Below are 57671 nucleotides of genomic sequence, written 5' to 3'. Positions count from 1 at the left end.
CGAGGGCGGTCGTCATCTCGCGGATGTACACGGTCGCCTGCTCGCTCGCGTGCATGACGCTGCTCACGCCGTCGCTGAGCTTGGGCAGCAGCTCGTCGAGGAGCCCCGTGGCCTGCGCCAGCTCCGAGCGGCGCTGCTTGTCGCGCAGCTCCGCCTGGGTGATCCGCTCCGCGATGCCGCTGAGCTCCGCGTAGAGGCGCGAGAGCTCGGACGGCGCGCCCGTCGGGACGCGCACCCGCTCGCCGGCGGTGGCGCGGAGCACGGCGTCCACGAGCGCGTCGACGTCGATGTCGGGGCCGCGCTGCGCGAGCTCGTTCACCTTGCGGGTGAGCGTCGAGCACTCCCGCTCGAGGGTGTCGCGCTCCTTCGCGAGCCCGTCGCGCTCCCGGCTCAGGGTGTCCCGCTCCCGCTCGACGGTGTCGCGCTCCTTCGCGATGCCGTCGCGCTCCCGGCTCAAGCCGTCGCGCTCCCTCGCGAGCTTGTCGCGCTCCTCGGCGAGCGCGTGGCGCTCCTCCGCGAGCTCGAGCTGGCGGCCGGCGATCTCGGCGATCTGCTCGTAGGTCTCGGCGACGTCGGCGGGGGCGCCCTCGGGGAGCTTGGGCCGCTTGCCTCGGGCGGCGCCGCGGAGCGCGTCGCGCAGGCCTCCCAGGGGGACGCCGCCCTTGGCCCCGAGGCTCGCGTACAGCACCGCCACCGCCGCGGAGAAGCCGAAGACCATGAACAGCTGGCCCGAGAACTCCGCCAGCCACTTCGACGCGAAACTCAGCCCGAAGCCGATGAGCGCCAGGATGGCGGCGATGGGGATGGAGAGCTGCTTGGAGTTCATTTCGTGCGTTCCAGCGCGGTCGAGCTGCGGCGCGCGCGTTGGCCGGCGCGCCGAGGGCGACCCCGAAGGACGACCGAGCGTAAGAGGCGAGTGCCCCCCGGTGCAAGGAGAGCGCGCGGCAGAGGCGCGGCAAGCGCCGGCAAGCTGCCGAGGGCAGGCGAGCCGTGAACCGAGATCTCCTGGGCAGAGGCGCAGGGGGCGGGCCCGCGCGGCTGGGGGAAACGCGATGAACTTGGACGATCTCGACCCGATGGCGTATGCACGGAGGTTGCGGCGGAGAAGGAGCCCGCCGCGGGGGCTCGGCGCCGGCGCCGATTCCTCTAGGTTCGACCGCACCGACCCTGAACACCGCCGCGGACCGCGGCGGCCGCCCGGCCGTACCGGCGGCCGCGCGGCCGGGCGGGCGTGGCCGTCCCGCCATGTCCCTCGCCGCTCGCCTCCTGCTCGCCTTCGGGCTCGTCGCGATCATCGCGACGGCGTTCGTCGGGCTGACCCTCCGCGAGGCGTCGCGCGAGATCATCGAGGGCGGCTTCGCCGAGCGGATCGACGCGGCGCATGCAGGCGTCCGACAGCAGCTCGCGTGGGAGGCCGACGCGCTGCGCGACCTCCTGCCGCCGCTCTGCCGGCACGACACGTTCGTTGACAAGGCCCACGTCGAGCTCGAGCGCGCCAAGGGCGACCCGGACGCGATGGACCCGGGGAGCCGCATCGCCCTCGGGCGGCTGGTCCCGAGCCAGGCCAAGGCGCTGCGCCTCGACGAGCTGTCGCTCGTGGCGGGCGACGGGAGCGTCCTGGGGGCCGAGGACGCCGCGCGCATCGGCGCGCGCGACAAGCGGCTCGCCGAGCTGATCCAGGCCCCCGGGGGCGCGCCGCGGCTCCGCCCGGCGAAGGCGGGCGCCGAGCCGTCGCTGGAGGTCCACTGCGCCCTGTCGCGCCACGGGGTGACCATCGGCCTCGTGGGGGCGCGGCGGATCGGCCCGGTCCTCGCGCGGATCGGCGAGGCGTACCATGTGCGCCTCACGGCGGCGCGGGAGGGGGAGCTCGCCCCTCGGAGCAGCGAGGCGGAGGTCGTGCGCGTCCTCCATTTCGCGGAGATCCCGGGCCTTGACGTTGTCGCGTCTGTTCCGCGCGATCCGCTGAGGCAGGCGCTCGCCCGCCTCGACCGTGCGATCGCGCTGACGGGCGCCACGGTGCTGGCGATCGCCGTCGCGATGGCCGTCGTGCTGGCGCGCAGCCTGTCGCGGCCGCTCGTGGCGCTGGCCCGCGAGACGCGCGAGGTGATGAGCGGCGCGCCGCGGCGTGTGGAGGGGCGTGGGGGGCGGGAGATCGCGGATCTCGCGGCGGCGTTCAACGCCACCATCGACGAGCTCGCGGCGATGCGAAAGCGCCTGGCCGCGACCGAGCGCATCGCCGCGCGGCGCGAGGTCGCGCGCCAGATCGCCCATGAGATCAAGAACCCGCTGGCGCCCATCCGTGCGGCGGTGGAGACGCTGCGCCGGCTCCGGCAGCGCGACGACCCGGCGTTCGACGACTACTTCGCGGAGGCGACGTCGACGGTCCTGAACGAGGTGCACCGCATCGCGAACATCGTGACCGAGTTCACCCAGTTCGCGCGCCTGCCGCCCCCGAACCTCACGCCCATCGATCTCGTCGCGGTCGCGCGCGGCGTGATCACGCTGCACGCCGCCCCGGCGTCGGGCGAGGCGACCTCTGGCGCGGGCTCGACCTCCGGCGCCGGCGCCACCTCCGGCGCGCCGTCGCCGCGCGTGGAGCTCGTGGCGGATCCGATCCCGGAGGTCTCGGCCGATCGCGATCAGCTGATCCAGGTGCTCACGAACCTGGTCCAGAACGGCCTGGACGCCGCGAGCGCCGTCCGGCGCGACCCCCGCGTCTCGGTGACGATCGGCCCGCTGCCGAACGACCGCGTGCGGATCGTGGTGCGCGACAACGGCCCAGGCGTGGCCGAGGAAATGGTGCCGCGCCTGTTCGAGCCCTACGCGACCAGCAAGGAGAAGGGGACGGGTCTAGGCCTGGCGATCGCGCAGCGGATCGTGTTCGAGCACGGCGGAGAGATCACCTACCGCAAGGCCAAGAAGGGTGGCGCTGTCTTCGAGATCTGGCTTCCCATTGCGGGCCCCCCTCTCCTGGAGAAGCCGCTGGGCGACACCACGGTACGCCCGCGCCCCCCCGACGCGCCGCGCTCGTGAGCCATCGCGCTCCCAGGTGAGCCCCATCCCAGGCTGTTCTCCCGCCTCTCGCGCCCCGTCGGCCGGGCGACGCCGACGGCCACCCGCACAGGAGACGGGCCCAGATCGGCGTTTTCGGCGCGGAAGCGTACTCCTGTACGCTGAGCACCGAAAACGCCGAGGTGGGCCCGGATCCGCCGCGGGTGGCCGTCTCTACTACTGGGGTTGGCCGTCGTTCTTGCAGGCCGAGCTGCAGCCGTCGCCGCTCGTGTTGTTCGCGTCGTCGCACTCCTCGTACAGGCTCTGCCGGACGCCGTCGCCGCAGTACGGCCCGTAGATGCACCCCGGCGCGCACTTGCCGTAGCCGCCGGTGTTGTTGCCGTCCCCGTCGTCGCACTGCTCGGGGCCGTTGACCACGCCGTCGCCGCAGCGCGGGCCGTACAGGCAGCTGGGGCCGCACTCGCCGTAGCCGCCGTCGTTCACGCCGTCGTCGCACTTCTCGCCGAGGTTGGCCTGCACCACCGAGTCGCCGCACTGGGCGCCGAGGCGGCAGTTCTCGCTGCAGCCGGTCGCCTCGTTCGGGGGATCGCACTGCTCACCCCAGTCCTCGTCGACGTTGCTGTCGCCGCACTTGGCCGCCGGCGTGCAATCGGGGAAGCAGCTGCCGTAGAAGCCGTCGTTCACGCCGTCGTCGCAGGTCTCAGCGCCGTTGACGGCCGCGTCGCCGCAGTACGGCCCGTACGCGCAGTGCTGCGTGCACCCGTTGTAAGCGCCGTTGTTGTCGGCCTCGCCGAGGTCGCAGTCCTCCTCGTCGGGCTGCACCACGCCGTCGCCGCAGCGCGGGCCGTAGAGGCACATCGGCGCGCACTCGCCGTAGCCGCCGTCGTTGACGCCGTCGTCGCACTCCTCGCCGTAGCTCGCCTGCACCACCGTGTCGCCGCAGAGCGCCCCGAGCTGGCAGCCCACGCAGTTCGGGTCGGCCGGGTCGTCGCACTCCTCACCCCACTCCTCGTCGACGTTGCTGTCGCCGCACCGCGGGGCGGGCGTGCAGTTCGGGTTGCACGTGCCGTAGAAGCCGTCGTTGCTGCCGTTGTCGCACTGCTCGGGGCCGTTCGTCACGCCGTCGCCGCAGTACGGCCCGATCTCGCACTCGCGCGTGCAGCCGCCGTAGCCGTTCGCCGTGTTGCCGGAGCCGAGGTCGCACGCCTCGTACGGCGCGTTGACCGCGCCGTCGCCGCACCGGGGCGGCGCCACGCACCCCGGCGCGCAGGCGTTCGAGGCGTTGGCGTACGCGTTGTTGTTGAGCCCGTTGTCGCAGGTCTCCGGGCCGTTCCTCTGGCCGTCGCCGCAGTACGGCCCGAGCTGGCAGTTGTTGCACTCGCCGTAGCCCGTCCCGTTCTCGGTGCCGTCGTCGCACTCCTCGCCCGGCGTCACGACAGGCGGGTCGACCCCGCACTGCGGCGTGCACACCGACGTGCCGGCGCTGAAGCCCGACAGCGTGAGCTGGTAGTTCGACCCGGTGACGTGGCGCTCGGCCTGGAACACCGCGATCTCGTAGACCTTGCCCGGCTCGAGGTTCAGGTCGACGTCGTAGGTGGCGCCGCGGTTCGTGCAACCGGCAGCGGCGGTGCAGGGGGTCACGCGGGCGTCGCCGTTGTCCAGGATGGTCACGCTCTCCTGGAGCTGCGCGTGGATGCCGCCGATGTCCGCGGTCAGCGTGTTCTTGATGAACACCCAGACGTCGTCGTCACCGAAGAAGGTGAGCACCGGATCGGCCGCCGCGCCGTTCGGCGTGAACTGGAACCAGTACCGGACCTCGCTCGTGAAGTAGAAGTTGTGCCCCTGGTCCTGCGCCTTCTCCAGGTTGGCGGAGACCAGGTTGTTGAGCACGGGATCGGTGCCCGGCGGGTCGCGGTCCACCGGCCAGAACGGGTTCCGCTGGTACACGTACCTGCCGGCCTGCGCGGTCAGCTCGATGCTGGTGACGAGCGTCCTGTTGTACGTCGGGTTGTCCCGGTACCACCACTGGAAGTTGTCCTGCCCCGTGGTCCAGCCGTTCGCATCGCTCGGCGTGACGAAGCCGGGGCCGAACCTGCTCACGGGCTTGCCATCGGCGTCGAGCGTCGACTGGACCACGTTGTCGATCTGATCGCCGCTGGGGTTGATCTCGAAATCGAAGTGCCCGACGAGGCTGTCCGTCAGGTTGTTGTCGCATGCGGTGTTGCTCACGGTGCGGTCGTACCCGCTCGGGCACCATCCGATGAAGTCGCGGATGACCATCGGCAGCCGCATCTCGGTGGGCGCCACGGTGCAGGCGTAGCCCGGCTCGATCGTGCACGTGGCGGAGCAGCCGTCGCCGCTCGCGGTGTTGCCGTCGTCGCACGCCTCGGTGGCGTCGCCGGGCAGGAGGATGCCGTCGCCGCACTTCGAGAGGCACGCGCCGCCGCTGCAGTTCGGCTCGCCCTTGCAGTCCGGCGTGCAGCCGTCGCGCCAGTTGCCGTTGCCGTCGTCGCAGGGCTCGGTGCCCTCGCGGACGCCGTTGCCGCAGACGGAGTAGCCCGTGCAGTCCTGGGGCACGCCGTTGGTGCACACCCGCCCGGGCTCGATGCGGCACGTGTCGTCGCAGCCGTCGCCCGAGACGAGATCGCCGTCGTCGCACTGCTCGGCGCCGCGCTTGCGCCCGTCGCCGCAGAGGGTCTTGCAGGGGAACCCGACGCGCGAGCAGTCCCAGCCCTCCTCGATCGTCCGGCAATCGGCGCTGCAGCCGTCGCCGCTCGCCGGGGGCTGCTTCCCGTCGTCGCACACCTCGGTGCCGCCGATCTTGCCGTCGCCGCACACGGGCGGCGGCGGCGGGGTGCAGCGCCCGCCCGCCGGCGGGCACGTCCAGCCGACCTCGATCTTGCACTGCGCCGTGCAGCCATCGCCGCCGACAGGGTTTTCCCCCCCGCCGTCGTCGCACTGCTCGCCGAGCTGCACAGCGCCGTCGCCGCAATAGGTCCTCACGGTGCAGGCCTGGCCGGGCCTGCAGACCCAGCCCTCCTCGAGCCGACAGTCCGCGGAGCAGCCGTCGCCGCTCGCCGGCGGGTCGTCGCCGTCGTCGCACTGCTCGTTGCCGCTCACGCGGCCGTCGCCGCACAGGTAGAGCGGGATGCACGGCTCGCCCGGCTCGAGGCACACGTACGCCGGGTCCTTCACCTGGCAGTCGGCGGAGCAGCCGTCGCCGTCCGCGGCGTTGCCGTCATCGCAGAGCTCGCCCGGCTGCACCTTGCCGTCGCCGCACTCGATCAGCCGCACGCAGGGCGATCCGGGGGTCGGGCAGTTGTAATAAGGCTCCTGCCGGCACAGGCTCGAGCAGCCGTCGCCGCTCGCGGTGTTGCCGTCGTCGCACCCCTCGCCTGTCTCCTTGGCGCCGTTGCCGCAGACCGGCAGCCGCGTACACGGCAGACCGGGCCGGCTGCACTGGAACCCCGCCTCGCGCTTGCAGTCCGCGCTGCAGCCGTCGCCGGACGCAGGCGGGTCGTCGCCGTCCTCGCACTCCTCCGAGCCGTTCACGCGGCCGTCGCCGCAGTCGTAGAGCAGGATGCACGGCTCGCCCGGCTTCGGGCACACGTACGAGGGGTCGACGTAGTAACAGTCGGCGCTGCAGCCGTCGCCATCGACGTTGTTGCCGTCGTCGCAGAACTCGCCGGGGTCGACGACACCGTCGCCGCACGCGATGGTCAGCTCGCAAGGCCGACCGGCCGTCGGACACTCCCAGTAAGGCTCGACCTGGCACTGCCCAGAACAGCCGTCGCCCGGCAGCGTATTGCCGTCGTCGCAGGCCTCGGACGCCTGGTTCAGCGCCGCGTCTCCGCAGGCGGGGTCGGGAGGCAGGAAGCACTCGGGGGGCGGATCGGCGACGTCGCACGGGTCCGGCTCGCCGCCGCCGTTGCCGCCAAGGCCGATGCCGCTGCCCACCGTGAACTCGGGCACACCGCCGGTTCCGCCGGCGCCGCCGACGCCAGGCGGACCGCCGCCGGAGTTCGCGCCGCTCCCGGAGCCGGTCGCATCGCTCGTGGTCGCGCCGCCCCCGCCGCAAGCGACCGTGATCTGAAGCAATCCCACCGCCAAAGCCAGATAAGAAGTCCTTAAACCCACGGCCACCTCGATAACGCACGTTGCGCTCTTCCCGAGCAAACGGCGCTAGACACACTTTATCGTAAAAGTGCACCCCGGCTCCAGGCGAAATTGGCGGCGCTGCTGTGCTCGGCGCGGGTCTTCATTCGCGCTTCATTCGCGCTTCATTCGCGCTTCGTTCGCGGTCATCGCCCAGTCGCCGCTGTGGTTCTGCGCCTTGGTTCTGCGCCCAGGCGTCCACCTCGGTCCTGCGCCTTGGTCTCGGCGCAATTTCGATAGTAATGTCTATTTCCACCGTGACTTAACTCGGCTTCTGCCGACGAGCTCGCAGCTTGATGTCGAATCGAACACGGCCGGAGTTCGCTCTTGACATCGCCGGGCGCGCTGCGGATCAGGGCGGCGGCGCAGGTTTACGCGGGCCAGCCGCCGCTCGGCCGCCTGCGACGGCCCACCTCGGGGCGGACGCGACTGGCCGTCTCAGGAAGGCAGCGGCTGCCCGTCGATCCGACCCGGCCTGCGCCGCGCGACCTCGAGCCCCGAGATGCAGACGGCCAGCCACACGGTGCCTGCGGCGAACCCCGCGAGCACGTCGCTCAGGTAGTGCACGCCGAGGTACATGCGGCTGAAGCCCATCGCCACCGTCCAGCCGAGCGCGAGCGCGACGAGCACGAGGCGAGCGCGCAGCGTCCGGAGGAGCAGGAGGCCCAGGTACGAGAGCATGCCAAAGGCGACGAACGTGCCCATCGAGTGCCCGCTCGGGAAGCTCCACCCCGCGGCCACCGCGAGCGGATCGGCGAACGTCGGCCGCGGCCGGGCGAACAGGGCCTTGAGCGCGGAGTTGAGGAGCCCGCCGCCGGCGAGGGCGAAGAGCCACCCGACCGCGAGGACGCGCCGGCCCCGCCTCAGCAGCGCCGCGGCCACGACGACCGCGAGCAGCGCGAGCGCCCAGAAGCTGCCGAGGAGGGTGAACGCGCGGAGCGCCTCCACCCCGGCGCGGCTCGACGACGCGTGGAGCGCGCGCGCGAGCGCGAGATCGACGTCCACGATCGGCTCGCCCTCGCGCACCCCCTCCGCGAGCGCGACGAACACGAGCGCGGCCATGCTGAGCACCAGCCCGAGGCCGAGGTGGATCACGAGGTACTCGGCCGCAGAGAGCTCGCGCAGCACCCTCGCGACCACGGGGAACCGGGCCGCGAGGCGCTGCGTGGCCGGGTGCGCGGCCGCCGCGGCGTAGGCCCGGACGGCCCACGCCCACAGCGCCCGCGCGTGGCGGTCGGAGAAGCGCGCGACGGCGACGAGCCCGAGGAGCACCCCCACCGTTCCGATCAAGAGCAGCGCGAGCAGCAGCAAGGGCCGCGCGCCGACCGCCGAGGCCAGCTGCTCGGCGGGGAGGTCCAGCGCTTCCATGCCGGAGCTCTATAGCGGGGCGCATCTTCGTGCGCCACGGGCTCATCCCCGTCGCTCGGCTCGGCGCGGCGTACGTTCGATCTCGCTCAGGGGACGAGCGGGACGACGGCTTCCGGCGTCGCGAGATCGCTGATGTTGGCGACCCGGATCTCGTCCTCGGAGACGGAGTAGACGTAATCCTCCATGAAGACGCTCCGCTTCACGAACGACGTCGCGTTGCTCCACCAGTTCCCGCAGCTCGGGCCGTTCCCGCCCGCGCTCGCGTCCGGCAGCGGGTGGGGCACGCCCCCGACGGACGTGAAGCCCGCGCCGGTATCCACCTTGTAGACGAGCAGCCCGCTGAACGTCATCGTGTCGCCGAAGTCGCCGCCGCTCCCGCCCTCGCAGATGACCATGGGGATCCCGAGCAGCCCCCGCTGGGTGAAGTAGTTGAACGCGAGGTGGTTGGTCGCGGCGTCGCTCGCGGAGCCGCGCGTCCCGATCACCTCCTTGTGCGTGAGCGTCGGCGCGTCGAGGTCCGTCACGTCGAAGATCTGGAGCAGGATCCCCTGGAACCACGCGAAGTCACCCTGGTCGTCGGCGTCGTAGCCGATGCTCATGACGTGCCCCTCGTCGATCATGTGCATGTAGGTCGAGAAGCCGGGGATCTTCAGCTCGCCGCGCACCCTCGGCGCCTCGGGATCCGAGAAGTCGATGGTGTAGAGCGGGTCGGTCTTCTTGAAGGTCACGACGAACCCGACGTCGCCGTAGAAGCGGGCGGATCGGATGTCCTCGCCGGGCGCGAGCTGGTCCACCATCCCCTTGACCACGAGCGCGCCGCCCTCCTGCTTCAGCGACGCGACGGTGTTGTGCGTGTCCGGGTCGGGCAGGTGCCCGGTGGTGGTCGCGATGCGGAGATACCCCTCGTGCTCGCTGAGGGCGAACTGGTTGAGCACGCGCCCCTTCACGACGCCGCTCCCCAGGTACGCGCTCGGCGCCGCGCGCTCGCTCAGCGCGAACTTGTGGACGGTCGTCGCGTCGGGCGTCGTCTCGCCGTCGTCGTAGAACCAGCCGTACGTCTCTCCATACTGGTGCCGGCTCGCCACGTAGAGCGAGTCCGCGGTCGCGTAGACGGCGCCGGGCCTGCCCACGATCGTCGTCTGGCCGAGCGCCTCGGTGCCGAGCTCGGTCGAGACGACCGAGAGGAAGCTCTGCCCGTCGCCCGTGTTCGACAGGTAGAAGTTCTCGCAGCTCGCGAACGGGGCGTGGCTGCTCGTCGAGGCCACGCCGTCCCGGTACAGCGTGTCCTCCACGGTGGGCAGCTGGATGTCGAGCGGGGCCGCGTCGATCACGGCGAGGTTCTTCTCCACGAGCTTGTCGTACGCGCTGTTCACGGCGGCCACCGTGGACGGGTTGACCCCCTGCTCGGACAGGGTGCAGACATCGATGCCCTCTGGCCAGGTAGAGAGTCCCTCCACCACCGGCTCGGGGGAGGCCACGACCGTGTGCACAGCGCTCCCGATGCGCCGGGCGTTGAGGAACGATCCGGAGAACTTCAGCGTCCGCACGACGGCCGGCGCCGTGAGATCGCTGATGTCGAGCTCGGTGACCAGGAGCGGCGTGCCGTCGCCCGTGAACTCGCAATCATATCCGTACGTGCACTCACCCCCGTAATAAGGGAGCTCGCCGTCAGGCGACGAGGACGGGGACAGCGACGAGTACACGAGGGCCCGCTTCTCGTGGACGAAGAGCTTCTTCGGATCCCCCTCGATCGCGACCGACGCGACGCGGTGCGTGTCGGCGGCGGGCCACGCGTCGAAGATCTGGAATTGCCCGTGGGCCAGGATGTAGACGTGCTCTCCGTCGTTCTTGATGAAGTCGGCCTCGTCGACGTCGGCTTCCTGCGTGTTGGTCGTCGAATACTCCGTGGCAGCCCCGTCGTCCCCTCCTGCCTCCTCGGCCGGCGGCGAGACGGGCCCTCCCGTGGAGGAGGAGGAGCCGGAGGAGGCGGATGCGACGACCCCGCCGTCCGCGCCGGACCAGTAGCACCCCTCCTCGAGCTGCTGCAGGGCGGACTTCCGCGCCACGTCGACCGACTTGATCATGTTCTGCTTCAGCCGTTCGCGGAGCAGCGCCTCGACATCGTCGCAGCTCGTCGCGGGCGTGAGGGCGCTCTGTGCCAGGCCCGTCTCCGCGGGCCCGCCCGATCCGCTTCCGCGCGAGCAGGCGGCGAAGCTGGCGCCGAGCGCAAGCAGAGAAACAAGCGTACAACCCCTGTAGAATGATCGCATGTGAGTCTCCGTGTCCGTCTGTCGTTCGGATCGATGGCCTCAGGAGAAGCACTCGACATGCCGTGACATTTCATAAGCAATTACGGGCAGATACGGCGGATACCACCTGGCACATGCCGGCACAAACTGCGCCTGACAGCGGATGGGGTCGGCGCGCAGGCGCCGGAGGGCCCAGGAGGAAGTAAGGAGGAAGAGGAGCGCCGCGGTGACACGGGAGCTCGGACGAGGCAGGGTGGGTCGAGGAGAGCACGAGGAGGGAGTGATGCAGGCGTGATGAAGAAGCTGGAGCTCGAGTCGTATGCTGCGCAGGCCGCCCGCTGGCCCTCGGCAGGACGCCACATCCTCGCGCAGTTCGACGCCGAGACCGTCGTGGTCTATCAGGCGTACCGTCCGTCGATCGCGCGCCACGCGGCCCTGCACCAGCGGCTCGGAGGGCCGGAGTTCAGCTTTGGCCGCATGAGCTGGATCAAGCCGAACTTCCTCTGGATGATGTTCCGCTCGGGCTGGGGCACGAAGCCCGACCAGGAGGCGGTGCTGGCCATCCGCATCCAGCGCGCGGGGTTCGACGCGATCCTGGCGGCCGCGGTGCCGTCGGGCTTCGTGCCCGAGCTCTACCCGAGCGAGGAGGCGTGGAAGAGCGATCTCCAGCGCTCGGACGTGCGGCTCCAGTGGGATCCGGACCACCATCCGTCGGGCGCGCCGGTCGAGCGGAGGGCGATCCAGCTCGGTCTGCGGGGCGCTACGCTGCGGCGGTTTGCCGAGGAGTGGACGGTCGGCGTGGAGGACATCTCGGCGCTCGTGGCGGAGCAGAGGGAGGTGCTGCGCGGCCGGGGTGCCGGGCAGATCGAGATCCCGCGCGAAGAGGTGTATTGGCCGACAGCGGCGGAGGCCGCGAGGCGGGTTGGGATAGAGCGCTGGGGCGCGTAGCGGGACGACGAGCCCTGGCCAGGGTAGCGGCGCTTCCCTACTGTCGGCGCCAATGGCTTCCAGCTCTCTCGGCTTCGCCGAGTCCCGCCAGCAGCGCATCGCCCACGTCCTGCTGTTCGTCACCCCGGCGCTGTTCACCGCCAACATGCTGCTGGCCCGCGCCACGGCCGATTTCATCCCGCCCGTGGCGCTGGCGGAGCTTCGATGGATGGGCGTCGCGCTGGTGCTGCTCCCCTTCTGTGGCCGTGAACTGTGGCGCAACCGCGCCGCGCTGCGGCGCGACTGGGCCCGATATGCCCTGCTCGGCCTGCTGGGCATGGGCATCTGCGGCGCCGGCGTCTATTACGGCGCCGCCACCACCACGGCCACCAATATCGGCCTGATTTACGCCGTCTCGCCGGTGATCATCATCCTGCTGTCACGGGCCATGTTCGGAGAGCGGCTCAGCCGGCGCCAGGGCCTGGGCGCCGCGCTGGCGCTGACCGGCGTGCTGGTCATCGTGCTGCGCGGCGACCCGGCGGCGCTGCTGGCGCTCCGCTTCAGCACCGGTGACCTGATGATCCTCGGCGCCGCGATCTCCTGGGCGCTTTACACGGTGCTGCTGAAGCGATGGCCCGATCCGCTGGGGGTCCGGGCGCGGCTCACCGCGATCGCGCTGGCCGGGGCGATCCTCCTTTTGCCGCCGCTCGGCTGGGAGCTGGCCAGCCGCGGCGCGCCGCATTTCGACCTGCGCACCATCGCCACCGTGGTGACCCTGGTCCTGGTGCCGGGCGTCGGCGCCTATGCCACGTACAGCTATATCACCGAGCATCTCGGCCCCAGCCGCACTGGCCTGCTGCTCTACCTGTCGCCGGTCTATACCGCCGTGCTGGCGTGGCTGCTCCTCGGCGAGGCGTTTGCCCCCTACCATTGGCTCGGCGCGGCGCTCGTCTTGCCGGGCCTCTTCTTCGCCACCCACAAGCCGAAGGCGACCTGAGTACCCCGCGCTTCGCGACCCGACCCCTGCCCGAGCGGCTGCGCCCGGCCGAGCTGCCGCCGCCCGGCGGGCCCGGGGGCCGCTCCCGCCGGCGCGCGCCGTGGCGCGCGCCCTGACGCGTCGCGCCCTCCATGATCTTGCCGCGCCCTCCATGATCTCGCGGATCTTGCGCGGCGCCCCCTCGTGCGCAGGTTCTCTCCCGGCGCCTGCGGGCTCCCGGTGCTGGGCTCGGCGCCTGCTTGACAGAATCCTCCAACAGCACCAGACAGATCCCTCCAGATGATGACGAAGACCACCCTGCCCGTCGTGCTCATGACAGCCCTCGCCGTCGCGACCGCCGGCTGCGATTCCAGCGGCAGCGGCGGGCGGTCCAGGGAGCGCTGGGCGACCACCGAGAACACCACCGTCGAGCTCGACTTCGACAAGGTCAACGAAGCCTTCAAGGCGGCCGAGGGGCCCGAGGACTTCGAGCGGCGCGTCAACGAGATTTACCAGGGGAGCGAGGTCATCAGCGTCGCCGTACAGGACCTGGACGCCAAGACGCAGGTCGTCACCGGGTTCTTCGACAAGAACAGCGACGGCGGCGTGCAGGACCCCGAGAAGGTGTTCTCGATCCGCCGTGACGTCTCGGGCGAAGGCGCCGCGCAGATCCAGACGTCCGGGTTCGGCCCCTACGGGTACTACCACTCGCCGGTGATGAGCCTGGCGTCGGGCATGCTCCTCGGCGCCATGGTGTCGTCGGCGCTGCGCCCGAATTACGTGCCTGTGTACACGCAGCCGTACACCACGCCGCCCGGCCGCGCGCCCGATCTGCGATCCCAGCGCGACGCGTACCGCGCCTCGAACCCGTCCAGCGTCGACAGCAGCAAGTCGTCGCAGACCGGGCGGCGCTACAACAACGCCGGCGGCAGCCGCTTCGGCAGCGGCAAGTCCGGCGCCGGCTCGCGCTTCGGCGTCCGCCGCAGCGAGCGAGGCCGCAGGCCCGAGCGCCTGGTCGCGTAGCGGCGCGCGCCGGCCGCCGCGATGCAGCCCCTGCGAAGCATCTCCGAGCTCCCGTTCCGCTGCCGTCCCGCGCTGGAGCTGCTGAACCTCGAACAGCACCGCGACGAGCCGGACGTGGAGTCCACGCAGTTCGGCTGGTGCCGGGTGGACGCGCTCTGGCTGGATGGCCGCGCGGGTCGAGGGCCGCTCCGGGTGACCGACGCGCTCGTCGTGGCGGTGCACGCCGCGGACGAGCCGGAGGTGCTGCCCGATGACGTGGAGCTCGAGTTCTTCGTCGAGGAGGTCGCCAAGGACTACTCGGTGACCGTGCTCCTGTCGGCGTTCCTCGAGCGCTGGCTGCCGGCCGCGCTCTCGGGCGAGCGCGCCATCGTGCTCGCCATGTGCAACCCCCACGCCGCGCGCATCCGGCGGCCGGAGGCGGCGGGGCGCACCCCCGTGTACTACGCCGACGGCGACGTCGACGCGTGGCTCGACACCGACGCAGACGGTCGCCGGCACATCCGCCTCGAGGCGGAGGCCTGGCGCACCGCGGAGTGAGGCGATGTTCGAAGGACGCAGACAGCAGCCGATCGTGTCGCGCGAGCAGAAGCTGGTCTATGCCGGCATCTACGTGCTGAAGAAGATGGACCTGAAGCCCGCCGACGGAGGCATGGAGATACCCCTCGTGCTGCCGTCCGAGCTGAGCCCGCTGGAGGACGTCCTGCAGGAGCTCGTGAACGCGGACCTCGTCGAGGTCAACCGCCGCAAGGCGCGGTTCGAGCTCACCAAGAAGGGGCTGGCTTACCTCGGCGAGATCATCGACGAGGCGGAGGCGCTGGTCGACGAGTTCGACGACGAGTCGCTCGAGGACGCGGTGGCCGAGCTCCGCGGGCGAAACGTGGACGTGCTGCGGGCCCGGTTCCTGTGGGGCTGGTACGACGGCGAGCTGGACGATCTGGTGCTCTTCCAGCAGCGCCGGGGCGCGACGCCGGTCGAGCAGTGGTGGGCAGACTACCTCATGAGCGACGCGTTCTACGAAGAGCTGCGTCGCGACTACGAGTGAGCGCGAGGGCGGCCGTCAGCGCGGGCGAGCGCGCTCCCCCGTCAGCCGCGTGAGGAGCCGCGCCAGCTCGGCGCGCTCGCCTGCCGAGATGCGCGCGAGCCTTCGCCCGAAGGCGTCGTCGAGGATCGCCCGCGCCGCCTCCATCGCCTTGCGCCCCGAGCGGGTGAGCGTCAGCCGAAAGCGCCGCAGATCGCCCGCCTCCGTCTCGCGCTGGACGAAGCCGGCCGCCTCCATCCGCTTCACCATGAAGGTGATCGAGGGCTTGGGCGTGATCAGCGCGCGCGCGAGCTCGGCAGGGTGAGGGTGGTCGTCGAGCTTGCCGAGGAGGAAGAACTCCTTCATCTCGAGCCCCAGCGCGCGCACCTCTGGCTCCACCTCGGCCATGACCGCCATGCTGAACTCGAAGTTCAGCGTCCAGAGCTCCCAGGGCGAAAGCTTGTCCATGTTCTCTCTGCTCGCGCTTGACGATGGATCGGTGCGGCCTTACTAGTTCAACATTGAACTGTTCGAAACGGAACAAGTTCCGGAGGTGATGCGATGCCGCTCGATCATTATGTCACGCTCGGTCGCTCAGGTCTGCGGGTGAGCCCCTTTTGCCTCGGCGCCATGACGTTCGGCGAGGACCTGGGCTGGGGGAGCAGCGTCAAGGACTCCGAAGCCATCCTCGACCGCTTCATCGAGCTCGGGGGGAACTTCATCGATACGGCGAACCTCTACACCAAAGGACACTCGGAGAAGATCATCGGGGACCACCTCGGCCACGACCGGCAGAAGCGCGACCGGCTGGTGATCGCCACGAAGTTCAGCGGAAACCTGTACGTCGGTGATCCCAACGGCGGCGGCTCGAACCGCAAATCGATCCTCGCCGCCTGCGAGCAGTCGCTCCGCCGGCTGCGCACCGATTACATCGATCTCTACTGGCTGCACAACTGGGACAAGTTCACGCCGATCGAGGAGACCATGGCGGCGCTCCACGATCTCGTCCAGTCGGGGAAGGTCCGTTATATCGGCGTGTCCGACACCCCTGCGTGGAAGGTGACGCAAGGGCAGCTGATCGCTCAGTTCCGCGGATGGGCGCCGTTCATCGGGCTGCAGATCGAGTATTCGCTCCTCGAGCGGACGGTCGAGGGGGAGCTGATCCCCATGGCCCAGGAGCTCGGGCTGGGGGTGACGCCGTGGTCGCCCCTGCGGAGCGGGATCCTGAGCGGCAAGTACACGCGGAGGAACGCCGCGACCGTCAAGCCGGAAGGGCGGCAGTGGGCGGCGGGCTACCTCGACGAGAGGAGCTACGCGGTGATCGATGAGCTCGAGCGGATCGCCAGGCAGCTCGAGACCACCGTCGCGCGCGTCGCCCTCAGCTGGGTGCAGGCGCGCCCGGCGGTGTCGTCCACGATCATCGGGGCGCGCACGCTGGCGCAGCTCGACGACAACGTGAGGGCGCTCGAGGTGAAGCTCACGCCGGAGCAGACGGCGGCGCTCGACGCGCTCACCGCTCCGAAGCTGAACTTCCCGGCCGAGTTCCTCGATCTGGCGCACATGATCCAGGCCGGGGGGACGACGATCAACGGTCAACCGTCGCAGCTCATCCCCTTCGGCGTCACGAAGAAGGGCGATCATTACTGACGAGTAACCTCGACCACGGCGCGATCCGCGCGACGCGAGCGCTCGGCAGGGGAGGCGCCGCCCGGGCGTTTTGATAGTCTCGCCCTCCTCTCGTGGACACGCCCGCCCGTCGCCCGCTCTTCCCTCACCTGCCCGCGCTCGACGGGCTGCGCGGGCTCGCCCTGCTCGGCGTCCTCTTCTTCCACGCGAACGGGATGCTGCGCGGCGGCTTCCTCGGCGTCGATCTCTTCTTCGTCCTCTCGGGCTACCTCATCACGTCGCTCCTCCTCGCGGAGCACGAGGCGCGCGGCGCGATCTCGCTCAAGGACTTCTGGATCCGCCGCGCGCGCCGGCTCCTCCCGGCGCTCCTCGCGCTCGTCCCGGTGGTCGTCCTCCACGGGCGCCTCTTCGGGCCGCCGAGCGCGCTCGCCGGCCTCCGCGCCGACGTGCTCGCGACGCTCGGCTACGTGGCGAACTGGCGCGCCATCTACGCGCACAAGAGCTACTGGGAGATCTTCACGTCGCGCTCGCCGCTCGAGCACACGTGGAGCCTGGCGATCGAGGAGCAGTTCTACGTCGTCTGGCCGCTCGTCATCGTCTTCGTGCTCTCGCGGTGGTCGCGCCGCGGCGTGCTCGTCCTCACGCTGGCGCTGGCCGCGCTCTCCGCGATCGCGATGCTCGCCCTCTTCGCGCCGGAGAGCACGACGCGCGTGTACATGGGCACGGACACGCGCGCCTCCGGCATCCTCCTCGGCGCCGCGCTCGCGACGGTGCTCACGCCGCGCGCCGAGCTCTCCGCGGGCGCGGTGCGCCTCCTCGACGTCGCCGGCGTCGTCTCGGCGATCGGCCTCGCGATCGCGTGGTCCGTGTTCGACGGCCAGTCGTGGCTGCTCTACCACGGCGGGTTCTGGCTCACGGAGCTCGGGGCCCTCGTCCTCATCGCGTGCGCCGTGCAGGGCTCGCGGAGCCTGGTCGCGCGCGCGCTCGCGTGGCGCCCGCTCGCGTGGGTCGGCACCATCAGCTACGGCGTCTACCTCTGGCACTGGCCGGTGCACGTGTTCGTGTCGAGCGATCGCCTGCACGGCCCCGCCCTCACCGCGCTCCGCTTCGCGGTAACCTTCGCGGTCGCGCTCGTCTCCTACCGCTTCCTCGAGAAGCCGATCCGCGAGCGCGGGCTGCCGAAGGGGCGCTCGTTCTGGGCGGTCCCGGCCGGCGTCACGCTCGGCCTGCTCATCGCCGTCCGCGCGACCCACGCGCAGGACGGCGAGGCGCCGAAGGGCTCCGCGATGATCGACGCGCTCGTCACCGCGGTCGTGAAGGACGACGTCACGTTCCGCGTCGTCGTCGTCGGCGACTCGACAGCGAACACGCTCGGCTGGGCGCTCCGCGGCCTGCAGGAGCGCGGGCTCGCGGTGGACCTCCACGGGCGGGACGGCTGCACCATCATGGCGGACCTCTGCGGCATGACCGAGTGGCCCGCGCTGCTCGCGCAGGGGAAGCCCGACGCCGCGGTCCTCTACCTCGGCGGCGCCTTCATGCACGGCATCACGGTGAACGACGAGTGGACGAAGGCGTGCAAGCCGGCGTGGCACGAGCGCTTCGAGACGAACCTCGTCACGAACCTCGACAAGCTCCGGAACCCGCACGGGCGCGTCTGGATGGCGACCGTCCCCTACGCGCTCGGCGACTGGGAGACGAAGGACGTCCGCGAGCAGGTGACGTGCATCAACCGCTCGATCCGGAAGGTCGTGGCGACGCTGCCCGACGTCGCGCTCCTCGACCTCCAGGAGAACATCTGCCCCGGGGGCGAGTGCCGGCGCATGTACGAGGACGGGGCGATCCGGCCCGACGGCGTGCATTTCACGATCGAGGGGGCGCGCGGCGTGGCGCAGTGGACGCTCGCGGAGCTCCGCGCGAAGCGCGCCGCGGCGGACCCCGGGCCACCCCGCTGAGCGGGCACGCCCCCTGGATGAGCCGCCGGGCGGCCTCGAGACGCGGAATCGCTGCTGCGGTGAAGCACTGCCCACATCGATCGGCACCGCTCCACGCGCTCTGCCCAGCTGGCCATGCGCTCGTTCGCCCGCCTGTTCCGCCGTGCGGCACCGAATTCTCGCACCACAGAGGCGAAGAAATCCGCTAGGCGTCAACGAGGAGGGCACGGACACTATGACGGATACGCCTACCTCGAACGGCTCGATGGCCGCGCGGGCAACGGGGCTGGAAGGCACGCTGGTCGAGCAGATATTTGATCTGGCGCCGACCATCCTCTGTGTCCTCGATCTCAGGGACAGGCGGATCGTCGCCCGCAATCGCGCCTTCGTCCGGGCGCTCGGGATCAGCGACCAGGAGACGCCGGAGCGCGCCTGGGAGACCCTCATCTCTCGCATCCACCCCGAGGACCTCGACGCGTCAGCGGGTCATGTGCGGCAGCTCACGGCTTCACTGGACGGCCAGCCCCTCGAACGCGCGCTGCGCGCGCGGTGCACCGGAGACGTCGAGCGCTCCTTTGCCCTGCGCTGTGTGGTCCTCAGGCGCGGAGACGACGGGGCGGCGCATCAGATCCTCGTCTCGGCCGAGGATGTCACCGAGAGAGCGCGCCGTGAGGTGGAGCTGCAGAAGAGCGAAGCCCTGTTCCACGCGTTCCTTGAGTACATGCCTGCCATGATGTTCGCCAAGGATTCGGACAGCAGGTATGTCGTGCTCAACGCTCAATTCGAACGGTTCATGGGCATGGAGCCGGGGAGCGGCGCTGGCATGCGCGACCACGACATGCTCCCGGACGACATCGTCGCTCAGGTGAAGGCCGCGGACGACGCGGTGAGGAACACCGGCGTCGCGACGATGTTCGAGGAGAGCGTCCCTCACCCTACGGAAGGCATAAGGCTGTTCCATTCCGTCAAGTTTCCCGTCCGGGGTCCTGGCCTCCCGGAGGGGACGGTCGGGGGCGCGGCCATCGATATCACGGCCATCAAGCGGGCGGAGGCCGAGCGCCAGGAGGCGCAGCTGGCGGTCATCGCGGCGCAACAGGCGATCATCCGGGAGCTCGCGACGCCGCTCTTGCCGATCGCCGACGGGGTGCTCGTCATGCCGCTCATCGGCACGCTCGATCCGGAGCGGGCGAGCCGGATCATCGAGACCTTGCTCTCCGGGGTCGGCGCGCACCAGGCGACCATCGCCATCATCGACATCACGGGGGTGAGATCGGTCGACGCCCAGGTGGCGGGGGTGCTCATGCAAGCCGCTCGCGCGGTGGGGCTGCTCGGGGCGAGGGTCGTGCTCACGGGCATTCAGCCAGCCATCGCGCGGATGCTCATCGACCTCGGCGTGGATTGGCAGGGCCTCGTGACAGAGGCCACGCTGCGCAGCGGCATCGATTACGCGCTGCGGACCAGGGAGCGCAGAGGGGGATCCATCCCCGGCTGAGCGGACGTGGAGGTGCCCGTGGGGCGGAGCATCAGCATCCCTCACGCTTGCTCGGGCACGCCCCCCGGGACGCGCGCGGGCAGCGGAAGCTCGACGCCCTCGGACAGGTTGCCCTTGCCAGGGACGTGGTTGATCTCGAGCCGGATGCCGTCCGGATCCTCGAACACGATCGAGTAGTAGCCTGCCGCCCACGCACCGTCCTGCGGCGCCTGCACGAGCTTGCCGCCGAGCGCGGCCAGCGTGCTCTCGAAGAACGCGTGGAATGCGTCGATATCCTCGCGGCTGCGGGCGCGGAAGCACAGGTGGTGCAGCCCGGGCTTGTACTGGTGAAAGCGGGCGCCGGCGTGCTCCGGGTTCACGGGGCGGATCAACAGGCCGGTCTTGCCGCCGATGTAATAGAGCGTGGGCCGTTCGTTCTCGCTGCCCGGATCGTCGTACTGGCACTGCATCTCGAAGTGCTCGCACAGCGCGCGGTAGAACGCGCGGCTGCGCGGGAAATCCGTGACCGACAGCTGGATGTGGGCGATTCCGGCGAGGTTCATGGCGATCACGGTAGCCCAGCTCCGACCGGTGGAGCGCGCTTCGTGACCGGCCCGCGATCGGTCATCTGGTCCAGATGGCCGCCAGATCGAGCTCCACCGCATCGAACGGCTCGGCCCTCACCTTGGCGTCCTCCTCGTAGGTCTCGAGAAGCACCCACCGTCCGCCCTCGAGCCGGTACACCTCGAGCGTACGCAGCAAGGGGCTGAGCAGCCACACGTGCCCGACACCTTCGCGCCGGTAAATCCGCATCTTCTTCCCCCGGTCGACGCGCTCTGTACGCGGCGAGATCACCTCGCACATCCAGTCCGGAGGGACGTCGTAGTGCGCCGGCGTGTCCTCGTCTCCGAGGGCGTCCGGCATGCGCTCCCGCTTCCACCCTGCGAGATCGGGCACCACCTTGTCAGGCCGCGGCCCAAGGTGGAGCTCCGGCTCATCCAGGAGCACCCAGCCGCCGGGCCCTCCATCGCCGAGGTCGAAGGCGCTGCCGAGCTTCATCGTCAGGCGCGACGCGCTGCGCGTGTGAGGGCGGCCGGGCCGCGGAAAGGTGAAGAGCTCCCCGTCGAGGATCTCTGCCACCTGCTCGGGCGGCACCGCCGCGAATGCTGCCTCGACCTCCGGTGCGTTGCGGGCAGGATCCAGGTGATGCGACAGCACGCCGGTGCTCATGGCCGACCCTACCACGAGAGCGCGGTTGCGGCCGGGGCGAGGGCCTGCTCCAGCGCCGCCCGAGGTCGGGCGCCTGGCTCACGATGCCGGAGCCCAGGGACGAGGATGCCGGCGCGCAGGCGGTCGCCGGAGGCGGGCCTGCGTCCACTCTACCGGCCCCGCGGCGTTCCGGCGCTTCGGGCACAGCGAAATCCTTATATGCACGCTTCGGCAACTTCGCAGCTGTTGCCCCTGCTCCCCGCGATCGCCCTTGTTCGTCTTATCCCCTCCGTGCGCCTGATCCAGCCGCGCAGCGCCGTCTCGGTCAGGTCGAGGTCCGTCGCCACCTGGCCGATGCTCTCCGGTCGCCCACCTTCGCCAGCCGTGACACCTCCGCCTTCGACTCGGGCGTGAACGCCCTCCTCCTTCACCGTCCCATTCCTGCTCCCTGGTGTCGTCCGGGGTGTCCGCGGAAGCGGGGAGGACCAATCCAGTTGCGGCGCCCCAGGTCGTGTGGCTAGAAGGCGGAGAACGATCCCCGGCGGAGAAGCAAGAACGAGATGCGAATTCCCAGCAGCCTGATGTCTCTGGCCGACGAAGGGTTCATCGAGGAGGTCGTGCGCCCGCTGATGAGCGGCAAGGAAGCGGAGGTCTTCCTGGTGCGCTCCGGCGGCGAGCTTCGGGTGGCCAAGGTCTACAAACAGGCGCAGGACCGGACCTTCAAGAACCGGGCGGAGTACACGGAGGGGCGCAAGGTGCGCAACAGCCGCGATCAGCGCGCGATCAACAAGCGCTCGCGCCATGGTCGTGCGCAGGACGAAGCCGCCTGGAGATCGACCGAGGTGGACATGATCTTCCGCCTGCACAGCGCGGGGGTGCGCGTCCCGATACCTCACCATTTCATCGACGGTGTGCTGATCATGGAGCTCATCGCCGACGCCGACGGCAGCCCGGCCCCGCGGCTCGCCGAGGTGAGACTGAACCCCGACGAGGCGGTGAGGGTCTTCGACCGATTGCTGGCAGAAGCGGTCCGGATGCTGAGCGCCGGGGTCGTGCACGGCGATCTGTCCGACTTCAACGTGCTGATGGGGGCGGACGGGCCGGTCGTCATCGATTTCCCGCAGGCAGTGGACGCTTCCAGCAATCAGAACGCGCGAAAGCTGCTGCTGCGCGACGTCGACAACCTCCAGCGCTTCCTCTCTCGGTTCGCTCCCAACCGGCAGCCCCGCCCTTACGCGCAGGAGATGTGGGAGCTCTACGCGTGCAGCCAGCTCACGCCCGAGACACGGCTGAGCGGCCGTTTCCAGGCGTCTTCGAGGCGGGTCGATACCGACTCGGTCCTGGAGCTCATCAGCGATGCCAACCACGACGAGCGCCGCCGCCGTGAGGCGCAGGGGCGGAGCATGCGGGGCGTATCGTCCCCGCCTCGCAAGGTCGAGGTGGTGATTCTACCGAGCAGCCCGCGAGACCGCGCACGCCGGAACGCTCAGGGAGCACCGGCGGGCGGCGCCGCGAACTCTCGCCCAGCACAGGCGGGCGGCGCGGCGAACTCTCGCCCAGCACAGGCGGGCGGCGCCGCGAACTCTCGCTCCGCACAGGCGGGCGGCGCGGCGAACTCTCGCCCAGCACAGGCGGGCGGCGCGGCGAACACCCGCCGGGCTTGAAGTCTCCGAGCCGCCGGGCTCAAATCACCTTGTCGTCCGAGCTCCCGGAGGGCGCGTCCGGCGTGGCGCCCGCGCTGCCGGCCGGCGCCTCCCCCGGCCGTGCCTTCTGCTCCACGAGAAAGAGGACCACATCCACCGCGCCCCCCACGGCGCGGTTGACGAGGCGGATCGCCCCGTGGACGCCGGACAGCGTCGTATCGTGGATGAGCCGGATCCCCCTCACGGGCGCCTTGATCGGGGGGATCTGCTCCAGCAGGTCGAAGGGCAGCTTCGCCGCGTCCTTCTGGATGCGCTCCACGCGCCGGGAGCCGTGGTCGACCGCGTCCTGCACGAGGTCCTTCAGGCCGCGCCACCGGTCCATCACACCGCCTCCTCGCACCACGCGCGGATCTGCGCGTAGACGTCCGGGTCGTGAGCCAGGCGCAGGTGCCCGAGCGACGGCATGATCCGCGCGTGCTCCTGAGGGAAGGGCGAGCACCGGTCCTCGGCGACCGCCCGCCCCGTGGCGCTCCGCAGCGAGACCATCGCGTCCCCGAACAGGAGGGAGAGCCTCGGGTCGGCCGTGAGCGCGCCGGCGATGAGATGATGGCGAATGTGGGGGAGCAGGGGCACGGGATGGCGGCGATTCTGGAGCAGGGCGTTCGCGCTGGCGCCCTCCCAGTCCTCGCGGCGTAGATTGGCATACGCCAGGTCTTTCATCCCGCCGCTGCGGAGGTTGACGATGTCGGCGATGAGCTTCGTGTACGGATTGTCGATGCTCGCGAGCGCCCACGTGACCACGTTGCCAAAGCGCTCCAGCGGGGCGCCGAGGTGCGGTGTTCCGAGATAGAAGGCCCGCTTGACGAGGGGCAGCCACCGTCGATCCTTGTCGCTCGCCGCGTGCGCGGCGCTGCGCGCGACGAGGCCGCCCATGCTGTGGCCGATGAGGGCCAGCTCCTCCACCGCAACAGGGTAGGCGCAGACGAGCTGTTCGAGGAGGACATCGAGGGCCTCGCCGTTCTCGGAGACACGAAGGCCGCTGTTGTACCGCACATGAAACGGCGTGTAGCCGAGGTCGCGCGCAAGCAGCGATCCGTAGGTCTCGCCGTCCGGCATCGTCCAGACCTCCTCGGTGCTCATCAGCCCGTGCACGAGCACGACGACGCGGGGCGTGGTCTGGGCAGAGACGGCCGCGGGAAATGCCCTGGCAACCGGCACGGGGTGCCCGTCGCGGACGAGCTGCATCGCGGTCGCGAGGCCGTTGCTGGTCCGCTTCAGGTAGTCGCCGAGGACGCCGTTGAGCACCCCGACGACCCGCTCCAGGTGGTTTCCCATGCGACGACCCGGCCGCATCCTGGCACGGATCGGCGCCGGGGGCGACGCCGGGCCCCGCAGCGCCGGACGGTGGCCCTCGGAGGACGACGCCCTGGGAATACCGAGCGCCCGAACCCCACCGACGGATCCGCTACGCGAACAGGCGGCGAGACGAGGCGGAGCCGCGTGGCGTCCAGGTCGCGAACCGTTCAAGATGCCGCGGAAGGTGCGACCGACGGAGCGCTGGTGCTGACCCCGCCCGCGGCGCGGCAGCGCACCACCGAGCCGTCGGGCGGACCGACCTCATTGACAGGTGTTCATCATGGGGATGTTCGACTGGTATACGCCGGTGCCGCAGCTCGCTTGCCCCAGGTGTGGGACCATGGTCGACGGCTGGCAGGGAAAGGACGGTCCCTGCGGCCTGTTCGAATGGGTGCAGGGGATGCCTTCACCGCCGCGGCAACACGTCGACGAGGAATGCGCCATACCGGCGTCTGACCGGGAGCGCTTCCGGCTGCCCGCGCACTTCGAGATCTATACCGAGTGTGAGCTCTGCCGCGCCTGGATGGAGGCCGAGGGCTCGTGTGAGGGCGACGTGTGGAGCCGCATCGAGCTCGTCGGAGCGACCCGACCGAGGTCGGGGTAGTGTCGGAAGAGTATCTCGCTGAGCTCAGGCGCGGTCTTCCCTGAAAAACCCGCGCAGGGATTGCGCGACGAGCTCGGGGCTCCCTCCCCGATCGGCGTTCCAGGGAGCCTCGTGACCGACGCCTTCAAGCTCTGTGCGCTGGCCCCTGGGGAGGATCGTCTCCAGCGCATCGAGGGCGTTCTTCAGGTACCTCGGGCTCTTCGTGCCTCCGAGCAGGAGGATCTCGGCTTCGACGGCCTTGAACGAGGTGATGCTTCCTCCCCTGTCGACGACCATCTTGAAATCGAAGCGCATCGCCGGGAGCAACTCGCGCACCGGCGCGTACCGCCCTGAGCCCCTCCTGTCGTCCAGGCGGAGAAATCCCCTCGTCGCCAGCGTGAGCAGCGGGCGCGGGACCACAGCGAGGAACCCCGGGGCGAGACGCACGATGTTGCTTACCGTGACGAGCGCCGAGGCCAGCTGCCCGCGGCGGATCTCGTCGTTGAAGCGAGCGATCTCATCGAGGGGCACTCCCTCGAGATAAAACGGGGGCTCGTAGACCGCCGCCTTGCGGATGGAAGGCAAGGCGCGGGCGGCCTCGAGCGTGATGATCGCTCCCGAGCTGAGCCCGAACACGAGCCGGGCGCCGCTTCGTGAGAGGAGGCCCTCGAGATCCTCGACCTCTCTCTCGATGGAGTGCCCGGCGTCGTACTCCCGCGGGCTCATGCCCCGCCCCCGCCGGTCAGGGAGGTAGACCGTGAAGTCGTTGGCCAAGGCCCTCGCGAGCTGGTCGTAGTTGGCGGCGGTCCCCATCGCTCCTTGCACCAGGATGACGCCGGGACCTCGGCCGATCCGGCGGTAGCCGATCGTGGTGCCGTCCCTGGAGGTCACGGCGCCCGCCGCGTAGGGTTCCTTCGATGTCGAAGAGCGGCCCACTCGGCCGCTTCGTGCTTCCGTCACCATCGCGCGCTCCTTCCCGGCCCTCTGTGACACGGCGGCCGATGAACCAGGCTCGCGCAGCGCCGGCGAGGGCTCCTCGTCCCGCCTGCTCCCGTGCAACATGCATCCATGGGCTTCTAGCTGCTCAGCTGCTTCATCTGCGCGAGCATCTGATCGACCGGCTTGCTGAGCTGCTTGAGGATGAAGCCCGGCGCGATCCGGCTCATGAGCTTGGAGACGTTCGCGAAGCCGACGCGGATCTCCAGGCGGTCTCTCTCGATCCCCTTCAGGGCCTCATCGACGAGCTTCGCGACGCTCATGAGCGGCGTGCCCCGGAGCTCGTCGGCGAACGTGTGGTTCAGGGGCGTGTCCACCGCCGGAGGCGCCAGCTCGAAGACCCTGACGTTCGTCTGCTTGAGCTGGACGCGCAGCGACTGCGTGAACGAGTGGATCCCCGCCTTCGCCGCGCCGTAGATCGGGGCGATCGGGTAAGGGTTGAAGGCGAGCCCCGACGACACGTTGACGATCGCCGCGCGGGGCTGGGCCTTGAGGTGCGGGAGAAACTGCATCACCATCCGGATCGAGCCGCTCAGGTTGATCTCGATCTCCTCCGTGATGCCCTGGAGATCGGCGCCGAAGGTCTGCAGGTTGACCTTGCGCATGATCCCTGCGTTGTTGATGAGGACGTTCATCGCGGGGAAGTCCTTCATCACGTGCTCGTGGAGGGCCGCAATCGCCTGCGGGTCTCGCACGTCGCTCCGGACGGTCCGTAGCCCAGGCAGCCTCCGCCGCGCGGCGTCGAGCGCGCCTTGGTCGCGGCCTGTCACGATGACCGTGTTGCCGCGGCGGAGGAGCTGCGACGCGAGCTCGAAGCCGATGCCGCCGCTTCCACCTGTGATGAGGATGGTGTTGCCTTGGAGTTTCATGATTGGACCTCTGTCTCGAGCTCCGAGGGAGCGTTCACGCGTTCGACGCCTCCGCCGGCGCCGCGACCCACGGAAAGGAGTACGGCGGAGCAAACAGAAATGCTAATGGATAGTCGTGATGGGGAACATAAACGATGGTTATGGTCGCGATCTCGATCTGAACCTGCTCCGCGTGTTCGTGGTGGTCGCGGAGGAAGGGAGCCTCACGCGCGCTGCGTCGCGCCTCTACGTGACGCAGCCGGCCGTGAGCGCCTCGATGCGGAGGCTCGCGACCTTCGTCGGCGCAGAGCTCATCACCCGTCAGGGTCGCGGCGTCGCGCTGACGACGCGCGGCGCCGAGCTGCTCGCGGCGGCGCGCGCGCACCTCACGCCGCTCATCGCCGCCGCGACGGCGGCGCCGCGCTTCGATCCGAAGCTCTCGACCGCCACGATCCGGTTCGGGCTCGCCGACGGGCTAGAATCCGTGATCCTCCCGAGGTTGATAGCCCGGCTCCGCGCCGAGGCGCCGCGCATGCAGTTCATCGTGCTGCCCGTGCAGTTCCGGACCGTCGAGGAGAGCCTGCTCTCGAGCAAGATCGACTTCGCCGTCACCGTGGCGGACGAGCTGCCGAAATCCATCCTCCGCCAGCCGCTCACCGCACACCCGAGCGGGCCGAAGGCGTTCGTTTGCCTGTACGACGCGCGCTTCACCAGGCTCCCTCGCCCGCTCACCGAGCGCGCTTACTTCGCCCAGGAGCATATCGTCGTCTCGTACGCCGGCGACACGCGAGGCATCGTGGAAGACGCGCTGGGCAAAGCCAGGACGGTCCGCGTCTCCGTGCACTCCTTCGGCTACATCGCGGATCTCATCGAGGGCTCTTCCCTCGTGGCCACGGTGCCGTCGCTGCTCGCTGACCACCTCATCCGGGCGCGATCGCATCTGCGCGCGATCCCCGTGCCGTTCTCTCTCAAGGGCGCGCGGCTCGAGCTCTTGTGGTCGCGCGCCACCGACGACGATCCGGCAGGGCGGTTCGTCCGCGACATCGTGGCGAACGTCGTCGGATCGCTGCAGGGAAGAGCGCAAAGCCGTTCGCCCGCTCCGGCGCGGTGAAGCGCACGCGGTGAAGGGCGTCGATCGCTCGCAGGCTGGCTGTGAGGCGCAGGTCGACGCGCTCTCGAGCGTCCACCTGAAGGGCGTCTTCTTCCTCTCGCAGAAGCTCCTGCCGCTCGCTGCGCCCCCGAGATGGGCTGGCCGAACGCATCGTGAGCCCACCGGATCCACCCGAGGTCACTCTTTGACACCTGACAGGGCTTCGTCCGGCGTGAGCTCTGTCCGCGCGATCACGCGTTTCTTGCCTGACGACCTGCTCAACCTGCGCGTGGACGCCCCGCTCGTGGTGAGGCGACGGGTCCCCAGCCACGGGGCGGAGTGACCCGACCGAGGTTGGGGCAACCAAGCCACGATCGGTGGCTCCATGTTCTCCAGCTCGTCGTACGGCTGCCGGAGGCCCGCGGAGCTCCCGGCCGGGGCGGTGCGCTGGAGGCTGGCAGCTGGATGCGCAGGGGCGCTGTGCGCCGCGATGGTCTACTCGTGGACGGCGGCGTAGCGCCCGCTGGGCGTGACGATGACGATGACGATGACGTGGGCCGTGAGCGGGACGTGTAGCTCCGCGGAGAAATGGCGCAGCTCCTGGGTCATCGCTTCGTCCTCGCGGGTCGGCGTGGAATCGCCGCTGGGGCAGTTGTGGGCGAGGACGAGGCAGAAGGCCGCCATGTCCAGCACGGTGCGCAGGACGGTCGCGGCGTCGATGGTGAGGACGTCGACGCCACCGCGGGTGAGCAGGCGCGTCTCGCGGACGCGGCCGTGCCTGTCGAGCGCTGCGGTCCAGAGCTCCTCGTGGACCAGGGACGCCAGCCTCGGGCCGAAATAACGCGCCACGCGGGCGGCGTCGGTGAGGAGCGCTCCTCGGCGCGCGGGCAGCGTGGTAGCGGCCGACGAGCTCGAAGGCGGCGTATCGCGGGAGGAAGCGGCTCCTGCAGCGGATAAGCACCTCCGGTGGCGTCGCCCGTCAGGTCGGCGGGCTGGAATGAAGAGGGGTCCGGCGAGCCTTCCAAACCTGCTGAAAATCAATGCGCCGCGTCAATTACCAGAGAGTGATTCTTAGCGGATAGCGCGAAGAAGCACCGGTACGTCGGTGTGGTTGTCGTACACGAGGAGCCGAACTCCGGCGTCGTCGAGCTTCTTACGCCGATGGGGCGGCAGAGGGTCGCGCAGGAGCGCGAAGTGCTGCGGCGGCTGCCCTCCAGCCAGCGCCCGAGTTGCGCCGAGGGTCTGTTCGAGATCGTCATCGATGAGCCCGTAGCCGACGAAGAGGATCGGGTACGCGCGGAATATCGCCTCGAAGATCGCGCGGTGCTGCGGCCGCCCGAAGGTCGCCTGGTCGTACTGGTCGCGCGTGAACACCCAAGTGCTGCGATCGAGGCGAGTGCCGTGAAGCTTTAGGATGTACTCCCGGCGCTGCGCCAGGTCGCCGGTGGGAGCCGTGAGCGTGGGCCAAGCGCCCAGGAAGGCTCTCTCCATGATACTGTCTAGGTTGGTGGTAATGACGGCCCGGAGCTTCGGCCTCAGCTCAGCGATCGCAGCAGCGACATCGGGGACCACCAATTTGCTGTCGTCCACGGCGTTCTCCACCGCCAGGTTGAACTCATGCTCGCCGAGCGCGAGCTTTGCTGCAGAGAGGGCGTCAACAAGCTGCCCCTTGCGGATCAGGTCGCCTACCTCGGCGAGCACTTGCTGCGGCTTGCCCTCGCTTTGGAGGCGCCTCCGCAGCCGTTTAGCGAGCCTGGGCCAGTCGTCGAGGCCGGCAGCCGCCGGAACCCCCGCGCCCACGAAGACGACGAGATTTCCTGTGCTATAGGCGGCACGAAGATCACGCTGGATGTCGGGGGACGGAGGCATGGAGCCTACGGTAGCATGGTCGCCGCTCCCGCGCAGCGCGTCATTCGGGGCCCGCGACCTTGACGTCGCAGCACCTCGGCGCTGAACTTGCAGTTCATGGTCATGGCCGAGGATCCCACGCTGGAGGAGTTGAAGGAGGCCCTTCGTGCCGGGGGCCTGGTGCTCGTCGTGGGCGAGGGGATCTCCGAGGCGGCCGGGGTTGGAGGGCGCAGGCGCCTTGTCGCGCTTCTCGTTGAGCACGCCCGAGCCGGCGGTGTCGCAGAGCCGACGCTGGCGGAGGTCGAGGCACTGGCGTCGAGGGACAGGCTCATCGACGCGCTCTCGGCCCTGGAGGCGGCGCTCGGCGCCAACGAGTTCGGCGTAGCCATGGAAGGCCACCTGAATGACCGCGACCTCGTGCTGCCCGAGGTCATCGGCGCCATTGGCGCCATCGCTCCCGGTATACGCGCGATCCTAACGACCAACGTTGACCAGTTGATCGAGCGGGCCACCGGCAGCCAAATCCCATCGCTCACGAAAGCAACGGGGGACCTAGCCCAGCGACGAAGCGGCTTCATCCTCAAACTGCACGGCACGCTCATCGACCGCTCCACATGGGTCTTTACTCGGCAGCAACACGATGCTGTGTATGCGGATCAGGCTTTCAAGCAGGTCTTCAGCGCACTCTTCCTCTCCAGCACTATGCTCTTCGTGGGCTGCGAACTCACGGAAGACGTCTTCGAAGAGCTTCTCCGCCAAGCCCGCGCGCTGCTCGCCGATCAGCCGCCTCGCCACTTCGCGCTCATGGTGGAGGATCCCGGCAAAGCGCACCAGCGCAGGATGCTCGCCAAGGCGGGCGTGAAGGTGATCTCGTACGAAAACAGGGACGGCAAGCACGACGAGGTCGCGCGCATCCTGCGCAAGCTCGCCGCAGCCGCTCTCGATCTTAAGCGCTTCTGGCCGAATGCAATCGCCGTCACGACTCCCCCACCCTTGGAAAGCCATCACGTCCGCCGATCCGACATCATCGCACGGATCGTGCAGATGAACCGGAGCAAAGCCATTGAGATCGTCGGGATCTCCGGCTCCGGCAAGACGAGCCTGGCAACAGAAACGGTCGAGCACCTCCAGTTGTCCGATCCGGATCGCGCCGTTTACTATGTAGAAGTTAGAAACGAAGACCGACTCCGGAACGTGCTGGTCGGAGTCACCTTCGAGCTCCATCGCACCGGCTTCGGCGCTGCGTTCGGCCTTGCAATCCGCTCCGACGTGGCCGAGGAGCAGGTAATCCGCGACGTCGCACGTGCGCTGGGAGCATGCGAGCGGTCCATCCTGCTTGTGGTGGATCTGGTGGAGGGCACCTGCAATCCAGGGTTCGCGCGGCATCTTGCCGCCTTTGTCCGCTCTATCGCCTCTCCTCGGACCTGCATCGCGATCTTCGGCCAAGAGCAAGCCCTTCGTGATCTCACTCCTTTGGAGCGAAAGGAAATTGGCGTCGAGCACCTCGATGTCCGCGGATTCCACTTCCAAGAGTTTGTGAGGCTCGTGAGCCATTTTCATACCAGCACCGATCGTACCGCGCTACACGACATCTACCATCGTATTACCGCTGGACGCTCGGGCTATCTCTCCGCCTCCCTCGCGCACGCTCTCGCGCGCGCCGAGTCCCTCGAGAAGATGGCGGAGATTTCAGCGTCGCCCGCGGACACCATGTTGAGCCGCGCCGAGCAAGAGCGCTTTGGCAGGGTGTCCCCGGCAGCACTGCCAGCCGCGGAGAGGCTCGTATGCTTCCTGCTCCCCTTCCGGCAAGATGACGCGCAAGCCATCTTTCCCGATGAAAATATCGCGCTTGCGGTGCGCGAACTGCGCACGCTCGGGCTGTTGCGGCAGCGTGACGCGGAGCGATTCGAGATGCTCGAGACCGTACGCGCGGGTCTCGAGCTTCTGCTCGGAACAGGCACGCGCCGACGCGCTCATGAAGCCATTGCGACATGGTGTCGCGAGCGAGGCTTACTGACGGCGGAGATCCTGCACCTAGGTAAGGCCGGAAAGCAGGACGATGCCCATAAGCGGGCGCGAGACGCGTTCCTCACAGGCGAGCACTGGGAAGCGCTCGCGGAGTATGTCACGGAGCATCACGTTATCTCGGCGCCGGAGGTGATCGGTCTGCTGGTACGAGATACGCTTCCAAATAACGCGTACCTGCTGCCCGGCATCCTTCGCAAGCTCGGCAACGCAAGCGCGGCCGAAGATCTGCTCCGGCAGGTGCGCCAGCAGCAGGAGCGCTTCGACAAAGACTATCAGTGGGCATGGAAAATGGTAGAGGCGATCCTCTACTGCGACGGTACCAAGCTCTACGATTTACTCCAGTTCGCGCTGGAATCCGACCTCAAGCACGGCGATAGGCACACGAGACTCGGCTGGATCCGAACTGGAGCGCGCCGAGCCGAGGTGCGAATAGACTCGCGAATCATCGAGCTATTTGGTCACCAGCCTCCAGCAAAGAGGCTACACATGCTCCCAACATTGCTCTTCGACAGGCGACGAGAGATCCTGAAAGAAGCCTTCCAGTTTCTCGTCTCGTACGAAGAGCCCATCGACTGGCGCCGCCTCGGGGAGTTCGTCACACCGGAAATTCCTCTTCTTATGGAAGAGCCGACCGATGTCGTCGAGTTCCTGGCCTCGCTGCCCGAAGTCGAGCCTTCGGCAATGATTGTGGCCCGTTCCGCGCTCCTGGGCCCCTTCTCCGGATTCGTCTGGTCGCAACGCCGTATCTTGCGGGAACAGTGCATCAAGCTCCTTCAGGCGAGCGCCGAAGAAGAGAGCATTTTGGAGAGCGCCATTCGCGTATTGCTATTCTTGGCTGAGCCTTCTCTTCTTGCGCTCTGTGAGCCCTTGCTCGTGCGAAAAAGTCGACTTGGCACCTTCGCCAAGTTAATCCCTGCGTTCGTTCCAACCCTTATCGATAAGCAGACATACGAGAAGAAACTGCTTGATCCCAACCGCGACATCAATGAGCGCATAGGCGACATCACCGTCTTAGCTGCGGCTGGCGCAGACGTAGGAAAGCTCCTCTCCAGGCTGCGCGAATCCGATCCCGATTCCAAGCGGGTGGAATTTTTCGAGTTTTTAGCGCTGATGGAATGCGCGGTGAATCCGTTCGAGGAAGCGATTCCGTTGCTCGAAGAACAGTTGTCAAGAGCGGACAGCGAGAAGGCACAATTATTTGTCCCTCTCGTTATGAAACTCGGTACCCTTCCTCTATCGAGTTCGCTAAATATGCTTCTTCGAGTCATCTCTCACCCGGAACCGAGAATTCGCCTGTGTGGTGCAATTACGCTTTGTACCCGACGCTCACGTCGAGCGCTCCCCAGACTTCTAGAATGCTGCGCTGAGGAAATGGACGATGGAGTTGCGCAATCGATGGCTGTGGCGGCGATCGCTAGCGGACCGCGCTCCTCGTCGGGATTCGAGACCCTGTGGACGACGTTGCCCAATGGATCGCTTTGGCGGTGTATTCTTGCCACAAGGCTGCGTGATGCCTCTGCGAGCGAGCATCTTATCGCGTGTGCAACGGATCCAACGAACCACTGGCAGCTCCGGAGAGCAGCGATTTTGGCAGCGGGCAGGCTCCCCTATGAGGCCGCGCTCGAGAGGATAGCACCGGTAGTTTTACAGGAGCGCTCGCCGTTTCACATTGATCAGGATTACAGGTTGCTCGCTCACTCCGTTATATCCGTCCTCACACTCGAGGAAGCCCCGGGGATGTTTAAGCGCTTCGTCGCTGGAAAGGAACGTTTTGTCAAACTCTTCGGCGACATCTTCGAGGACTGCTGGCGAGAGAGCGACTCTCGTAACGATGGAGTTCCCACTGGGAAGGATGCAGCAAGCTGGCTTTTTACTCGACTCCTGCATCATGGATGGCCGCACAATAACAACGCGCCAGATCTAGTGATTTGGGAATTGAACATTCCTATCCTTCATGCAGCGGTGCTGCGGGCTCTACGGTTATGCGGGAAGACAGAGCTCATCGAAGAGCAGATTTCTATCGCATATCATCCGTGGCTCTTGATGAAGTGCATTAAGGAGCGGACCGCGGTGGAAATTCTCGAACCCGCAGTCGTGGACAGACTCGAAGCGCTCGCGGCGGCGTCACCGTGGAATGGAAGTCCATTCGTCGCGAACATCTTTCGAAGCATAAGATTTCGATTGCCAGTTCGAAAAGCCTGGGCAGAGGAAACCCTCCCTATGGCACAACAATCGCCGAATGTCGTGGGGACATCTGTTCAATACCCGGACGTCGTTAGAGCGCTGACCGATGAGAATTTCCATTTCGATCCCAAGCCGCCGCTCGTCTTGACGGATCTCGCGACCGACGAGCAGAAGCATCTCGCCCTCCTGCTCGACACCAGCATGGACTATACCTATGTGCCGCAGCTTCCGTCGGAACCAAAACTCCAATTCTTGCGGGGCGGCTATACGATCGGCAGTGGGCACCCGAGCCAGATAGATAATCGCAGTAGGCTGCGGGCCGCACTGCGACCTGCAGTAGCCGCAGCGAACCGGTTTCAGAGCGCCATTCCGTGGCACCGCGAACTCCTCCATGATGCAGGGTACGTCCAAAGCTTCATTGACTGCCTGGCCGCTCAAAATGACATCGATCGATTTTATGATGAACTGAACGAGCACGCAGATTTGCTCATACCGGTGCTCAGTGATATCAGCCGACTGAACCCCGTACTCAAGTTCATGGACGCCCGCATGGTTCCATTCCTCGAACGTTACTCAGGCTCAGGGACTGATGCGTTCTTCGAAGTGCTATGCGCTATGGCGCGCCGAATCGAGGGACCGGAGATCGATCCGGTACTCGCAGCGCTGCTGTACCGATGGGTCCAGCGGTTCGATCACAGGGCAAAGAAAGTTCAACACCGCGACAATGCCCCGCTCTGGCGTGGACTGGACCACCTGAGCCTGCATCCCCGGTTCGTGCTCATCCCCGGTTATGAGAGTCAATTGTCGATCGTGATGAATACGCCAAACGATTGGTGGAGAAAGAACCAGATTGTAAGGATTCTCGAGAAGAGTCCGCGCGCATACGCCGAGATCGAGTGCCTGCTCATGAAGACGGCCAGTTTCGAGCACCACTTTGAGGACGAAGTGGACAGACTCGACGACGCGGCTGATCGCCTGTTCCATCAGCTACTCGACAACAATTCTGAACACGACGACAAGGACACGAGGGGCGGGAGTACCATTTGCGCACCGTCTCAAATGATGGCAGTCGTTTCCAGCGGCTGCGACGAACCCCAATCGATGCAAGAAAATATCGAGGTAGGTGAGTCAAAGACAACCGTATTTGATATTCTGGATGGCTGGGGCCTACTGAAGGAAGACGTGAACCTGCGAGGCTACAGCATGAAGAACTGGCGAGCGTTGTCGCATGCCGTAGAGCGTATCTATGGGCCGTTGCCCGAGCCTGCACGCGGCTCCGTCCATTTCGGCCTGTTCGAGAGCACAGCACTTCTCGAAAGACGATTACCTGCAGCTACACTCGTGAATCCGCTGCTAGTATATGAACGAGTGTGGCTTCCGGATCCGGTCTTCTCGTTCTTCTCGCACGAGGCAAGTGAGGCATGGAGATGCCTGCCGGAGTCGGGCTCGACCTATTTCACTGGTAGGAAGAGCATCCGCACTTCGTGGAACACGTTGTGGACCGCTCCCGCTGATACTCGCAAAGCGCTGATTCTCGAACATCTGCCGAAGCTTCTCGATGGACTCCGTCAACTGCGCCCATTGATTGAGGTCGGCGCGGTTGGTTTGGTTCCATGGGAGTCTGTATTCTTTCCTCGCCGCGCCGAGTTCAAGAGCGTAGTCAGCGAGCTTCGCGACGCGAAGCCAGTTGTCGATGCAACGACGAAGCTTGATCAGGATGCATACAACTTGGGGCATAGGCTCGGGGCCATCGGGATCAGCCTGAGTGAGGACCAACCTAACTTCAAGCTCAAGAAGGGTGATAAGCTGCACTTTGAGGACAAGACTCACGTGATTCTCCTGGGATTGCTTCACGCGCGGATTTGCTCGGCGCTTGGTGCATCTTTTTTGCCCAACCTAGAGGGAGACAGAGCTGTCTATGATGTCCTGAAGGGCATCGGACGGAGGAGTTCTCTGGCGCCTCAGGCTATTTCCTTGCCTAATCTCGAGAACGCTCAGTGGGACGAGATCATCGCTATTCGACGAGACTCTGCGACGCTTGCTGAGATTCGCTGCGTGTTGAAGGACGCGAGCACGATCGTAGACGCAAGTGGGATTTCTGTGATCCAATCACGCCTCGAAGAGTCGACCTGCAAGCTGAAGGAAGATTTCTCGCTGTGGAAACAGGCTGGGTGGACGACGACCGACGCGACTGTGTTAGTAGCTATTGGCGCTGATTCGGGCCTGGCGTCCGGCTCGCATCTCTCCGGTATTAGTGCCGGCACCCTCGCCCAAACCGCAGCCTTAATTTCATCAGCGGCTCGCTCCGACAAAGACGCCGAGCAAAGAGGAGCAGTCCCGATTTCTGAGATCCTTGTTCGTTTCACCAGTAAACCCTGAACTGTCTCGACAAAGGTATCTGCGCGATCGTTCGATGAAGTCGGCTGGACATGCTGGCCCTCCAGGCGGTATGCCAAGCTCATGCGTGGGGCCCGCAGGAGCCGGAGCAGCCGTGTCCTGCTCTTCAATTCCGGGCACCTCCCTCGAGTTGTCACGCCGTGTGACCTGCGTGCGCCCCGACACCAGGGCACGGGCTCGACGAGAGTGGCGCTCGAGGTTGCGCGATACTTCCGCGAGCCTTGAAGCAATCTCCGGCGGCGACCCGACCCACCTGGAGAGACGTGTGACGCTCGCCCGCTGGGCGCCTGGCTACACGCAGCGTGTTGTTCGTGGCTATCTGCCCGACAGGGCCCCAACCAGCCGCTTGGCCAGGTCGCCTTTCGGCTCCACCCGCACGCGCTCCAGCCCCAGCCACGCGGCCATGGTCCGCAGCTCGCCTGCCAGCCGCTCCGGCGTCTGCGCGCCCGCCAAGGGCTCGCCGTGGCTTGCCTGCACGAGCAGCACGCCCGCCTTGCGATCGGCCTTCAGGTCCACCCGCGCGGTGATCGCGTCGCCCTCGAGGAACGGCAGCACGTAGTAACCGTGGGTCCGCTTCTCCGCGGGGGTGTAGATCTCGAGCCGCACCCGCACGCCGAACATCCGCTCGGTGCGCTCGCGGAACCAGATCAGGTTGTCGAAGGGCGAGAGGAGGGCGCAGGCCTCGATCCGCCGCGGCCGCCGGGCGGCGGGATCGAGGAAGGCCGGCTCCCGCCAGCCCTTCACGCCCACGGGGATCAGCTCACCGGCCTCAACGAGCTCGGTGACCCGCGCCTTCGTCTCGGCGACCCCCATGCGGAAATGGTCCCGCAGGTCCCGCTCGGTCGCCACGCCTAGGGCCCGGGCGGCGATGCGGATCAACGCGCGCTGGGCGTCCTCGCGCGCGGGCGTCGGCGCCTCGATCACCGCCCTGGGCAGGACCTTCTCCGGCAGGTCATACACCCTCTCGAAGGTCCCCCGCCGGGTGGCGGTCGTCAGCTCGCCGCTCCAGAACAGGCACTCGGCCGCCCGCTTGGCGTCGCTCCAGCCCCACCAGCCGCCCGGCCCCTTCTTGCCGATCTCGAGCTCGGAGGCGGCCAGCGGCCCGCGCTCGCGGATCTGCTCCAGCGCCTGGTCCGCCATCGGCCGATGCTCGCGCAGAAAGCGCGCCACACCCTTCCAGACGCCCGCCCCGTCGCGCGCGTCGGCCATCCGCCAGCGCAGCAGCGGCTGGGTGGCGAGCGGCAGCAGCGACGCCTCGTGCGCCCAGTACTCGAACAGCGGCCGCTTGCTCGCCCACGCGAGCGCCTCGAGCATCGGCCGCGGATAGGCCCCCAGCCGCGAGAAGGCCGGCAGGTAATGGGTGCGCGAGACGACGTTGACGCTGTCGATCTGCACCACGCCCAGCCGCTCGATCAGCCGGGTCAACTGCTGCTTCGTCGTCGCCGGCCCGGGTCGCTCCGCCCGGAAGCCCTGCGCCGCCAGCGCGATGCGCCGGGCCTCCGCCGCCGACAGGGTGTCCTTCATCCGCGCCTTCCGTCCGTCGAGGCCGCACCCTAGCTGGCCCTGCTCACTTGGCAACAGATCATCGACCTCCGGACATCTGATCCCTGGCCGGGCGCTGGCGCGAGATCGGGTCGATCGCGCGCCAGCGCACCGCGGCCAACAGCTAACGTCCGGCGCCCGCTCAGCAGCGCCAGCAGATGACCCCGTAGTCCCCCGCCGTTCCGCAGCACAGCTTCAGGCCAGGGGCATTGGGGCGATCGGAGCGCGCGGCGGTGCTCATCAGAGAGGTGTCGTCGGCGCCGGTCACGTCACCACCGGAGCACGCCGCATCGTCCGCAGCGCCGCCGAGGTCCGCCGAGGCGTCCACGGCGGTGGACTCGAGCTGCACGCCGCTCGCGGCGGAGGTCGGGCCGGTCTCGGCCGCCGAGGTCGCGGTGACGGCAAAGGCGGCGAGCATGAGGGGGAGAGAGCAGAGCGCGAATCGGATCGTCTTCATGGTCATTGTCTCTTTCGGGCCTCGTGGCCCACGTGAAGGCGCCAGGGGCGCCGGCCGAGCACAGCCCGCTGCGGGCAGAAGCGCCAACAGAAAGGCGTCTCCCCGCGCCGCAGCGGTGAGCGGTACGCCCGCGAGCGCCCCGTAGGGCGCTGCTTTCGGCGTTGGCGGCGAGGAGATGCCACCTCTACGCGGCAGCGGGCGCGTGGTTTCACGGAAGCTCATCCTCCGGTCGTTCGTGCTCTCTTTCGCGCAGGGGCGGCGTGTCGCCGACGAAAACTGCTGACGAAGCGCGGCCACCGGACCCGGACGGGGGCGCCCCGGGTCGGGCGGCCGTCGCGTGGCGCCGGGGCGTCTCTGACGACCCGGCGTGGAGCGGCTTCGCATGGCACGCCGTTACTCCCGAGCGCTCCGGAATCTTCCTCTCTCCAGCCTCAACCCTCCATCGGCCGCTGCGCTCTTGGGACGGATGGAACCGCCTTTCTCCGCCTGGACTCATCGCTCGCCGGCCACCCGTATACCGGGTGACGAGCCAGGGTCGCCCGAGGTACACTTCGTCCCATGAAGCTCGCCATCGACCTGTCGCCCGCGCAAGCCGACCGCCTCCAGGAACGCGCAAAGAGCCTCGGCTTGCAGCCGGAAGAGCTGGCGCGGGCCGCCGTGGCGGATCTGCTGACGACGCCGGACGACGAGTTTCGCGCTGCAGCCGAGGTTGTCCTCGTGAAGAACGCAGAGCTGTACAGGCGGCTCGCCTGACCGTGCGCTACTTGACCTTGGCGGAGGTCTTCTTCCTCCACGAGCGGGTTCTTGCGGCGAGCGGTGGCGCCGCAGGCGTTCGCGACCTCCGCGCCGTCGAGGCTGCTGTGGCCCAGCCGAAGGCGACCTTCGGAGGTGAGGAGCTCTATCCTACCGTGATCGCCAAGGCAGCAACTCTCTGCTTCTCGCTCGTGCAAGGCCACCCGTTCATCGACGGTAACAAGCGTGTCGGTCATGCGGCGATGGAAGTCTTCGTGATGCTGAACGGCTGCTCCCTCGATGCCCACGTCGATGATCAAGAGCGCATCATGCTCTCGCTTGCTTCCGGCGCGCTCTCACGAGACGAGCTCCTCGCCTGGCTCGAACAGCATGTCCGGCGGCGGGAGCCCTCCGTCTAACCACGGCCAGACGCACGCGGCGATCACCCGAGCTTCACGCGGAGGCCCGCTCGATGAGGTCGGCGGCGACGGCCGTTCCATCCACCGCCACGGCGCCCGCGCTCGCGGCCGCGCGGGCGGCGACCCCGTGGTCGAGGGCGCCCTCCAGCGCGGCCAGAAGGGACTCCGCGCTCAGCGCACCACGGGCCACGGACGTCCCGAGCCCGAGCGCCCGGACGCGCGACGCCCAGTAGGGCTGATCGGCGAACATCGGGACGATCACCTGCGGGACGCCCGCGCGCGCCGCCGTCGTGGTCGTGCCCGCCCCGCCGTGGTGCACCACCGCGGCGACCCTCGGGAACAGGGCCTGCTGGTTGACGTCGCCGATCGCGATGCCGTCGGGGGCGTCGTCGACGAGACCGAGCTCGGCCCACCCCTGCGACAGCACGACCCGGCGCCCCGCCGCCCGCACGGCCTCGATGACGACACGGCCCGTCTGCGGGTCGACAGGCATGCTGCCAAAGCCGATGTAGACGGGCGGCTCGCCGGCGGCGAGGAACGCTTCCAGCTCGGGGACGAGCGGCGCCTGGTCGGGGAGGAGCCAGGCTCCCGTCTGCGTGACCTGAAGGCCGGGCGTCGCCGGCAGCGGCCCAAGGACCGAGTCCACCGCGAGCCACGGCGCCTTGCCCAGGACGTGGCTGAAGACGTCGCTCAGCGGACCCAGGCCGAGGCGCTCTCGGTTGGCGTTGAGCCGCTCGAGGAGGCGCTCGTTCCAGCTCCGCGATTCGTCCTGCCAGCGCCGGAGGTTCGATTCCGGGTCGCCCCCGGGCTCCCCGCCGGGCGCGTGGTCCGGCGACGGCAGGGCCACCGGCGCGTACAGGGCGACCACGGACGGGATGCCCAGCCGCTCCGCGATGGACCGCGCGGCGTACTGGTGCGCTCCGCCGGCCACGATCACGTCGCATCCCTCGGCGGCCGACGCGGTCGCGTCGAACTGGTCTCTCGCGAGGTGATCGACCAGCGCGCGGACCTGCTCCGGCGTCGGCGGGGCGGCCGGCGCGGCGGCCCCGCTCGGTTGCCGCATCGCGATTCCGATCGGGGTCGCCGTGAAGCCCATGCCGCCCACCAAGCCGATGAAGTTCGGCGGGACGCACAACCTCACATGGTGCCCCCGACGCCGCATCTCGACGGCCAAGGCCACCACGGGTTGCACGTCACCGCGAGTCCCCACTCCCGTCAGCAATACCCGCATCGTCTCTCTCCCTTCCACCACGCGGACCGCGTGGATGACGGAGGCGACGATGGCACCGGAGACGCGTTTTTTCATCGTATCAACGCCAGAGTTCCGGTATACATGCTGAGACGGGAGGCAGGGCGAGACGCCCATACCACGGATCATCCGTTCAGGCCCAGACGGCCGGAGCCTCCTGGAGCTGAGTCGGCTCGTCGAGCCGTGTGAGCGGAAGGTGCTCTCCTCCTCGGCGAGGGAGCAGGTGAATCCTTGTACGCCCGACCAAGGCGATAGCCGATCTCCGCAGGGCTGCGAGCGGGCTCGGCCTCGGCGCACGCGGGGCGCGGAATGCATCTTGTACCGCCCTGGTCCATGGGCGACGAGGCTGCGCATCCTGGTGACGCAGCGGGGGCCGCGGCGCTCCCGCTGAGCGAGGCGACGAGCGAAGCAGGCGTGGGCGGGCGCCCTGTCGATGCGTGGCTCGAGGAGCTCTTGTCCCGCGCGGTGCGCCGCTACAACCGGCGGCCTCGCCCCGCGAGCATCGCGGCGTCGACCGGCGTGACGGAGTCGACCGACGCGCGCGCGGTCATCCGGCGCGCCTGCATCCGCTCGGCGCTCGCGGGCGGCGCGACCGGGGCGCTCTCGACCGGCGCGGCGGTGGCCACGGCCGAGACCAACGGGCTCGGCGGGCTCGTCGCCATCCCTGCGGCCATGCTCGCGATCGGCGGTGAGACGGTGCTCCGGCTGCTCCTGCACGTGCAGATGCTCTGCGAGCTCGCGGATCTCTTCGGGCTCCGGTTCGATCCGGACGAGCCGGCCGACGTGTGGGCGCTGCTCGCCCTCGCGTTCGGCGTCGTGGAGCACCCCCAGGACACGGACGATCCAGCGGGCGTGCTCGTGCGCTCGGCGCGCGGGCGCGGCTCGGATGTGGCGAAGCAGCTCGCGGCGCGGCTCGCCGGCGAGAGCGTGGCGCGCAACCTGGTGCCCGTGCTCTCGGTCGCCTCGTCGTCGATCACGAGCTGGGTAGTCACGCGGCGCCTCGGGGATACCGCGCGTCGATACCTGCGTTACCGGCGCGCGCTCGACGAGGCGCTCTGCGACGAGACGCTGCGCCCGCACCTCGATCGGCTGTTCGACGGGCTCTGGTTCATCTTCACCGCCGACGGCCGCCTCACGCCGGAAGAGTCCGCGCTGCTCGCGGCCGTGCTGCGGCGGCTGCCGGCCCCGGCGCGCGCTGGCCTGAACGAGCGCCTCGCCGACGACATCACCTGGATCGAGCGCCTCCGCGGCGTGCCGGAGGGCGCGCGCGCCCCGCTGCTGCGCGCGCTCGAGATCGCGGCGGCCGTGGACAAGGTCGCGTCGCTGCGGGAGCGGAGGCTCCTCGTCCACGCCGCGGCGGCGCTCGGCCTCCGCGTCGACGAGGGCGGGCTCGCTCGGATGATCCGCGAGTTCGAGGAGATCGGCACCCTCGGCGTCGCCGCGTAGCACGGGCCATAGCTCTACTGCGGCAAGTCGGCCGGGGAAGCGAACCGCCAGACCGCCAAGGGCGCCAAGAAACCCGGGGAACAGGGGGGAATGCCGGGACGGCCCCCTTCCCCCTCTCCCCTTGGCGTCCTCGGCGGCCTGGCGGTTATTCTGCTGATCGGGGGCAACTTCGCGCAGTAGAGCTAGCGCGCCGGCCAGGGAATCATGAAATGGTCGAGCGCGGCGGCCTCTCTGCCGCCCCTGGGGAGCCCATGGACCTCGACGGCGAGGCCCTCCGGGGCGGGCGCGATCAACAGAAAATGAAATGGGCGGAGCGCCGCCCCGCGGGCGAGATCGTCGGGGTGGCGGCGGGCCGCGCCCCGAGCGAGCGCGGCCCGTGGGCCGCCGCCTCCGCCAGCCACGATGAACAGCTTCGCGCCGCGCTGGAAGCGCTCGTGGTTGTGCACGTGACCGCTGATCAGCGCCAGCGCCTTCCGGGAGCCGTGGAAGGGCGGGACGATGTGGCGCTGCACGTGGGGCTCGTCGCCCGTCACCGTGCTGTTCGTGTAGGGCGGATGGTGCGCGAGCACCAGCGCCGCGCGCGCCGAGGGATCGGCGTCGAGGCGGCGTAGCGCGCCCTCGTACCATCGGATCTGGGCGTCCCACGCCGCGGGGGTGAGCTCGTCGATGTTGCTGTCGAGGACCACGACGCGGATGGGGCCATAGGCGACCTCGTACCAGTGGCGCCCGCCGAGGTGCGGGAAACGCGCGAGGAGGTGGCGCGCGCCGTCGCGGCCGCCCCAGTACTCATGGTTGCCGAACGCCGCGAACACCGGGATCCCGGCGGCGCGCACCGGCGCCATCAGGGCGTCGAAATCGGACCAGTGCCGCGCCGAGCCGCCGTCGAACACCAGATCGCCGATCACGAACACGGCGTCGGGGCGAGCGGCGGCGAGCGCCTGCACCAGCGCAGCGCGCTCGGGATCGTTCGACTCGCGCCAGAACTCCAGGTACGAGGTGCGCTGCAGATCGGCGATGACGGCGATGCGGCCGCTCGTGGTCGGGAGCGGCACATCGAGGCTCCCCGCGAAGCGGCGCGGCGCGGGGAGCGGCGCGCACGCGGCGAGCAGTGCGCTCGCGGCGGCGAGCAGCGCGGCCGGGAGGACCCGCCTGCTCACGGCCCTTGCGATCGGCGAAGGGCGGGTCGGCCCCCCAGAAAGACGCCGACGAGGACGCCGAGGTATGCGCCTGCATGGAGCCCCCAGCAGACGAGGTATCTCGTGGCGGCGCCGCGGGACCACACACCGAGGCTCGCCTCGCGCACGCCGAACGGGTCGAGCGCCGCCATGACGGCCGGGCAGAGCGCGAGCGCCGCGGCGAGCGCCGCCATCATCCTGACCAGCCAGGCGCGCCACGAGAACCGGTCGCTGCGCGCGGCACGGAGGAGGCCCACGCCCGCGACGAGGGCGCCGAGCGGCAGACCTCCCCGGAACCCCGTCCACGCGACCGCGAGCCGGAACGGCAAGCTCGACGCGGCGAGGCCCTTGCCGTCGAGGAAATACTCGGGAGAGATCGTGGCGGTGACCTGATCGAAGAGCGCGCCACAGGCGCCCGCGGCCAGCGCGCCAGCGAGGATGGCCAGGTACTCACGAAGACGGGAGGGCGAGGCGGGTGGGTTAGGCCGCACGACGCCCACGATACGACGAGCGGGGGCGATCGCGACAAGCTTGCCGGGCGATCGATCTCGGCCTACAGAGCGCTCCCCGCTCGGAAGCGCACGACGGACCGGCGACAAACGAGCAGAGATATTCCAACACATTGGCGTGGGATCCGACATGCGGGAGGCTCCGTTGCACGCTGCTCTTCGGGCGCGGCCCGCCATCGAGCAGCTCCTCGGTCGCAGGGGCCGGACGTTCGACGAATGGCTGGAACGCCACGTGAAAGCGTTCCAGCAGGGCGCGGCGGCAGATCGCCAAGGAGGAGAGGGCATGGCAACGAGAACGACCAGGATCCTCGTCATCGGCAAGAGGGCAGATATCCTCGAGCGGAGTGTGGCAGCGCTGAACAAGCAGGGGCACTCGGCTGTCGGCACCTTGAGCGCATCGCCGGACACGGAGTTCCACGCCGGCGACTTCGACCTCGTCACGATCGGCGGCGGCGTGGACGCCGCCACCCGGGCGCGCCTCCACGCGCGCTTCAAGGAGCAGAACAAGGACGTCATGGTGCTGGACGTGTACGCCCCGATCGCCAGCCAGCAGATCGCCTGGGCGCTCAGGAGATCTTCCGTCGAGGGCGAGCTCGGGAGCGCCTTCTCGGTGACGGAGGCCGATGACGCCTTCGTCGCCCGCGCGACGATCGCGCGCGCCTGCACGCTGCGCCTCGACATCTACAGCTACCCCGGCGGCGCCCTGGAGCCGGAGGTCGCGCGCGTCGCCGACACCGCCGTCCCCCAGGGAACACACGAGTTCAGGATCGAGAAGGAGCTCGCGCGTGGCGGGTTCATGGCGGTGCTGACCTTGAACGGCGAGGAGCACCACCTGCACCGCCTGCAGCAGCACCCGGGCTGAGCCGCGCGGCGCGGAACGATCACCTGACGATGAGCGCTCTACATGGCTTCTCCAAGGCCCTCTCCGCGCCGGCCCAGCGCTCGCGCGTCCTACAGCGCGCGCAGGACTGCCGGCACAGGGTGACACCACGGTCATGCGCGACACGGGCGGGACCCACGAGAACCTCGCGGCGGTCAGGCGAGTCGCGATCGGCACGGTATCTGCACACCGGCGCAGCGTCTGTACGCGCCTGTGCGGAGCTGACCCGCGCCGGGTCGCTCGAGGAGGAACTTCGATGCCTTATGCTCGTTTCACCGCGTTGACTCTCGCCGTCCTGGGAGGCCTTGGCGCTCTCGGTATCTCCCGTCCAAGCTCTGCCTGCACGCTTGCGTCGGACGGGCGCTTCTTATCCGGGGTGTCCGGCATCATCCCGCTCGACGGGGTCATCGCGGGCTGGGTCAGTTGCTACACCAACTGTCCGGAGAGCGCGCCCAAGCTTCTGGTGAAGGACAAGGACACGGGCGAGGCCGTCAGCGGCACCCAAGAGGAGGTCGCCGACGTCGCCGTCGGCGGCGTTATCGCCGGCGAGCGCGAGAGCTTGCTCGCATTTCGCCCCGCGGTGCCGCTCGTCGACGGCCACACCTACCAGATCGCGCTCGAGGGTCAGGACGTCAGCGCCGGCATCCTGGAGATCTACGCCAGCGCCGCTGTCGACATGGACGTGGGCGCCATCCCTGTCCAGAGCAGCGTCCTCGTGCAAGAGCGCTGGCACGGCAAGACGAGCTGCTGCGCCGTCGATAAGCTCCCGGGAAGCTGCGGTCCTCAGGAGAACTGCGTGGCGGAGGAAATGGAGCGTTACGTCACCCTCTTCGTCAGTGTGAGCAGGGGGGTGAACGACGGCGTGAGCCAGTATGTGCAAATCGTCACCTTCTCGAGTCCGGACGGCGAGGAGCTCGGCAAGAATACGGTCTGGAACGAGCTCCCGAGCCACGCGTACGACGTCGCGGCCACGGAGTACTGCTACCAGATCACGTACAGGAGCCTCATCGACGGCACGACCGTCGAGAAGGAGCGCACCTGCGTTCCGCACGGCGACGCGGGCGAGACGGCCGTCTTCCCGGCCGACCCCACGGAGATCGATGTGCTCATCGACGAGTGCCCTTCTCCGCCCGAGGGCTTCGAGGAGGCCTGGTGCAGCGCGAGACCGGCGTACTGCGAAGTGTACCCCGACCGCTGCGCCGACGATGACGTGAGCTCCTGCGAGGACTACGGGATGGGTGCCGGTGGCTCGGGGGGATCTGGGGCGGGCGGTGGCGCGGCCACTCCGGACGACCCGGATGGCGAGCACGACAGCGCCGGCTGCTCGGTCAGCGCGGGCAGCGCGGGCCGCGGCGCCTCGTCGGGCTGGACGCTGCCCGCCATCGGGCTCGCGCTGTCCCTCGCGAGCCGCGCGCGGCGGCGTCGCGATCGCCGCTGACCGGTCCAGGCGTACCGTCGCAGTCGACCCGGCGCAACGCGACGTGCGTCGAGCGCAGTCGGCGCGCTCCGCGAAGTGGATGCAGCAGCGACGGACATGCAATTCCATGCCTTCTTGCGCCCTTGCGTCCTTGCGCCTTTGCGTTGAAATTCTCCTCCTCGCCGCGCGCCAGATCCCCGCCGGGATCGCTGGCGCGCGACCCACCCCTCCGCGCCCGCAAGGAGCTCTTCATGGCACGAACGCGCGTTCTCCTGGATCACGACGGCGGCGTCGATGACTACCTCGCGATGCTGCTCCTGTTGACGATGGATCACGTCGATGTCCTCGGCGTCGTCGTCACCCCTGCCGACTGCTACATCGAGCCCGCCGTCAGCGCCACGCGCAAGATCCTCGATCTGGTGGGCCGTCACGACGTGCCCGTCGCCGAGAGCACCGTCCGCGGGCTCAACCCGTTTCCGCCCATCTTCCGGCGCGACGCCTTCTGCATCGACAAGATCCCCGTGCTGAACGAGCGCGAGGAGATCCTCACCCGGCGCGTCCCCGAGGCCGGCCAGGCCTTCATGGCGAGCGCCCTGCGCGCCGTCCCCGAGCCCGTGACGCTCCTCGTGACCGGGCCGCTCACGACCGTCGCCGCCGCGCTCGACATCGATCCTCACATCGAGAGGAACATCCGCGAGATCGTCTGGATGGGCGGCGCGCTCAACGTGCACGGGAACGTGCAGACGGCCTTCGAGAGCGGGCAGGACGGCTCCGCCGAGTGGAACGTCTACTGGGACCCGATCGCCGCCGACCGCATCTGGAAGACCGCCATCCCGATCACCCTCTGTCCGCTGGACATCACGAACCTCGTCCCCGTCACCCAGGCGTTCCTCCGCCGCCTGTCCCGCCAGCGCCGATACCCCCTCTCCGACCTCGCGGGCACCTGCTACGCGCTCGCCGGCCACCAGGACTACTTCGCGTGGGACGTGCTGACGACCTCGTACCTCGGCAAGCCGGAGATGTTCACCCTCCGCGCCTGGGAGACGGAGATCGTCACCGCGGGCCCGTCGCAAGGGCGCACCAGGGTCGTGCCCGGCGGCCGCCCGGTGCAGGCGCTCGACCAGGTGGATCTCGAGCAATTCTACGGATATCTCTTCTCCCAATGGGCGAGGTGACACAGGGCGGCTGGCACAGGTTGACATCGCGGTCATATCCGCGACGCGCGCGGGTGCCCGCGAGGACCTCGCGGCGGTCGCGCGAGTCGCCATCGGCATGGTATCTGCACACGCCCCCGCAAAGCTGACCCGAGTCGGGTCATCGAGGAGGAACTTCAATGCACTATTCTCGCTTCACCGCGTTGACGCTCGCCGTCATGGGAAGCCTGGGCGCTCTCTGCATCTCCCGTCCGAGCTCCGCCTGCACGCCTGTGCCGGACGGGCGCTATGTGTACGACGCCTCGCGCGCCATGCCGCTCGACGGGGTCATCGTGGTCCGGCTCAGCTGCTATTCCAACTGTCCGGAGAGCGCGCCCGTGCTCCTGGTGACGGACAAGATCACGGGCGAGGCCATCAGCGGCACCCTGGAGGAGGTCGCCGAGATCGCCGAGGTGGTCGCCGGCCAGCAAGAGAGCGTGCTCGCCTTTCGCCCCGCGGCCCCGCTCGTCGAAGGCCATACCTACCAGATCGCGCTCGAGGGAGAGCAGCGCGGCACCGTCCCCTGGGAGACCCGGGCCAGCGCAGCTGTCGACATGGACGTGGGCGCCATCCCCGTCGAGACCTGGGTCGCCGTGCAGGAGCGCTGGCGCGGCGAGGCGAGCTGCTGTGTCGCCGACCTGGGCCCAGGGAGCTGCGGTCCGCTAGAGGGCTGCGTGGCCGAGGAAGTGGAGCGATATGTCACTGTCTCCCTCGATCTGACCGGGGAGGAAGACAGCGGCGTGCGCCAGTACGTGCAAATCGTCACCTTCTCGAGCCCGGACGGGAAGGAGCTCGACACGCAGACGTTCTGGGACGGGAACCCGAGCCATACGTACGACGTCGCGGCCACGGAGTACTGCTACCAGATCACCTACAAGAGCCTCATCGACGGCACGACGGTCGAGACGGAGCGCGCCTGCGTTCCGCACGGCGACGCGGGCGCGACGGGCGTCTTCCCGGCCGACCCGGCGCAGATCGCCGCGAACATCGGGGCGTGCTCTTCTCCGCCCCAGGGCTTCGAGGAGGCCTGGTGCAGCGCGAGGGCGGCGTTCTGCGAAGAGGCCCCCCACCTCTGCGCCGACAACGACGTGAGCTCCTGCGAGGCCCCCGATACGGGTGCCGGCGGCTCGGGCGGATCCGGGGCGGGTGGTGGCGGTGACTCTCCGGAGGACCCGGATGGCGATCACGTCAGAGTCGGCTGCTCGGTCGGCGCGGGCAGCGGCGCCTCGTCCGGCTGGGCGCTGCCCGCGATCGGGCTCGCGCTGTCCCTCGCGAGCCGCGCGCGGCGGCGTCGCGACCGCCGCTGAACGGACCCAACGCACCATCGCAGTCGGCCCGGCGCGGCGCGAAGCCTCCCGATCCGGGCAGCGCTACCTGGCCAGATCCGCGCGCAGCGCGTCCGGGCGCTCGCGGATGGTGTCGAGCAAGCTCTGGAAGCCCCGCTCGAACTCTCTCTGGGAGTATTCCTTGCGCGGGTCGGCGGTGACCTGTTCGCTGATCTGCTCGTAGTAGCTGCTGGCGAGCCCTTCGAGATCGGCGCTCTCGTACGCCTCGATGATGCTCTCCACCGCGCCGCGGTAGGCGGTCACGCAGCTTGGGCTCTCCAGGCAGCGCCGGAAGATGAGCCCCGTCGAGATCGCGCCGTTCGGGAAGTCCCCCTGGCGCGCGAGCTCGAACAGGGCGATGTGGGGCTTGCCCGAGTCGCGGAAGGGCTTCATCGAGAGGTCCATCCCCCACGGCAAGAAGACGAACTTCCCGGAAGCGGGGTCGTTGTAGATACGAAAGTTGTTCGGATAAAAGACCGTGTAGGCGTACATATCCCACTGATTCACCGCGGCCTCGGCCGCGGTGAAGCGCAGGAAGTGATCGGTGTCGAGCGAGCCGCCGATGTCCTCGAGGAACGTCGCGCTCTTCGCCGTGTCCACGGCGGCGATCAGCGCAGCGAGGTCCGTGCGGTCGTTCGCGGCCTCGTTGGTCTCGAGATCGAACTTTGCTTCGGCGCCCGGCACGAAGTCGACCTGCCCTTCTTCGTACAGGTTTCCGTCGTTGCTCGCGAACCAGCGCGAGAGGAAGGTCGTGTCCTCGGCTTCGACGTTGGCATACACGCCATAGAACTCGCCGTTGACGTACACGAGCGCGCTGTTGCAGCGCGGGGCGGGCAAGCCGGCGTGGCGGAAGAGGTCGTACGCCAGGCGCTCCGCGAGGAAAGACGGATCTTCGACCATGTTGTTGAGCGTCATGCGCTCGAGGCCGAGGAAGGTCTGGTCGTCCACGAACTCGTCGAACTTGAGCTTGAACGGCGCCTTTTCGTCGAGGCCGCGGAAGCTGCCTTCGCCCTTGATGCGCAGCCCGATGTTCGAAACGGTGATTGTCCCGTAGCGCAGCGTGGCCGAGACGTACTCGTCCTGGAGCGGATCGTCCGGGCCCGACACCTGCTGCAGGGCTTGAACCGACTCCGGGGGCAGCTCGATGTCGAAGCGCGGCAGGTTGGTGCGGTCGTAGATCTCGGCGCTGAGATCAGGACCGCCGCCTGCTCCGCCCGACCCGCGCCCACCCGCCCCCGTCTGGCCCGTCCCGGCGCCGGCCCCTCCGCTCGAGCCCGCCTGGCCCCCGCTGCTGCCCGTCGTCCCGCTGTCGCCGGCGCCAGCGCCGGTTCCGCTGCTCCCCTCTCCCGCTCCGGCCGCTCCAGGTCCCGCGGGCTCGGAGCAAGCGACGACAAGGCCGCACAGGGCCGAGGCTAGCAGTGCTGTCGGCACACAGCCGACGAAGGTCTCGATGCGCATGACGACACACCCAGGGCGAAGAAGAAGGACACCGTTCGTGAAAATGTGTTCGCCTACATGGTCGATGTCAATTCCAATCAACCCGGCCGCGGGGCTCTCCGGGGGCGCCGCGTCGAGAGGAGGTCCCCTCGTTGCATGGCGTGCGGGAGCCGCCGATCGCCGATGAGCACGGACTGGGGTTCCGGGCTATGGTGCGCGACGCCCGCGCGAGAGCTCATGACCACCCCCGCGACCGCCTCAGCACCGATGGGCCCCGGCGCCCCCGCCCTCCGCCCTTACCAGCGCGCCGCCGTCGACGCCGTCCTCGCGGCCCGCAGGCGCGGCGTCCGGCGCATGGTCGTGTGCCTCCCCACCGGCGCTGGCAAGACGGTCATCTTCTCCCATCTCGCCCGCCTCGCCAGGCGGCAGGTCCTCGTCCTCGCCCACCGCGAAGAGCTCCTCTTCCAGGCCAAGGACAAGATCGAGCGCGCCCTCGCCGGACAGGCCACGGTCGCCGTCGAGCAGGGCGAGCTCCGCGCCCCGGCGGACGCGCGCGTCATCGTCTGTTCCATACGCTCCCTCCACGAGAAGCGGCTCGAACAGGTCACCGGCGGCCGCGACATCGGCCTCGTGATCTACGACGAATGCCACCACGCCCCCGCCGACGACAACCGCCGCGTCCTCCGCCAGCTCGGCGCCTTCGACCCCGCGTGGACAGGCACCCTCCTCGGGTTCACCGCCACGACGGCCCGCGGCGACGGCAAAGGCCTCGACGATGTCTTCGAGGCGATCGTCTACAGCCGCTCCCTCACCGAGATGATCGCGGACGGCTACCTCGCCCCCCTCACCGGCTACCGCGTCGCCACCGCCACCGACCTCTCCCCCCTCGACGCCGGCGGACTCGACTTCGCCACGGACGAGCTCGAGGAGGCCGTCGACCTGGAGGAGCGCAACGCGCTCGTCGCCCGCTCCATTCAAGAGCTCGCCCGCGACCGCCGCACCATCGCCTTCTGCGTCACGGTCGCGCACGCCAGGAACCTCTCGAAGGCGCTCAACCACCTCGGCGTCCGATCCGCCTATGTCCACGGCGACATGCCCTCCGACCTCCGCGGCCGGATCCTCGCCGATTTCCGGGAAGAGCGCGTGCAGGTCCTCACCAACGTCGCTGTCCTCACCGAGGGCTTCGACGACCCCGGCGTCTCTTGCATCGCGATGGCCCGCCCCACCCGCTCGGACGGGCTCTATGCCCAGTGCGTCGGGCGCGGCACGCGCCTGCATCCAGGCAAGAAGGATTGCCTGATCCTCGATTTCGTCGACCTCTCCTCGCTCCAGCTGTGCACGCTGCCCTCGCTCTTCGGCATGCCCCGCGACCTCGATCTCGAGGGCAGGGACGCTTCGGAGGCGAGCCGCTTCTTTCGGCAGGTGACCTTCGATTACCCCGGGTTCGAGGTCGAGGCGGGCCGCATCACGCTGCGCGAGATCCAGGAGCGCGCCGCGCACTTCGATCCGCTGAGCCTCCGCGTCGACCCCGAGGTGATGGCCATCTCGCGCAATGCGTGGGCCTCTCTCGGCCGCTTCGGGCTCGCGCTCCATTACGAGAGGAAGCCTGGCACGCTCAGCGAGGTCGTCGTCCTCACCCGCGGCGCTCGCGGGAAGCGGTGGCACGTCCTGCTGGACGGAAGGCAGGTCGAGCGCTTCTCCACCCTCGAAGAGGCGGTGGCCGCGGTCGATTACGAGGTCGCGCGCCGCGGCCCCGCGGCCGGGGCCTCGGCGCGCCACGACGCGGCATGGCGCAGGGCAAAGGCGCCCGTGCCCCTGCCGGCCGAGCCGCCGAGGGGTTATCCCCCGCCGAGCACGATGGAACAGGCGATGATCCTCGCGGTGTGGGCGAGGGTCACAGCGCCGCGCCAGGAGCGCTGACCAGGACCTTCATCGCGAACGCTCAAGATCCCCTCTTGGCGGTCGCCTTCCCCGCCTTCTTCGCTGGCGCCTTCTTGACCGCCTTCTTCGACGGCGCCTTCTTGACCGCCTTCTTCGCCGACGCCTTCTTCACCGCCCTCTTCGCCGGCGCCTCGCCCCGCTTCCGCCGCTCTCCCGGCACCTTCCCGATGCGCGGATCGCCCGCCTCGATGAGCGCGCACGCCCGCAGCGCGGCTTCCTCGAAATCGGGCGCCTCCGCCGGGAGCACCTGCCAGCCTGTCACCCCGCTCCCGAGCACCGCGATGCTTCGCATGCTCGGAAACTCAGGGCGCAGGGCCGCGTGGTGCTCCGCCGTCGTGGCGAGCCAGACGCCGTTGTCCTGCGCGGGCGCGGGCTTGTCGCGCAGGATGAGGACGATCTTGTCCTCTACATAGACCGCCAGGCAGCCGAACATCGGCCGCGTCTCGGGCCCGAGCGGGGCGAGCGCGTCGAGCACGAACTCGTGCGGTACCGGCTTGCGCTTCCTCGCGGCGAACACGTCGTCCGCCGGCGCGACTCGGCTGCTCCCGCTGCGCTTGATCATGGCGACCAGGATAGACGAAGCGGCGGCCGAACGCACCGCCAGGCCGGCGCCCGCACGACGCCCCGAGGAGACCCGAGGGCTCGAGCCCCGCCGAGCGGACCCCGACGCCGCAGCCCGGCGATGCTCCAGCCGCCGTGAGGCTCCGTCGAACCGGACGGGGTTGACACCTGCCCCGACCCGGTGACACTCCACCGGTGGAACATCGGAAGGTCCTGATCTCGGGTGCGAGCATCGCCGGTCCCGCGCTCGCCTTCTGGCTTGCGCGCTACGGATTCCGACCCGTCGTCGTGGAACGCGCCACCGCACTCCGGCTCGGCGGGCAGAACATCGACGTCCAGGGCGCGGCGCGGAAGGTCGTGCGCCTCATGGGGATCGAAGGCGACATCCGAGCCGCCACGACAGGGGAGCTGGGGCTCCGCTTCGTCGACGAACACGACGTGACCAGGGCCGAGTTCCCCGCGGAGACCTCGGACACCGGTGGGTTCACGAAGGAGCTCGAGATCCTCCGCGGTGACCTCGCCAGGATCCTCTACGACCGCACCCGAAACACGACGGAGTACGACTTTGGCGACCAGATCACGGGCCTCCGGGACCACGGCGACCGGGTGACGGTTTCGTTCGAGCATGGCACGGCGCGCGAGTTCGACCTCGTGGTCGCCGCCGATGGCATCCGCTCGCGAACCCGTACGCTCATCGTCGGCGATGAGCCCAGGATTCGCCCGCTCGACCTGTATGCCAGCTACTTCACGATTCCCCGCGGAGCGTCCGACGGCGCCTGGGCTCGCTGGTACCACGCCCCCGGCGGGCGATCGATACTCCTGCGTCCAGACAACACGGGGACCACCCGGGCGTCGCTCTGGTTCCTGTCGCCCCCGCGCGGCTATGAAAGGTTGAGCGTCGCCGAGCAGAAGGCGGTCCTCGCGCGCGTCTATGCCGACGCCGGCTGGGAATCGCCGCGGGTGCTCGCGGCGCTGGCAGACGCCGAGGACGTCTATTTCGACGCGGTCAGCCAGGTCATGGCGCCACGCTGGTCCCACGGTCGCGCCGCGCTGGTGGGTGACGCCGCGTACTGCCCGTCGCCTGTCAGCGGGATGGGCGCGAGCCTCTCTCTCGTCGGCGCTTACGTGCTCGCGGGAGAGCTGTCGCGGCACGCCGGCCATCGAGACGCCTTCGCGGCCTATGAAAAGCTCATGCGCCCCTATGTCGATCTGGCCCAGAAGCTCCCGCCAGGCGTCCCCTGGATCGCGCACCCGAAGTCGAGGCTCGGGGTCTCGCTCCTTCACCGGGTCCTCTGGCTCGCTTCCACTCCCCTGTTGCAGCGCCGTGAGGGGTGGTTCGGCTCCTCCGCGGCCGACAAGATCGAGCTCCCCGATTACTCGAACGGAGGCTGACAGCCGCATGACCCTGGCGGCAGATCTCGCCGCGACTCATGGAGCGAGCGCCGTCCTGTCGAGGTGAGCGAGCGGCCGGCGCTCGCTCAGGCCGCGCCGGCTGCGCGACGGGTGAATCGGTTCTCGGGGCGCGGCAGCCCCAGGTTCTCGCGCAGCGTGCGGCCCTCGTACTCGGTGCGGAAGAGGCCGCGGCGGCGCAGCTCGGGGACCACCAGGGTGATGAAGTCGGTGAGCCCGCCGGGCAGGTGGGGCGGCATCACGTTGAAGCCGTCGGCGGCGTCGTTCAACAGCCACTCTTCCATCAGGTCGGCGATGGTCTCCGGCGTGCCCACGAGCTGCTTGTGCCCGCGCGCGCCGGCGATCCGGAGGTAGAGCTGGCGGATGGTGAGGTTTTCCCGCCGCGCGATATCGAGGAGGAGGGCCTGGCGGCTCTTGCCGCCGTTGCTGGCGGGGAGCTCCGGGATCGGTCCGTCGACAGGGTACTTCGAGAGGTCGAATCCCCCGATCATCCCCGACAGCAGCGCGAGCCCCACGGTCGGATGGACCAGGTCCTGGAGGGCGTCGAACTTCGCCTGCGCCTCGGCCTGGGTGCGCCCGACGACGGGGAAGAGGCTTGCTCCGTGACCGACGAGAGGGCGGACAGCAGGGTAATGGGCTCGAAGGCCGCGGCGCGGGCGCTCCGGGACAGGGAAGCAAGATCGGACGCCCCTCCCCAGACGGCGGCGCTGTCGGCGAGGAAGACGGCATCGAACTTGGCTTCCTCGGCGGCCTGGGCGACCCGCTTGTAGTGCTTGAAGCTGTGACCTCCATCGGCGTGCGCGTCGGGGTGCCGCCAGGCCGCGACGTGGTGACCGGTGGCGGGGATGAACGCGCCGAGTCGAAGCTGCTTGCGGGGTGAGCTCATGAGAAGGGTCCTGGGGCTGGGTCGTGAAGAGGTCAGCCGCCGCGGGCCCGTGGCGGGACGGCAGGCTCGGTCGGCCCTGGTGGAGCCACCTTCCGGGAGTCTGGGCAAGCGTCGTGCCGGTGCAGGTGCGCCTGAGAGTCCACCGGGCGGCGCGACGAGAGCCCGTGGGGAAGCACAGGTGCTGCGGAGGTACTTCCGGGGCAACACCTGACAAATCCCCTCAATTTGCGCCACGCGAGGAGCGATGAGTCGAGCACCCCGGCGGCTCGCGGCTCAGGCTCCGCGGCGTGGGACGTGGCTCTGGCGTCACTAGAGAGCGCCACGACGGGCGAGGCGCGACCAGGCCATGCTATCTCATGAGCGGAAACTTCGACGGAGGAATCAGGGCCACGAGCCGCAGCAATGGTTCTTCGGGCGATCCATCGGGGCACGCGGCGGCGGGTAATTTCGAGCGCGCTCCAACCGCCGCGATCCGCATAGCGACTGTCCCATCCTACGGCCCGGCCGCATACGGTGTTTGGCGTACATAGCCCCGCGAACCCCCTCCTGGCGACGATCCTGAACACAAGCTTACCTTGGGGCAGGGCTGGCCCTCACTCCCCAACGTGAAGAGCCTCCGTGCTGGCGCAGACCGGAACTCCAGGTAATCTTCTCCTCTCGTGGTCGGGCGACCGGCGAGGTTTATGCCGATGGCGTACGCCGTGTCACCGCGCCAGTACGGAACATAACGCTCGAGGAAAAGGTCGAACGAAATGGATCTCCAGACTGAGCCAGGTGGCCTGAACCATCAGGCATGGCAAAACTTCTGTGCTCTGGTCCGCCGGGGCGCTGGCGTCTCGGACGAAGCGCAGGCCGACAGCAGCGGCGTCCCGCCGCCTACCTGCGCTGACGCTGCGTTCCTGATGGGCCTCGTTGACCACCACCAGAGCAATATCGTGCCGTTCTTGGTCGAGCGCGGTGGCATAGCAGGCAAGTCGGTGCTCGATTTCGGCTCCGGCACGGGCGGGCTCTCGCTCGCGATGATCGGGGCCGGCGCCGCCGCCGTCACGGGCGTCGAGCCGAACCTCCTCAATCACGAGGCGAGCGACTGGCGCAGGCGCGCCCATCGCGTGGACGACCGCGTCCGCTTCCATTACGTACCGGACACCTCCCGGCTCCCGTTCCGGAACGACAGCTTCGACATCTGCGTCTGCAACTCCGTCATGCAATACGTCCCCGATCGCCATCTGCGCCGGGTGTTGCTCACCGAGATGTACCGCGTGGTGAAGCCTGGCGGCAATATCATCGTCTCGGGCTCCGGCAATGGCATCTTCCCCTGCGGCCCCCACACCACCCGCTGGTGGTCCAACCTCGCGCCGGACCGCGCGGCGCGGCTCGGCCACAAGCGCGGCATCACCTTCTGGGAGGTCCAACGCACCCTCGCCCCTCTGGGCGCCACGCTCATCCCCCCTGCCGGCCGCGATGACCGCGCGCTCGCCCGCTGGCGCCAGCGCGAGGGCACGCGAGCCCTCGCGGGCAGGCGTGGTGGCGCTCATCAGCTCGTCTTCGCGGCGTATTCGTTATGCGAGGCTACCTTGTGCCGCTGGCTGGACACGCCCATCGAGGCCTTCCTGCCCTACGTCGAGATCGCATTCCGCAAGGATCCCCCTCGCACCGCCAGGGCAGCGTAGTACTACAGTTGTACTTAAGGCGGCCGAGCACCACGGCGCCGGTAGTGACCGCTGCGCACCAGCGCCTGATGATGTCACCGCTACCAGGACCAGCGCAGGACCGCGTCGGGATCAGCCGGCGCGGTCCACTGCAACGTGCCGCGCTTGGCGAGTGGCGAGCACGAGCTGTACGCCATCAACGATGGCATCCGCTCAGGACGGCACTCTATCCGTCGCTGCCCGAGCTGCGGTTTTCAGGTAAATTGAGTGAAATCTATCAAAATGGAGTCGGTGAAAAAAAAGTTGGCAACCAGATCCGCTCCGCTGTAGAATTCCATGTAAGCACCCGATTGCCGCGGGAGGGGGGGGTGTGCCTTTGCGTAGATAGACTGTTGAGTTAGCGACGCTTTTCCAGGAGGGTGGGCGGCTCGCGCAAGGTTCTCTATGCCAACCGGCGCGAGCAACGCGGCTGAACGATGAGACGGCAGCTACGAGGAGCTTCACTTTCGGATCGCGTTTGGATTTCCTAGCCTCTGAAGGCCTTAGCAGGATCGCTGCCGTACCGCGGCTACACGGCCATAGACACGTACTTGTCCTCGGCTCTGCCTGCGACAGATACCCGAGGTGCACACAGCCGGGTCGTCGCCGTCAGGTGCACTCTGTACCGCAAGGACATTGGCATCGTGGGATACGGGCTTATCAGCCGCGAGACACACCGCCGGCTCGCCGGCTTCGGCGCGAATGTCTACTGCCACCATCGGACAAGGTACCCGAACAGCATCGAGAAGACGCTCTGAACGAGCCATCGATCGATGCACGAGTTGTTCGCAGGCCGTGATGCTATTTTCGTGTAGCTGCCCCTGACGCAGAACACCGCTGGATTGGTGTCGCCGCGGGTTCTGCAGGAAGCGAAGCACAACTTTCGTGATTCGCGGTCTGTTCTCGGCGAAAGAGACGGACCAGTACCGGGAGAACTGCGAGCAGTTCATGACGGACGCCCGTCGCATTCGCGCGCGGATCATCACCAAGTCCATGCGCGATTATGTCCATCCTAGATCGCATGACCACCTGGAGCGGACCGCCAGGATCTACCAGTACTTCCACAATCACCAGGATGACTTCATTGGCCGTCTTCTCGGTCGGGCCATCACGATCCGCGATGAGATCGAAAGCGCGTGGCTCAGCGACCCAATCTACCGCAACGAGAAAGGCACTCTGCACGACTATGTGATCGTCACCCAATACTACAGCAACCGGGGGAATGCTCTCGCAACATAGGGATTACGATGGTCCGGCGCCGCTGCCGCTGATTCAGTTCTGGGTCGCCCTATCGGAACCGGGGAAGGACTACGAAGGCGGCAACTTGGTCGTCTATTCGAAGGACGGGACGCGGCGAAGGGTCGAAGCGGATCTCGGCTTGCGCAGGGGGGATGCGCTGATCTTCGACAAGACGCTGCTGCACGAAGTGGAGCTGACGCAAATTCCGGCCGATGGCGCTGCGCGTG

General features: G+C 68.6%; 45 protein-coding genes and 3 pseudogenes (2 of these 48 only partly in view). 26 read left to right on the top strand and 22 right to left on the bottom strand.

Annotated elements, in window-relative coordinates:
• A protein-coding gene (locus WMF11_RS49845; RefSeq protein ID WP_437547854.1) for a methyl-accepting chemotaxis protein crosses the window boundary here: on the bottom strand, positions 1-826 show its start. The gene continues 1163 nt to the left of window position 1, outside the view; the window shows 826 of its 1989 coding nt (coding positions 1-826); the start codon lies at positions 824-826; its stop codon lies off the left edge, out of view.
• Between the two features lie 419 nt (positions 827-1245).
• On the opposite strand from WMF11_RS49845, the gene WMF11_RS49840 reads away from it, so the two are divergent.
• Positions 1246-3033 carry an ATP-binding protein gene (locus WMF11_RS49840; protein ID WP_437975781.1) on the top strand — a complete coding sequence of 596 codons (1788 nt, stop codon included), beginning with the start codon at positions 1246-1248 and terminating at the stop codon, positions 3031-3033.
• A gap of 195 nt (positions 3034-3228) precedes the next feature.
• Here the strand turns inward: WMF11_RS49840 and WMF11_RS49835 are convergent, their stop codons facing one another.
• The 3 genes from WMF11_RS49835 to WMF11_RS49825 all read right to left on the bottom strand — a co-directional run bounded on the left by WMF11_RS49835 (position 3229) and on the right by WMF11_RS49825 (position 10805).
• Positions 3229-7110, bottom strand: a complete 3882-nt coding sequence (locus tag WMF11_RS49835) for a DUF4215 domain-containing protein (RefSeq protein ID WP_437979412.1) — start codon at positions 7108-7110, stop codon at positions 3229-3231.
• A gap of 495 nt (positions 7111-7605) precedes the next feature.
• The gene (locus WMF11_RS49830) at positions 7606-8535 is read right to left on the bottom strand and encodes a phosphatase PAP2 family protein (protein ID WP_437975780.1); all 930 of its coding nucleotides are present in this window, start codon (positions 8533-8535) and stop codon (positions 7606-7608) included.
• Positions 8536-8621: 86 nt separating this feature from the next.
• On the bottom strand, positions 8622-10805 hold the full coding sequence (locus WMF11_RS49825; protein ID WP_437975779.1) for a beta-propeller domain-containing protein: 2184 nt from the start codon (positions 10803-10805) through the stop codon (positions 8622-8624).
• Positions 10806-11078: 273 nt separating this feature from the next.
• Between WMF11_RS49825 and WMF11_RS49820 the strand changes: the two genes are divergently transcribed.
• From WMF11_RS49820 to WMF11_RS49800, 5 genes are all read left to right on the top strand, one after another.
• Positions 11079-11732, top strand: coding sequence for a DUF4291 domain-containing protein (locus tag WMF11_RS49820; protein ID WP_437975778.1), 654 nt, complete (start codon positions 11079-11081; stop codon positions 11730-11732).
• Positions 11733-11784: 52 nt separating this feature from the next.
• Entirely contained in the window at positions 11785-12708 is a 924-nt protein-coding gene (locus WMF11_RS49815) for a DMT family transporter (RefSeq protein WP_437906067.1), read from the top strand.
• Between the two features lie 279 nt (positions 12709-12987).
• Entirely contained in the window at positions 12988-13710 is a 723-nt protein-coding gene (locus WMF11_RS49810; RefSeq protein WP_437547843.1) for a hypothetical protein, read from the top strand.
• Between the two features lie 21 nt (positions 13711-13731).
• A complete protein-coding gene (locus WMF11_RS49805) occupies positions 13732-14247 on the top strand; it encodes a hypothetical protein (protein ID WP_437975777.1) in 516 nt (171 codons plus the stop codon).
• Between the two features lie 4 nt (positions 14248-14251).
• The gene (locus WMF11_RS49800; RefSeq protein ID WP_437975776.1) at positions 14252-14752 is read left to right on the top strand and encodes a hypothetical protein; all 501 of its coding nucleotides are present in this window, start codon (positions 14252-14254) and stop codon (positions 14750-14752) included.
• Between the two features lie 15 nt (positions 14753-14767).
• On the opposite strand, the gene WMF11_RS49795 is transcribed toward WMF11_RS49800, so the two are convergent.
• Complete coding sequence (locus WMF11_RS49795) at positions 14768-15196, bottom strand: MarR family winged helix-turn-helix transcriptional regulator (protein ID WP_437547837.1); 429 nt, start codon at positions 15194-15196, stop codon at positions 14768-14770.
• A gap of 93 nt (positions 15197-15289) precedes the next feature.
• On the opposite strand from WMF11_RS49795, the gene WMF11_RS49790 reads away from it, so the two are divergent.
• From WMF11_RS49790 to WMF11_RS49780, 3 genes are all read left to right on the top strand, one after another.
• Positions 15290-16375 carry an aldo/keto reductase gene (locus WMF11_RS49790; RefSeq protein ID WP_437975775.1) on the top strand — a complete coding sequence of 362 codons (1086 nt, stop codon included), beginning with the start codon at positions 15290-15292 and terminating at the stop codon, positions 16373-16375.
• Positions 16376-16467: 92 nt separating this feature from the next.
• A complete protein-coding gene (locus WMF11_RS49785; RefSeq protein WP_437975774.1) occupies positions 16468-18306 on the top strand; it encodes a DUF459 domain-containing protein in 1839 nt (612 codons plus the stop codon).
• 214 nt (positions 18307-18520) lie between these two features.
• Positions 18521-19777 (top strand): PAS domain-containing protein, encoded by a 1257-nt coding sequence (locus tag WMF11_RS49780; protein ID WP_437975773.1) that lies wholly within the window; start codon positions 18521-18523, stop codon positions 19775-19777.
• A gap of 41 nt (positions 19778-19818) precedes the next feature.
• On the opposite strand, the gene WMF11_RS49775 is transcribed toward WMF11_RS49780, so the two are convergent.
• The gene (locus tag WMF11_RS49775; RefSeq protein ID WP_437975772.1) at positions 19819-20319 is read right to left on the bottom strand and encodes a VOC family protein; all 501 of its coding nucleotides are present in this window, start codon (positions 20317-20319) and stop codon (positions 19819-19821) included.
• A 61-nt stretch (positions 20320-20380) separates the two neighbouring features.
• Positions 20381-20986 (bottom strand): Uma2 family endonuclease, encoded by a 606-nt coding sequence (locus WMF11_RS49770; RefSeq protein WP_437906058.1) that lies wholly within the window; start codon positions 20984-20986, stop codon positions 20381-20383.
• 539 nt (positions 20987-21525) lie between these two features.
• On the opposite strand from WMF11_RS49770, the pseudogene WMF11_RS49765 reads away from it, so the two are divergent.
• Positions 21526-22395, top strand: a pseudogene (locus tag WMF11_RS49765) (PA4780 family RIO1-like protein kinase); the annotation flags it as partial.
• Between the two features lie 253 nt (positions 22396-22648).
• On the opposite strand, the gene WMF11_RS49760 reads toward WMF11_RS49765, so the two are convergent.
• Both WMF11_RS49760 and WMF11_RS49755 read right to left on the bottom strand, forming a co-directional pair.
• A complete protein-coding gene (locus WMF11_RS49760; protein ID WP_437547826.1) occupies positions 22649-22990 on the bottom strand; it encodes a hypothetical protein in 342 nt (113 codons plus the stop codon).
• A complete protein-coding gene (locus tag WMF11_RS49755; protein ID WP_437975771.1) occupies positions 22990-23943 on the bottom strand; it encodes an esterase/lipase family protein in 954 nt (317 codons plus the stop codon). Before WMF11_RS49755 ends, WMF11_RS49760 begins: the two co-directional genes overlap by 1 nt.
• Before the next feature lie 301 nt (positions 23944-24244).
• On the opposite strand from WMF11_RS49755, the gene WMF11_RS49750 reads away from it, so the two are divergent.
• Positions 24245-24568: a hypothetical protein gene (locus WMF11_RS49750; RefSeq protein ID WP_437975770.1), complete on the top strand. Its 324-nt coding sequence runs from the start codon at positions 24245-24247 to the stop codon at positions 24566-24568.
• Positions 24569-24592: 24 nt separating this feature from the next.
• On the opposite strand, the gene WMF11_RS49745 is transcribed toward WMF11_RS49750, so the two are convergent.
• Positions 24593-25483 (bottom strand): alpha/beta fold hydrolase, encoded by an 891-nt coding sequence (locus WMF11_RS49745; RefSeq protein WP_437975769.1) that lies wholly within the window; start codon positions 25481-25483, stop codon positions 24593-24595.
• Positions 25484-25623: 140 nt separating this feature from the next.
• Positions 25624-26412, bottom strand: a complete 789-nt coding sequence (locus WMF11_RS49740; RefSeq protein WP_437975768.1) for an SDR family oxidoreductase — start codon at positions 26410-26412, stop codon at positions 25624-25626.
• A 118-nt stretch (positions 26413-26530) separates the two neighbouring features.
• Between WMF11_RS49740 and WMF11_RS49735 the strand changes: the two genes are divergently transcribed.
• Complete coding sequence (locus WMF11_RS49735; protein ID WP_437975767.1) at positions 26531-27502, top strand: LysR family transcriptional regulator; 972 nt, start codon at positions 26531-26533, stop codon at positions 27500-27502.
• A 474-nt stretch (positions 27503-27976) separates the two neighbouring features.
• Here the strand turns inward: WMF11_RS49735 and WMF11_RS49730 are convergent.
• Together WMF11_RS49730 and WMF11_RS49725 are read right to left on the bottom strand one after the other, a co-directional pair.
• Positions 27977-28403 (bottom strand): annotated as a pseudogene (locus WMF11_RS49730) (JAB domain-containing protein); the annotation flags it as partial.
• A gap of 149 nt (positions 28404-28552) precedes the next feature.
• Positions 28553-29350: an SIR2 family NAD-dependent protein deacylase gene (locus WMF11_RS49725; protein WP_437975766.1), complete on the bottom strand. Its 798-nt coding sequence runs from the start codon at positions 29348-29350 to the stop codon at positions 28553-28555.
• Positions 29351-29446: 96 nt separating this feature from the next.
• On the opposite strand from WMF11_RS49725, the gene WMF11_RS49720 reads away from it, so the two are divergent.
• Entirely contained in the window at positions 29447-35920 is a 6474-nt protein-coding gene (locus WMF11_RS49720; protein ID WP_437979411.1) for an SIR2 family protein, read from the top strand.
• A gap of 333 nt (positions 35921-36253) precedes the next feature.
• Here WMF11_RS49720 and WMF11_RS49715 read toward each other — a convergent pair whose 3' ends face one another.
• Positions 36254-37462 (bottom strand): winged helix-turn-helix domain-containing protein, encoded by a 1209-nt coding sequence (locus WMF11_RS49715; RefSeq protein WP_437975765.1) that lies wholly within the window; start codon positions 37460-37462, stop codon positions 36254-36256.
• Between the two features lie 160 nt (positions 37463-37622).
• On the bottom strand, positions 37623-37937 hold the full coding sequence (locus WMF11_RS49710; RefSeq protein ID WP_437906053.1) for a hypothetical protein: 315 nt from the start codon (positions 37935-37937) through the stop codon (positions 37623-37625).
• A gap of 558 nt (positions 37938-38495) precedes the next feature.
• Here WMF11_RS49710 and WMF11_RS49705 point away from each other — a divergent pair.
• Both WMF11_RS49705 and WMF11_RS49700 read left to right on the top strand, forming a co-directional pair.
• Positions 38496-38690, top strand: coding sequence for a DNA-binding protein (locus tag WMF11_RS49705; protein ID WP_437906052.1), 195 nt, complete (start codon positions 38496-38498; stop codon positions 38688-38690).
• Positions 38691-38692: 2 nt separating this feature from the next.
• On the top strand, positions 38693-39088 hold the full coding sequence (locus tag WMF11_RS49700) for a type II toxin-antitoxin system death-on-curing family toxin (RefSeq protein WP_437975764.1): 396 nt from the start codon (positions 38693-38695) through the stop codon (positions 39086-39088).
• Between the two features lie 34 nt (positions 39089-39122).
• Here WMF11_RS49700 and WMF11_RS49695 read toward each other — a convergent pair whose 3' ends face one another.
• Positions 39123-40319: a glycosyltransferase gene (locus WMF11_RS49695; RefSeq protein ID WP_437975763.1), complete on the bottom strand. Its 1197-nt coding sequence runs from the start codon at positions 40317-40319 to the stop codon at positions 39123-39125.
• Positions 40320-40670: 351 nt separating this feature from the next.
• On the opposite strand from WMF11_RS49695, the gene WMF11_RS49690 reads away from it, so the two are divergent.
• Positions 40671-41783, top strand: a complete 1113-nt coding sequence (locus tag WMF11_RS49690; RefSeq protein WP_437975762.1) for a hypothetical protein — start codon at positions 40671-40673, stop codon at positions 41781-41783.
• 182 nt (positions 41784-41965) lie between these two features.
• Here WMF11_RS49690 and WMF11_RS49685 read toward each other — a convergent pair whose 3' ends face one another.
• Positions 41966-42940 carry a metallophosphoesterase family protein gene (locus WMF11_RS49685; RefSeq protein ID WP_437975761.1) on the bottom strand — a complete coding sequence of 325 codons (975 nt, stop codon included), beginning with the start codon at positions 42938-42940 and terminating at the stop codon, positions 41966-41968.
• Entirely contained in the window at positions 42937-43449 is a 513-nt protein-coding gene (locus WMF11_RS49680; protein WP_437975760.1) for a hypothetical protein, read from the bottom strand. The genes WMF11_RS49685 and WMF11_RS49680 overlap by 4 nt, the downstream gene beginning before the upstream one ends.
• A gap of 301 nt (positions 43450-43750) precedes the next feature.
• Here WMF11_RS49680 and WMF11_RS49675 point away from each other — a divergent pair, with 301 nt between their 5' ends.
• The 4 genes from WMF11_RS49675 to WMF11_RS49660 all read left to right on the top strand — a co-directional run bounded on the left by WMF11_RS49675 (position 43751) and on the right by WMF11_RS49660 (position 48264).
• Entirely contained in the window at positions 43751-44329 is a 579-nt protein-coding gene (locus WMF11_RS49675; protein WP_437975759.1) for a hypothetical protein, read from the top strand.
• Positions 44330-44723: 394 nt separating this feature from the next.
• Complete coding sequence (locus WMF11_RS49670; RefSeq protein ID WP_437975758.1) at positions 44724-45785, top strand: hypothetical protein; 1062 nt, start codon at positions 44724-44726, stop codon at positions 45783-45785.
• A gap of 230 nt (positions 45786-46015) precedes the next feature.
• Positions 46016-46939 carry a nucleoside hydrolase gene (locus tag WMF11_RS49665; RefSeq protein WP_437906047.1) on the top strand — a complete coding sequence of 308 codons (924 nt, stop codon included), beginning with the start codon at positions 46016-46018 and terminating at the stop codon, positions 46937-46939.
• Positions 46940-47097: 158 nt separating this feature from the next.
• Positions 47098-48264 carry a hypothetical protein gene (locus WMF11_RS49660; RefSeq protein ID WP_437975757.1) on the top strand — a complete coding sequence of 389 codons (1167 nt, stop codon included), beginning with the start codon at positions 47098-47100 and terminating at the stop codon, positions 48262-48264.
• Positions 48265-48327: 63 nt separating this feature from the next.
• On the opposite strand, the gene WMF11_RS49655 is transcribed toward WMF11_RS49660, so the two are convergent.
• Entirely contained in the window at positions 48328-49740 is a 1413-nt protein-coding gene (locus WMF11_RS49655; RefSeq protein WP_437975756.1) for a CotH kinase family protein, read from the bottom strand.
• 216 nt (positions 49741-49956) lie between these two features.
• On the opposite strand from WMF11_RS49655, the gene WMF11_RS49650 reads away from it, so the two are divergent.
• Complete coding sequence (locus WMF11_RS49650) at positions 49957-51639, top strand: DEAD/DEAH box helicase (protein WP_437975755.1); 1683 nt, start codon at positions 49957-49959, stop codon at positions 51637-51639.
• A gap of 22 nt (positions 51640-51661) precedes the next feature.
• Here the strand turns inward: WMF11_RS49650 and WMF11_RS49645 are convergent, their stop codons facing one another.
• Entirely contained in the window at positions 51662-52222 is a 561-nt protein-coding gene (locus WMF11_RS49645) for a hypothetical protein (RefSeq protein WP_437975754.1), read from the bottom strand.
• Positions 52223-52416: 194 nt separating this feature from the next.
• Here WMF11_RS49645 and WMF11_RS49640 point away from each other — a divergent pair, with 194 nt between their 5' ends.
• Positions 52417-53613: an FAD-dependent monooxygenase gene (locus WMF11_RS49640; protein ID WP_437975753.1), complete on the top strand. Its 1197-nt coding sequence runs from the start codon at positions 52417-52419 to the stop codon at positions 53611-53613.
• A gap of 86 nt (positions 53614-53699) precedes the next feature.
• On the opposite strand, the pseudogene WMF11_RS49635 reads toward WMF11_RS49640, so the two are convergent.
• Both WMF11_RS49635 and WMF11_RS49630 read right to left on the bottom strand, forming a co-directional pair.
• Positions 53700-54224, bottom strand: a pseudogene (locus WMF11_RS49635) (nitrilotriacetate monooxygenase); the annotation flags it as partial.
• Positions 54119-54517: an LLM class flavin-dependent oxidoreductase gene (locus tag WMF11_RS49630; RefSeq protein ID WP_437979431.1), complete on the bottom strand. Its 399-nt coding sequence runs from the start codon at positions 54515-54517 to the stop codon at positions 54119-54121. The gene WMF11_RS49630 and the pseudogene WMF11_RS49635, both read right to left, overlap by 106 nt.
• Before the next feature lie 752 nt (positions 54518-55269).
• Between WMF11_RS49630 and WMF11_RS49625 the strand changes: the two genes are divergently transcribed.
• The 4 genes from WMF11_RS49625 to WMF11_RS49610 all read left to right on the top strand — a co-directional run.
• The gene (locus WMF11_RS49625; protein WP_437975752.1) at positions 55270-56187 is read left to right on the top strand and encodes a class I SAM-dependent methyltransferase; all 918 of its coding nucleotides are present in this window, start codon (positions 55270-55272) and stop codon (positions 56185-56187) included.
• A gap of 569 nt (positions 56188-56756) precedes the next feature.
• The gene (locus tag WMF11_RS49620; RefSeq protein WP_437975751.1) at positions 56757-56963 is read left to right on the top strand and encodes an NAD(P)-dependent oxidoreductase; all 207 of its coding nucleotides are present in this window, start codon (positions 56757-56759) and stop codon (positions 56961-56963) included.
• Between the two features lie 127 nt (positions 56964-57090).
• On the top strand, positions 57091-57444 hold the full coding sequence (locus WMF11_RS49615) for a hypothetical protein (protein ID WP_437975750.1): 354 nt from the start codon (positions 57091-57093) through the stop codon (positions 57442-57444).
• Positions 57428-57671 carry the 5' portion of a 2OG-Fe(II) oxygenase gene (locus tag WMF11_RS49610; RefSeq protein WP_437975749.1) on the top strand. Its footprint extends 155 nt past the window's final position, so the window shows 244 of its 399 coding nt (coding positions 1-244); it begins with the start codon at positions 57428-57430; its stop codon lies off the right edge, out of view. Before WMF11_RS49615 ends, WMF11_RS49610 begins: the two co-directional genes overlap by 17 nt.

It is taken from the genome of Sorangium sp. So ce295 (assembly GCF_051527405.1).
Lineage (GTDB): Bacteria > Myxococcota_A > Polyangia > Polyangiales > Polyangiaceae > Sorangium > Sorangium cellulosum_B.
The sequence above is the reverse complement of the archived record's forward strand: the minus strand, read 5'-3'. Positions and strand labels throughout refer to the sequence as shown.

Coding starts and splice junctions, on each gene's coding strand:
- WMF11_RS49840 (WP_437975781.1), top strand. CDS start 1,246: ATGTCCCTCGCCGCTCGCCTCCTGCTCGCCTTCGGGCTCGTCGCGATC.
- WMF11_RS49830 (WP_437975780.1), bottom strand. CDS start 8,535: ATGGAAGCGCTGGACCTCCCCGCCGAGCAGCTGGCCTCGGCGGTCGGC.
- WMF11_RS49825 (WP_437975779.1), bottom strand. CDS start 10,805: ATGCGATCATTCTACAGGGGTTGTACGCTTGTTTCTCTGCTTGCGCTC.
- WMF11_RS49820 (WP_437975778.1), top strand. CDS start 11,079: ATGAAGAAGCTGGAGCTCGAGTCGTATGCTGCGCAGGCCGCCCGCTGG.
- WMF11_RS49815 (WP_437906067.1), top strand. CDS start 11,785: ATGGCTTCCAGCTCTCTCGGCTTCGCCGAGTCCCGCCAGCAGCGCATC.
- WMF11_RS49810 (WP_437547843.1), top strand. CDS start 12,988: ATGATGACGAAGACCACCCTGCCCGTCGTGCTCATGACAGCCCTCGCC.
- WMF11_RS49805 (WP_437975777.1), top strand. CDS start 13,732: ATGCAGCCCCTGCGAAGCATCTCCGAGCTCCCGTTCCGCTGCCGTCCC.
- WMF11_RS49800 (WP_437975776.1), top strand. CDS start 14,252: ATGTTCGAAGGACGCAGACAGCAGCCGATCGTGTCGCGCGAGCAGAAG.
- WMF11_RS49795 (WP_437547837.1), bottom strand. CDS start 15,196: ATGGACAAGCTTTCGCCCTGGGAGCTCTGGACGCTGAACTTCGAGTTC.
- WMF11_RS49790 (WP_437975775.1), top strand. CDS start 15,290: ATGCCGCTCGATCATTATGTCACGCTCGGTCGCTCAGGTCTGCGGGTG.
- WMF11_RS49780 (WP_437975773.1), top strand. CDS start 18,521: ATGACGGATACGCCTACCTCGAACGGCTCGATGGCCGCGCGGGCAACG.
- WMF11_RS49775 (WP_437975772.1), bottom strand. CDS start 20,319: ATGAACCTCGCCGGAATCGCCCACATCCAGCTGTCGGTCACGGATTTC.
- WMF11_RS49770 (WP_437906058.1), bottom strand. CDS start 20,986: ATGAGCACCGGCGTGCTGTCGCATCACCTGGATCCTGCCCGCAACGCA.
- WMF11_RS49760 (WP_437547826.1), bottom strand. CDS start 22,990: ATGGACCGGTGGCGCGGCCTGAAGGACCTCGTGCAGGACGCGGTCGAC.
- WMF11_RS49755 (WP_437975771.1), bottom strand. CDS start 23,943: ATGGGAAACCACCTGGAGCGGGTCGTCGGGGTGCTCAACGGCGTCCTC.
- WMF11_RS49750 (WP_437975770.1), top strand. CDS start 24,245: ATGGGGATGTTCGACTGGTATACGCCGGTGCCGCAGCTCGCTTGCCCC.
- WMF11_RS49740 (WP_437975768.1), bottom strand. CDS start 26,412: ATGAAACTCCAAGGCAACACCATCCTCATCACAGGTGGAAGCGGCGGC.
- WMF11_RS49735 (WP_437975767.1), top strand. CDS start 26,531: ATGGGGAACATAAACGATGGTTATGGTCGCGATCTCGATCTGAACCTG.
- WMF11_RS49725 (WP_437975766.1), bottom strand. CDS start 29,350: ATGCCTCCGTCCCCCGACATCCAGCGTGATCTTCGTGCCGCCTATAGC.
- WMF11_RS49720 (WP_437979411.1), top strand. CDS start 29,447: ATGGTCATGGCCGAGGATCCCACGCTGGAGGAGTTGAAGGAGGCCCTT.
- WMF11_RS49715 (WP_437975765.1), bottom strand. CDS start 37,462: ATGAAGGACACCCTGTCGGCGGCGGAGGCCCGGCGCATCGCGCTGGCG.
- WMF11_RS49710 (WP_437906053.1), bottom strand. CDS start 37,937: ATGAAGACGATCCGATTCGCGCTCTGCTCTCTCCCCCTCATGCTCGCC.
- WMF11_RS49705 (WP_437906052.1), top strand. CDS start 38,496: ATGAAGCTCGCCATCGACCTGTCGCCCGCGCAAGCCGACCGCCTCCAG.
- WMF11_RS49695 (WP_437975763.1), bottom strand. CDS start 40,319: ATGCGGGTATTGCTGACGGGAGTGGGGACTCGCGGTGACGTGCAACCC.
- WMF11_RS49690 (WP_437975762.1), top strand. CDS start 40,671: ATGGGCGACGAGGCTGCGCATCCTGGTGACGCAGCGGGGGCCGCGGCG.
- WMF11_RS49675 (WP_437975759.1), top strand. CDS start 43,751: ATGGCAACGAGAACGACCAGGATCCTCGTCATCGGCAAGAGGGCAGAT.
- WMF11_RS49665 (WP_437906047.1), top strand. CDS start 46,016: ATGGCACGAACGCGCGTTCTCCTGGATCACGACGGCGGCGTCGATGAC.
- WMF11_RS49660 (WP_437975757.1), top strand. CDS start 47,098: ATGCACTATTCTCGCTTCACCGCGTTGACGCTCGCCGTCATGGGAAGC.
- WMF11_RS49655 (WP_437975756.1), bottom strand. CDS start 49,740: ATGCGCATCGAGACCTTCGTCGGCTGTGTGCCGACAGCACTGCTAGCC.
- WMF11_RS49650 (WP_437975755.1), top strand. CDS start 49,957: ATGACCACCCCCGCGACCGCCTCAGCACCGATGGGCCCCGGCGCCCCC.
- WMF11_RS49645 (WP_437975754.1), bottom strand. CDS start 52,222: ATGATCAAGCGCAGCGGGAGCAGCCGAGTCGCGCCGGCGGACGACGTG.
- WMF11_RS49630 (WP_437979431.1), bottom strand. CDS start 54,517: ATGAGCTCACCCCGCAAGCAGCTTCGACTCGGCGCGTTCATCCCCGCC.
- WMF11_RS49625 (WP_437975752.1), top strand. CDS start 55,270: ATGGATCTCCAGACTGAGCCAGGTGGCCTGAACCATCAGGCATGGCAA.